This is a genomic window from Legionella nagasakiensis, assembly GCF_900639915.1.
Taxonomy (GTDB): Bacteria; Pseudomonadota; Gammaproteobacteria; order Legionellales; family Legionellaceae; genus Legionella_A; species Legionella_A nagasakiensis.
In genome coordinates, this window is the sequence record NZ_CAAAID010000009.1 from 1 (window position 1) to 56,191 (window position 56,191).

Below are 56,191 nucleotides of genomic sequence, written 5' to 3' on the forward strand. Positions count from 1 at the left end.
GGAAGTGTTAACATCGCTTCCAAAACCGTTTTTCCTGGCGACCATAGCCGTTTGGAACCACCTGAACCCATCCCGAACTCAGAAGTGAAACAAACGTACGCCGATGATAGTGTGGGGCTTCCCCATGTCAAAGTAGGGCATCGCCAGGGCTTTTTTCCTAAAGCGGCTTCACGCCGCTTTTTTTTCGCTGAATCGTTGCTTTTTGGTCATTAATTTTCTTAGATCTGTTTACATTTCATTTCACAGTTGCAAATTCGCAAAAAAAAGCAAGTCAAAAACCCATGATTTTTGAGAAGCGCGGTGTACTTTACATGCTAGTAAATAAGTAATGCTGTAACTCACAGAAAAATCGTGGGTGTTGGCCAATTTGAGTAGAATTTGAAAGAAAGCTCTAACTGTTTTAAAACGGATTATTTTTATTCATATTGCAAATATCGATCGCAACAACGAATGAATTATTTTAGAATGAATCAAGGGTTGTTTACAATTCGCTAGCTTGGCCAAGATAGTAGAATTGTAAACAGACCCTTAGTGTTTTGAAGGAATTAGACATGTTAGTTCGTTGTATTAAGGAATTTATTGAACATTTAAACAAGTGTTCAACACGGGCGGAGTTTGATCAAAAATTTCTGAATGAGTTGAGCGAAAAGTTTGCTTCAATCGACGATGATGAATGCTTGAGTGAAGACCAGGTTCAATATGTCTTAAATGGGTTTGCAAACCGATGGCAATCCATTAGTGATACGGCTGAGGACTATACTTTCTATCCTGGCGGAAATAATGTACCTTGGGTTCAGCTTGCCAAAGCATTCGCCAGTGAAACAGGGCGTACGTATCTACAAATACTCATGCCAACTGTGGTTAACGTCCTTGACCCAAATAATTTTAGTCGACTTACGGACTGCGTTGAGTTGCGTGGTTTTTATTGTAGCGATGATAAGAAGATCTTATACCGAATAAGAGGTTTATTTGAACATCTGCAAAATGGTCATGTTTTTTCAACGCGCACAAATTTTAAAAGCCATACATTATCTCCGTTGTCATTACATGAATTAATGAGAATCCGTGCCAAAAGAGGCGATGGATTGCAATTTGAGTTATCCGCTAACGTTTATCAGAATTTTTGGGACTATCTTGAGCGAACGATTATGCCCACTTGGCAAGACCGTGGAGAATGTCCCAGACATTTATTACCAGGTCTTGTGGAATTAATTGAAACTTTCTTTGCTGACAAGAGCGAAAACTTGTCAGTATTTCGTAAGCAATTGTTGCAATGGATGAACTATTTGCAAACGTCTCCTATTGATGATGTCAACTGGTTGTATGGGCAATGCATTTCTATTGCTGGCGAAAACATTTATTTAGTTAATATTTTTTTGGATTGTTTACAAGAAAATAAGTCAACATTGCACAATAAAATAATTGGCTTGGCTCGTTGGCTTTGTCAGCATGATGCCTCTCTCATTGTTCAGCGCAGTGAATTGGATGGCTTGTATGAAGAACTTGCTGTTGGGGCTTCATTCAATGTGGCCAAAATGCAAGAATTACTTGCAACGCTTATTCGGGTTTCTCCTAAATTACATACAAAACTCCTTGATCTTCAGACGCAATTAAATGAATCAACTGTGATTTCCCCCCAAATGATTGTTTCCTTACGGGCGATTTATAGTTTACGGTGGAGCCAAGTAGGTGGAAGAGAAATGGATTACACGCGAATCCAAGGGAGTAAAAATGCTCCTTGGATTGTGTTGGCACAGTATTTGGCTGGTGCAGGTTATATTGAGAAAAATTATTATAAATTTTTAATGCCGACTCTAGAACACGATACTGATCCAGTGCGTTTGGAATGTTTAACAACGTTTCCTTTATCTCACTATATCTTATCCGAAGATAGCAACCGTTTAATTTTGCTAGATAATTGCGTGGCCAGATATCGCATACAAGGGACTTTTTATAAGATTAATGAAACTGCGGCAGAGCCTCTGACTTTGGTTGAAGAAGAGCGTATTGCGTATGCTAATCCGCGATTTCATAAATATAGCGAGATTATTCATCGTCAGGCAAGTGAGCTGGATCCGCCTATTTCTTTAACAACGATACTTGCTATAAAAAGTCTTGTCGATGGGAGCCTTTATCCAAACGGATTATTATATGGATATGACTATGATAAAGCACAAATGGCTATGGCCGAGAAAGCTTATGGTATTTTTGCTCAATTTCTAGATCAATTACCTAGAAATGAACGACAAAGACTAGATAGGCAACATATCGTTTTTGATGGGAGAAGATTAACTTTTGCCCAAGTATTACGTGAAGTTCAGCAGGATGAATGCATTGCTGTTTATGGGCAATATCTTGCTCAGTTGGTTATGGATTATGCTCCATATCTAAGGTTTCGAGAGGAGATAGAAAGGCGGGTTGATGTAGAAGGGATGCGTATTAATTCCAGGAAAAAGATTTTACGTAGTTATGAGACTCTGAATGAAACAGAAGCTTTGATGCGTATTATGATCATTTTTAAATCATTGCTTACCCGTGATTTTTATTTTTGGCCATTACATGGAGTCTTGATATCAGAATTCGGGACTCTGAAAACGGTTCCTTCAGAAGTTGGAAAAATTGTTTCAGTAGTTATGCCAATGATTAAATCGGGTGATTTTTCCTCCGCTACTTTCGTGTATGCTGAGATGATGGAGTCAGTTATTAAGCCAGCATTGAAAGATAGAAGCTGGGGAACCTGGATGACTCGCACTAATGATACGCAAGAATGGCTGGCATCGATTGCTGATCAAACATTATATTTAAAGAAAAGTGCGTGGTTTGACTCCAAGCTTCTATTGGTGGCGTTATTTCCTTTAACACAATGTCGTTCATTTACCTGTCCTGCACTGGAAATTTTTCTGGATAAATTGGTTCGAATCTATCTGAGTTCTGAGAATCGGGCTGTGAAAGAAATATATATTAATATTCAATTTGAACAATTTTTAACAAATTTAGATGTTCGCACGCGTGCTCGAATTCTAAAGACGTTGCAACGATTCAATCCTAATCACGTGGATGATGATAAATTTAATGAGGCGTGTACCAATCAGCTTATCCATCGCTTGGCTATAATAGGAACAAAGATGTTTTTGCCATCTCAGATTGGTTTTTTTAATCATCGCACTGGATGCCATGCGTCAACCTATGAAATGATAAGAGATGATCTGCAAAAAAGAATAGCTGGACATACTCATTCATTGGGAGAAGTGATAAAAAGATTGCAAGCAGAACTGGCCGGTGAAGCCACAGTTATATCTAGTGGAATGACACGTTATTTGCGGTCTATGATAAGCACGTTCACGTTGCCATCTCATTCTGATTCCGAACTGTCACTGAGTGCTTCTGTTTGTTCTAGATAATGTTTTTGTTAATTTTTTGTATATAAAACTTTATAGGTGGGAAGTCTTTTGCATGCCAATTTAATAGCATGAGAGACAGAATTCCAGCAATTAATCCCCAAAATGCTGCTCCTATGCCGTATAAAGAAATGCCTGAAGCAGAAATAAGAATGGTGATAAGGGCAGGCTCACGTTGTGATTCTTCCTCCAGTGCTGCTTTTAGACTATTGCCGATGGTTGTAAGTAGGGCAAGGCCGGCGATCGTTAAAACAAGCTCTTGCGGAAAAGCAGCAAACAGGGTAACAACAGTCGCGCCAAATAAGCCTATCACTAACCAGCACAGTCCTGCAAAGACAGTCGCTTTATAGCGGTTGGCAGGATTATTGTCTGCTTCTTTTCCCATACAGATTGCTGCGGTAATAGCAGCCAGATTAATCGCATAACATCCGAAAGGAGCCAGAAGGAGGGTGATTATCCCTATCCAGGTGATTAATGATGAAACTGGCGGTTCATAGTGATTGGCTTTTAGTACAGCGATACCAGGAATGTTTTGTGAAGTCATGGTAACGATAAACAGGGGCATGCCGATGCTGATAAGCGTTGAAAGAGAAAATGCTGGGGTCGTTAAGATTGGGGCAGAGAAAGCAAAGTGAAAATGAGTTAAGTGGAATAGACCCTTTGTCCAGGCAATGGCAACTCCTAATATTAGAATCAATAAGATGACGTAACGGGGAAATAAACGTTTTCCTATTAAATAAGCGATAAACAAGGTGCACACAAGAGAAAATTGATGTTGCATGGATATAAAGACATTCATGCCAAAATGAAGAAGTATGCCTGCCAACATAGCCGAAGTGAGTGAACGCGGTATATGGGACATTATTTTTTCAAATAAACCCGTAAATCCTGAGATAATCGTTAATAAGGCTGAAAAAATAAAGGCGCCAATGGCTTCGGGCATGGAAACGCCGGATAAGCTGGTAATCAGTAATGCAGCCCCGGGGGTAGACCAGCCTGTCAAAACAGGTAAACGGTAACGAAACGATAATCCAATGCAGGTGACAGCGATACTAAGGCTCAGTGCAAGAAGCCATGAACTTATTTCGGCTTCTGTTGCTCCGGCCGTTGCTGCGGCTTGAAAAACGAGTACTGCTGAGCTGGTAAAACCAACCATAACGCCAACAAAACCTGCCGTCATGTTAGACGGTGAAAAGTATTTAAACATGGGGAGACTAGGTTGCAAATTGTTTGCTGATTTTAACATAATTATCATAACGGTCACGCGTTATTATACCTGTCTTAACGGCGGTAAAGAGTGCGCAACCTGGAGTATTCAGGTGGTCACAATTTCGAAATTTGCATGATGCTATATAAGGCCTAAATTCTCGGTACCCTTTAGCGATATCGGTTGCTGGCATGTGCCATAAGCCAAATTCACGCACGCCGGGTGAGTCAATTAATGCACCACCTGTTGGTAATTCATAGAAACAGGAATTACTGGTTGTATGACGCCCTAGCTCACTGATGATGGAAATATCACTGGTTTGTATATTGGATTCAAAGGGTAAAAGTTTTGCAATTAAGGATGATTTTCCGACTCCAGATTGTCCTACAAAAACACTGGTTTCATCATGAAGTGTTTTCTGCAGTTCCTGATAGCTGTCCTTGCATTCTGGGGAAGTAAATAAGATGGAATATCCCAAGGGTTGATATTGTTGTTGCAAGCGCTCTGCCAAGTTTGTACAGGGTAAATCGACTTTGTTTAATATAATGCATGTTTTTAAATTTAAATATTCAGCCATAACAAGATAGCTATCCAATAATGACCAGGAAATTTGCGGTTTTGGGGCAACCACCACCATGATTTGGGTAATATTGACGGCAATTGGTTTGATAATCCCTCGTTTATCAGGACGTCCAAGCACGCTATTTCTCGGATAACGGCTGACAACAACGCCTTGTGCCTCACCTTCTGGTAGCCATACGACACGATCTCCTGCAACCAGAGAATCAATGGCGGGTCGGATTGAACAATGAATACATACTCCCTCATCATTTTTAATGAGGGCATGGGAACCAAAACGAGTAATAACCAATCCATCGGCGGTTGTTTTATTATCTTCTAGCGTCTGCCGATAGGATGTTTGTTTTTTCTCGATACGGGTTGATTGTTGTTTACTGACTCGACGTTTACTCATGGTTTATTATATACCCATAAATACGATTGGAAACATCTTCATGAAAGTCTATTTGGTAGGTGGGGCAGTGCGCGATCAATTGTTGGGACTCCCGATTAAAGAACGCGATTGGGTTGTTGTTGGTGCAACCCCAGATGAATTAATCCATCAAGGTTATCAACAGGTTGGCCGTGACTTCCCAGTCTTTCTTCATCCTAAAACCGGAGAAGAATATGCATTAGCTCGTACGGAGCGTAAACGTGCGCCTGGCTATTATGGATTTACTTGTGTTTACGATATTAATGTTACACTGGAAGAAGATTTGGCTCGTCGAGATTTAACCATGAATGCCATGGCTATGGATGCACAGGGACAATTGATTGACCCATACCATGGCCAAAAAGATTTAAAAGACAAGATATTACGTCATGTATCACCGGCATTTGTGGAAGATCCTGTGAGGGTCCTAAGAGTTGCACGTTTTGCGGCACGATTTCATCATTTGGGTTTTAGGCTTGCTGATGAAACTCAAACACTGATGTATTCCATGGTTAAAAATGGGGAGTTGGACCATTTGGTTGCTGAGCGTGTTTGGCAGGAGTGGCAACGCAGTTTGCAAGAGAAAAATCCTGATGTATTCATTACTATCCTTCGCTCTTGCGGGGCTTTACGGGTCATATTACCTGAATTAGATGTTTTATTTGGTATTCCCAATTGGCGCCGGTATCATGCGGAAGTGGACAGTGGAGTGCACTCATTATTAGTATTGCGTGCTGCCGCTTCTTTAAGTCAGGATCCCGAAATTCGATTTGCGGCTTTAATGCATGATTTAGGGAAAGGCAGTACCCCAATGACCAGTTGGCCGGCGCAATATGGACATGAAAAACGTGGTCAGGAGATAATTAAGGCTTTATGCCAACGTTTACGAGTTCCGGCGGATTACCGCAAATTTGCGGTGATGGTTTGTCGCCATCATTTAAATATCCATCGTTTCGCTAAGTTGCGGGCGAATACGATTGTGGCTATTCTTGAACGTACAGACGCGTTTCGACGGCCACAATTATTTCAAAAATTATTAATCGTGTGTGAAGCGGATGCTAAAGGAAAAGGTAAGGAATCATCTGAATACCCCGAAGCCGCACGCTGGCAAGAAGTGTTGACCGAATGTACAAAAATTGAGGCTAAATCTCTTATAGCCGAAGGATATCGAGGAGACGCAATTAAATCCGTATTACACGAACGCCGAGTAAATCGGGTAAAATTAATGCTTAATGGTAAAGCATGAGTAGCGGCTGTTCAGCAGAACTGCTTTTTAAAATGGTTTCTTGTTAATGTTGGAAAAACGATGAAAAACAATCAAAATCTCATTTGGATTGATTTGGAAATGACCGGGCTTGACCCTGAGCGGGATCGCATTATTGAGATAGCAACCGTTGTGACGGATGCCCATTTGAATGTGCTTGCGGAAGGGCCAGTTTTGGCGGTGCATCAAGAGGAAGCGCTTCTTGCCAGCATGGATGATTGGAATACCCGCCAGCATCATCAATCTGGTTTGGTGAAACGAGTACGGGACAGTGAAGTTTCCGAGGCCCAAGCAGAAGAACTGACGTTAACATTTCTCAGTCAATACCTTGATCAGGGGCAGTCGCCGATGTGTGGTAACAGCATCTGTCAAGATCGCCGCTTTTTATACAAATACATGCCAAAACTTGCAGCATTTTTTCATTATCGTAATCTGGATGTAAGTACGTTGAAAGAATTGGCTGCACGCTGGCATCCGAAAATTTTAAGCGGTGTGACCAAACAATCCAAGCATTTGGCTCTGGAAGATATTAAAGATTCCATTGCTGAATTGGCTTATTATCGTCAGCATTTCATGCAAATACCTAGCGAGTCGACGTAGGAGATAGAACGTGGTTATAAGAGAGCAATTGGTACTGCCAAATGGCGCAGATAGATTATTACTTCACTCCTGTTGTGCTCCTTGTTCGGGAGAAGTCATGGAGGCATTACTGTTTTCTGAAATTAATTTTGCTATTTTTTTCTATAATCCCAATATTCATCCAGTGCAAGAATATGAAATAAGAAAACAGGAAAATATTGATTTTGCGCAAAAAAATAATATCCCTTTTATTGATGCAGATTATGATAAAGACAACTGGTTTGAACGGGTTAAAGGGTTGGAATGGGAGCCAGAGCGAGGTAAACGATGTACTGTTTGTTTCGACATGCGTTTTGAACGCACAGCCTTGTATGCCTATGAACATGGCTTTCCAGTGATAAGCAGCTCTCTTGGTATTTCACGTTGGAAGGATATAAATCAAATTAATGACTCTGGTATTCGTGCAGCGAATCGTTATCCTAATCTTGAATATTGGACGTATAACTGGCGAAAAAATGGTGGTGCAGCACGGATGTATGAAATTGCCAAACGAGAGAATTTTTATAAACAGGAATATTGCGGCTGTGTTTATTCTTTACGCGATACAAATGCCTGGCGCAAGAAAAATGATCGCTGCCGCATTAAAATTGGCATAAATTATTATGGTGATGAAGAATCCACACCAACTGCACCACCTGATAATAAGGCAGTCGATCAATTGAACAAAACTGAGTGACAAGGGGTTTCAATGGTTGTTTTTCATCAACATGAAGAGGAACATCAACATAAGGCGCCGACATTCAATGCGGCTTTTATTATTTCAATTGTTGCAAATGGTTTTTTTGTTGTGGCCCAAATTGTTTTTGCTTATCTTACTCATTCAACGAGTTTGCTTGCTGACGCCATACACAATCTTGGTGATGTTTTGAGTCTGATCTTGGCCTGGATTGCCAATAATCTGTTAAAACGTCTGCCGACACAACAGTCGACTTATGGGATGAAAAAAACAACCATCCTTGCCTCGCTGGCTAATGGTGTATTACTTATTTTTACTTGTGGCATTATTGCCACTGAAGCGATGTATAAATTTTTTTCACCCTCAGAGATTCAAGCCATAGGCGTCATGATCGTTGCTGGAATAGGAATTTTAATCAATGGTGCAACGGCGGCTTTATTTTTAAGAGGGACAGATGATTTGAATATTCGCGCCGCTTTTTTACATTTATTATATGATGCTCTTGTTTCGCTGGGTGTTGTTTTATCGGCAGCGCTTCTCTATTGGACCGGTTGGGTTTGGCTTGATCCTCTTGTTGGATTATTGATTGCCGTCATTATTATTAAGGGGACTTGGTCTTTATTTAGTGACAGTTTTCGTTTAATCATTGACGGTGTCCCGCGCGGAATTTCTATCGTCAGAGTCCGACAGCTACTAAAAAGTCAGGAAGGTGTAGAAGATGTCCATGATTTGCATGTGTGGGCATTAAGTACACAAGAAAATGCGTTATCCGTTCATTTGTGGATGCCAGATAAACCTCTTAGTGATGTTGCGCGTCAAATGCTTAGTAAAAAACTGCGTGATGAATATAATATCCATCATACTACCTTTCAAGTCGAGCGCTCAGAACACTACTGTGATGATGCCTGTACTTCCTATCTTTAAAAATGCATCATCATATTTTGATTTAGGTGTTGCATAATCCATATAGAGGCTCCTACCAATCTATCAAGTACCACCTTTTTATTCAATATTTCAAAAGCTTATAATTTCCTTATCCATAACTGACGTTATTATAGGTTACTTAGCGCTTGTAATTAATTCTGCTAAAGTTGCGCATCTTTTTGACTGAACTGAGACCTTAAGATTGCTGTGTTGCTAAGAGCAACCCATGGCGATAAGCAATACAAGCGCCATGTTCATCGTTTAAATGCTCAAGTAATTTGCCTAGCTCTGCATAGGCCGTCGGTGTGGCGCTTAGTGCAATGCTATTTTCTAAATACGTCTTGGCTTTACCCCATAAGCTTTTCATCTGGCTTAAGCGCCCAAGACATAGAAATAAAGCCGCTGAATGGGGTTGCTCCCTAAGCAAAGATTCAGCGAAATCTAACTGGGCAAGATCATGCTTAATTTGACCGTAAAGTGTGATTAACTCTTCATTAAATTGTTTACTAAGACAGCGTCGCAATAAAGATTCTGCTGGTGAATATTTTTGGTTTTCTATTAAAGAGCGGCAATACAACGCTACTAATTCAGGATCATGTTTTAATGATTTTGGCAAGGAGGAGAATTGTTCCTCAAGTGTTTGTAACTGATTTTGCTTTATCATGTCGGACATGGCTTGCAAATAGGCATATTGTTGCAAGCGCTTATAAGCATCTCCCGATACGATATGGTTACTTTTCAATTCCGGCAACAAATTGATTAATTGCGACCAGTCTCGGACCTCCTTATAAAGGTGCATTAATAATTTCAAGACATAAGGATGTTGTGGTGCTAACGTTTGTAAATGCTTGAGTGTTGCCAAGGCTTGTTCCCATTGGCGGTTGGCGAGTTGTAATTGCGCCTGAGTTAATTCGACGGCTATTTTGGCTTCTGGCATGGATTGTTGTGCTTGACGCAGATAGTCATCACGAAGTTTATTATCCCCCATCTCTTGAGCGGCACGTGCCGCTGTTAGGTAGTTTAACAGTGGCGTATCAGCATCGGGCAATGCTTTAATTAAATGATTTTTTGCCTGTAGCCAGTAACCTTCACTAAATTCTATTAAACCCTGGCGAGTTTTCATTTGAGCCTTTTGCGCACGATGCTTGGCCAGCCAGTTTTTCCAAGAAGCGGGAACATGCAAGATCCAATTTAATAAGGCAACGAGCAGATAAAATAAAAAAAAGAAAAGAATCAAGCCAATAACCGCCACCCACAGCGTTGTTTCCAGGGTCCATTGATTCATAGCGATGAGTACATAACCTGGATCTTGCTGTAACTGAAGACCCAACCAAACAGAAGCCAGCAACAATATAAAGATAAATAAAACGCGAATCATTATGAATTTTCTCCTTTCAGAGCAGGCTCATCCGTTTTTGAATCATTTGATTCGATGAGCTGATTAAGCAATGATAAGGATTGTTCAATGGTCGGTTTTTTTTGCACAAGAGAGGTTTGCTGCATGGTTTGTAATTGCGTGATGAGCGCCTCGGTCATGGGAGCAGTGGTTTGAAAAGAATTTTGAATGTTTTTGAGTGCTTGGTTTAATGCGATTTTGTAGATGGTTTCGTTGTTTTGCAGAACAGCCCATTGTGCTTCTTGTAAATTTAAACGGATATTTTCACGAAGCATTGCCTCTTGAGTCGGGGTCAGTAGTGGTTGTATGGTTTCGTCCTGACGACGAATCACCACGAGTTTTTCTAATAAGCTGACACTTTCTTTTAAGCGTTCTCTCCAGGCAGAAGGTGTCGTATTGTTTGGGGTGTTATTCTGTTTTTCCTCTGGAGGCATAACAGACTTTTTAATGGGGATGTTATTTACCAAATTTTGAGCAGCATCAAGTTGGCTCAATAACCCTGCCATATCAATCTCAGGAACAGATTGTGTCTCGGTGATTTCTTTTGCTATGGCTTGCCTGACAGTAAATAGACGATGATCATGGGTCAAAGCAAGGAGTTTATCGGCTTGTTGCAAGAGCGCGACGGTGGTTTGTATGTTATTACTCCAGTGTGCATTAATTTGCGCTAAATGAAGGTAATAACGGGCTTTCAGAAGCGTCCAGTCTTTCGTTTGATAAAAGCGTTGCTGCGCCATGGATTGAAGATTTTTTTCAAGCGTTGCCAGTCTGTCTTTTAGCACCTGTTGTGTTTGATTCAGTGTTTTTATGGTGGCTTGAATTTGGTGAACATTTTCTGTTTGCTGTTGCTTGATTGTATCCAGCATGGTTATGAAAGAGTCTCTCTGCTGTCTTTCTTCCTGATGCATCTGCACATTTGAATATATGGCATATAAAGCGCTGCCAATCGCGATCAAAGCCAGGAGAATGGTTACTGTCAGCAAAAAGATTGCTCTTGATGAACTGCGCTGATGTGATGTTTTTACATCTTCTGGTTTAGCTTCGTTTGAAGTTAATTGAGTGTTAGCTTCATTGCTGGTATCCATGAATTAATCCTTGGTTGTCTTTAGAGTGTTCATAAAGGCATAGAGTGAATTTAAAATGTTGTTATAGCTGCTGGTTATAATATGTTTTATACCAAGTGAGGAGGCTGTTTCAGCCAATCGTTCACTAATAACCAGGCAGGGTTTATTGCAAAGCCATATACGACCTTCTTCGCCCAATAAGGTAAATAGGTTATAAATTGCTTGCTGGCTTGTAAACAGTATAATATTCACAGAGTTATTGTGCCATAGAGAATTCATCTCAGGTTTTGTGTAGGTCGGCAATCTGCGATGGTAGACGATAAGTTCAATTAAATGAGCAGCCCGTGAACGTAATGTGTCGGTAATCAGCGTTCTTCCTCCTTTGCCTTTAACGAGTATAATTGTTTGATCACGCACGTGCTGAAATACTTCTAATTTCACCAGATGTTCGCTATTGGAAACCACCGGCATATGATCAACACGTATGTGCCATTGAGCCAATGCTAAGGCAGTTGCCTCACCTATAGCTGTAATTTGTATGTGTTCAGACCAGGGAATCTGTTGCTGTGCCAGCTGACTGAAAAAATACTTAGCGGCGTTAGGACTAATAAATACAGCGTGTTCTAGATAACTTGGCTCCGGCATGGCGCTTAACCAAGTCTCCGTTGGTTCGATTTCTAATACAGGTAATTCAACGCAACACCCTCCGGCTGCGGCAATCGTTTGGCTTAATAATGTATTTTGTTCTTTAGGGCGAGTGTTAAGCAGGCAAAGTCCTTTTAAATGGTTCGAATAGGTATTCATGATATCGAAGAACCATTTATAAGTTCTGATGCGCCATCACGTATTAGAGAACGTGCGCAATTGTCAGCTAAAATAACAGCATCTTGCTGATGCCCTCGTTGGCTATTACTGATTACTGCATGACCATCTACGCTGGATACTTTCGCGTGCAGTATTAATTGAGCGTTTGGTGCAGGTTTGCAAAAAATAGCCAGTGAAGTATGACAATTACCACCGAGATGGGCATTCACGCGCCGTTCGGTATTTACACAAAGAGCAGAAATAGGATCGTTTAAGGGTGCCAGTAGTGTTTGCAATGCTTTATCATCGGTGCGGCATTCAATGCCTAACGCTCCTTGACCACAGGCAGGTAACATGACTTCCTCCTTCATGATTTCTTTAATAAATGCTTTCATGTCCATACGTTCAAGCCCTGCTGCGGCAAGAATAATAGCATCGTACTCACCAGAACGCATTTTTTCTATGCGAGTCTGGATATTTCCTCGTAAAGGTTTAATGCATAAATCAGGGCGAAGGGCCAGTAATTGAGATTGACGGCGCAAGCTTGATGTTCCAATCATTGCCCCAGATGGCAGTGCATTTAGATTTTCATAGGATTCACTGAGCAGGGCATCCAGGGCAATATGGCGATGGCAAATAGCAGCAATCGATAGTCCCTCTGGAAATGTTGCAGGAACGTCTTTCATGGAATGCACAGCCAAATCGGCCCGTTTGTCAAGCAATGCTTCTTCTAATTCTTTTACAAATAGACCTTTGCCGCCGATATCTAATAATTTATCTTTGAAAAATTTATCGCCGGATGTTTGCATAGGTAACAATTCAATCTGCAAAGTAGGCCAATGTCGCCTTAATAATTCACTCACATGGTTAGCTTGCCACAGAGCAAGCGGGCTTTTACGAGTTGCTATTTTGAGTATTGGTGAGGACATGAATTACGGTATACTGGTTAAAGATTTTCATGATAGCATAATTTTGATCATTCTTTAGGGGGCTGTTGGCAATAGTATGCTTTGCATAAGGAATAAGCTGAACAGAAATGGATATAATAAAAATTATAAAATATCTTGATCAATCCTTACAACGCCATATGTCTAGTTCGGCGCACCAGCTTGTGTTTGTTGGTATGCTTGTTTTCTTGGGTTTTCCTTTACTTTATGTATGGTCGATATGGTATCCTCAGCTATACGAATCGTTTGAGTTACGATTAGTTGGTAGCGTTCTTGGCTTAGGATTAATGATATCGCCTTATTGGCCAAGAAGTGCTAGACACTATATTCACTGGTATTGGTTTCTAACACTTCTGTATGTTTTACCCTTTTTTTTCACCTATTTTTTTTTAATGAATCGCGCCAGTGATGTGTCCTCGATGTTGTTATTATGCAGCGTATTTTTATTGGTGCTGCTTGTGGATTTATTTAGCCTTTGTTTACTGCTAGTTATTGGTTTTGGCCTGGCTTTCCTGTGCTATTATTTTACTTCTTCAGAATTTTATTTTACCCAAGAGCATGCAGAAGTGGGTGTATTAGTGCTATTTTTTATGATTGCCGGATCAACCGTTAATTATAAAACGGTAGTGCTACAACGACAACGCATGGCTGGAATAGCCGCGGCAGCAGGAATGATCGCACACGAATTGCGTACACCATTGCTGGGTATTACAAGTGGCGCCCAGGCATTAAAAGCATTCATGCCAAGGTTATTTGAAGGCTATTCTCTAGCTAAAGAACAAGGTTTATTGTCTTCGCCCATCCGAGAAAATCGCATACAGCAGTTGACTGGGGTCAGTGAACGTATCATTAGGGAAATCAATTATGCGAATACCATTATTGATATGTTATTAATCAAGGCAGGACGTGATAATTCCCTGCAAAATTGTCCTATGGAGCTGTGTTCAATGGCGGAGTGTCTGCATGAAGCAATTGACCGGTATCCTTTTCGTTCCGCTCAAGCACGGGCGTTGGTAAGTTGGTGTGGTGATTTTCAATTTATAGGTTCAAAATTATTGATGGAGCATGTTCTATTTAATCTTTTGAAAAATGCTCTGTATGTTATTGCTATGTATGAACGTGGAGAGATTGTAATCTGGACAGAAAACAGTGATAAATTCAATTATCTATACGTTAAGGATACCGCCAAAGGCATGACGAAACAGCAGTTATCGCACTTGTTTGACCATTTTTATACTACAACGTTCATGGGGACAGGGATAGGTTTGTCTTTTTGTAAATTAGTAATGAATCGTTTTGGTGGTGATATTTATTGTGACGCTCAGGAAGGAGTGTATACAAAATTTACTTTAACTTTCCCTATTGTTTGAATATAGTATAAAGGAATTCAATCAGTAATTTTGCGTCTGCTCAGGAGGAGCTATGCAACATTTTTCAATTCCTACCTGTTACTTTCCAAGTACAGCTGTGTTTCTCGACGATAGTCGTGATTTTTTGCTGAATTTTGTCTTGCAGTTAGATGAAGGCGTTGCCTATAGGATTTTTGATAATCCTAACAAAGCATTAGATTATATTCATAACAAGCATTGTGGATTGGAGTTATTGAATCAAGATTGTTTAAGTGAATATTCTGAATCCAAGCATCTTGATTTAATTAAGCATACGCTGGATATGGATTTGGCTGCGATTCATGCGGAAGTATATAATCCACATCGATTCTCTGAAATTTCTGTCGTGGTTGTTGATTATGCTATGCCGGGAATGAATGGATTAGAGTTTTGTCGGCGAATAGAAAATAATAATGTCAAAAAAATTCTCTTAAGTGGCCAGGCTGATGAGCAATTAGCGATTGAAGCATTTAATGAAGGTTTAATCCATCGTTATATTAAAAAGAGCGATATCAATGCCACGGAGCTTATCACTAAGAGTATTTACGAATTGCAATTTCAGTATTTTCAAGCCATGTCAGATACAATTGAGCGGATGTTATCCCTCATGCCTCCTCGTTGTTTGCAGGATAAAAATTTTGTTCATTTTTTCCTGAAGTTTATTGAGGAGAAAGGTATCATTGAATATTATCTGGCGGATAACTCTGGCAGTTTTTTTATGCTTGACGATGATGCTAATATCAGTTTTCTTCTTGTTAAGAATGAAGAAGAAATGCACGCTTATTATGATTTGGCTTTAGCACACGGCGCAAGTGAATCTATTCTCGAACAATTAGCAAGCGGTCATAAGATGCCAGGATTGTGGCATGCGAGTGTATTATCTTCTCAGATCACAGATTGGGCATCGTGTCTCGTGCCCGCTAAAAAATTGGTTTGTAATGATACCTATTATTATGCTCATCTGCAGGGCAATACGCTTTTTAATATTCGTCAGCAAAAAATTCTTTCTTATCACCGTTACTTGGAAGAACTAGATGCAGAAGAATTGTTGATGGGTTAAAAGCATTTGGCCTATCCTAAAAAAAACCATGAGAATGACTACGTGCGAGCTTTGGTGCTTGGTCAATGGTTGTAACGGCGCTTAGCAGTAGTGACAAGGGCACCTTAAAATGTGTAGAAGAAGGAACAATGATGTCAGCATGCTTTTGAGAGGGATTGATGCGATGGTCGTTTGCAGGTTTTAGCTTTTCTTCATATTCTCGCAATAATGAGTCGAGCGTTACTGATTGCGATCGCGGAGCGGTCAAATGGTTACATAAGCAGCTGTCTTTGTCTTCAGACATGAATACCTTGATATTCAATGCATTGCGAAGAGCAGCATCTTCAAATAAAAATTGACCTACGACAATGACAATACCTTCTGCCTCTCGGATAGCAGCAAGAAGTCTGTCTATGTCTAGCTGAAGATCGGCTTTATAGAAAGATTCTTCTTCAATCAGTATAACAGGAGTTTTATCGGCAATTGCTTTCTCTAATAACATCGCCAACTGTTTTGTTCGTGATCCAAAAGGTCCGCAAATGCCTGCTATGCGCATATAATGATCCAATTTTGCAAATTTAGATCATTATATAGCAGGTTTAAAAATTGGCAAGGGAATCATTTGCATGAATAGTTAAAGGGCTTTTTCTGGAAATGAAGATAACTTCTCGGTATGATTTTTTTAATCACTTAACATTAGGACATTTTAATGCGTAACGTCATTTTTGTCAGCGCGATTTTACTACCCATAGCATTACATGCTGAAAGTGATTTCTATCGCCAACAAATTCAACAGCGAATCAGTCCAATTGGCAAGGTTAGGATTCAAAAGGAGGAGAATTTAACGACAAAAACCGTGTCTGATAACGAAAAAAAGCAAGTCAAAAAAGTGCCAGGGCAGGAAATCTATGAAAAATATTGCAGTGTTTGTCACCGCACTGGTCTGGCAGGAGCACCAAAATTTCGTGTTGAGGCGGATTGGAAATCAAGACTTGATAAACAAGGGATAGAAGGATTGATGGCGACCGCTATTAAAGGATTGAATGCAATGCCGCCGAAAGGAACTTGTGTAGAATGCAGTGAGGCAGACATTAAAACAACGATAGAATATATGGTACCGCAATCATGACCAAACGTAACTACCGAAGTATTCAAGCGACTTTGCTTTTATTAACAGTTGTAGTCGTAGGCTCCTCATTTTATTTTCAATATGTTGTGGGTTTGCAACCTTGCCCCTTATGTTTAATGCAACGGCTGTGTGCTTTTTTATTAGGTATGTTTTGTCTGATGGGGATGTGTTTGTCGACCTTGAAACGAGGGAGACTTGTTGCTCTCTTGCAAATGTTTTTTGCAGCAGGCGGGTTATTTTTTGCCACACGACAGTTATGGTTACAGTCATTACCAGCAGAACAAACACCGGCTTGCTTGCCTGGTCTTGAGGTATTGATTCGCTATTTTCCCTGGCAAGATGTGGCGCATGCGCTTTTTTGGGGGTCGGGAGATTGTGCCGAGGTTTCGTGGCGATGGCTTGGACTATCTATGCCTGCGTGGGCCGCCTTATATTTTTTTGTCATGTTTATTGCTTGCGCTGGTTTATACCGGTGGCTGGGCCGAACATTGCGACAGCTAAGAACATGGTGACACTCGTTGCTATGAAAAGCGGCTGGTAAAGATTTTTCTTCTTGGTTATGATCACTTTTTTGGCAATTCTGAGCAATAATGAATACATTTCGTTGTGAAGTTGTTTACCGCCATAAATATACAGCAGCACGTGTAACCAGAGTGATAACGCCTCATGGGGAATTTATAACGCCAGTCTTCATGCCGGTGGGTACGCGGGCAGGGGTAAATAATATGATGCCTTCAGAATTAATTGCTGCAGGCAGTCAAATCATCTTAGGTGGTAATACTTATCACATGTTATGTGCTCCAGGCATGGCGATTATCGAGCAAGCGGGGGGGATGCACCCTTTTATGGGTTGGAATGGCCCTATGTTAACGGATAGTGGTGGGTTTCAGGTATTTAGTCTTTCGAAAAACGAAGAAATTTGTACGATTGATGAAATAGGCGCACACTTTACCTTGCCTGGTTCTCAGCGCACTATTCATATGACACCCGAAATGTCATTGCAGACTCAAAAAATTATTGGTGCTGATATTATTATGGCCTTTGATCAGTGCACGCCTGATCATTGCTCACTTGCAGAGACACGTCAAATCATGGGTCGTACGCATCGATGGCTCAGGCAATCAGTCGCCTATCATCAGCAGCATCCTGTTTCACAGTATGGCGCCCACCAGGCCTTGTTTGGCATCGTACAGGGCGGAATTTACAGAGAGTTACGTCGTGAGAGTGCTGATTTTGTAGCATCGATGAAAACCGATGGTTTTGCTATCGGAGGGGAAACCATTGGCTTTGATATGGAAAAAACAGTAGAGATAATCCGTTGGATAAAAGAGTTTTTACCAGAGAACAAGCCACGCTATACTATGGGGGTAGGGATGTCACCTCAGGACTTACTCGATGTGGTAGCAGAAGGCATCGATATGTTTGATTGTGTTGCACCTACGCGTAATGCTCGTCATGGAGCATTATACTGTGGTGAAGTGGTAAAAACAGGAAATTGGTTGACGTTTGTCAGTGAACATCAAAACGCGCGCATCCAAATTAAAAAATCATGTTATGCGGATGATTTGTCGCCGGTCATGGCCAGTTGTTCATGCTATACTTGCAGACACTATTCCCGAGCCTACTTACACCATCTAGTTAAACAAAAGGCAAATTTGTTTACGGCCTTAGCCAGCATTCATAATGTTCATGTTTTACAAGATGTATGTGCTAAAATGCGCGCCATAATCACAGAGAATTGCTTATAACCTACGGTTATTGTTCATCCAATAACCGTATTCTTAAGATATTTTTAACTGGAGAACTCATGATCTTAATTCACACCACAAAAGGTGATATTCGCTTGCAACTGGATGAAGAAAATACTCCGGAGACTGCGGCGAATTTTCTTAAATACGTTCGCAAGGGTTTTTATAATAATACCATTTTTCATCGTGTTATTGACGGGTTTATGATTCAAGGGGGTGGTTTGACTGTGGACATGGAAACAAAAACAGCGGATGCCCCAATTAAAAATGAAGCTAAGATGGCCAAACCAAACAAGCGCGGCACGATCGCCATGGCAAGAACCATGGAGCCACACTCTGCGACTTCCCAATTTTTTATAAATGTCGTGGATAACTCTTTTTTAAATTATGGCGGTGAGCAAGCTCAAAGTTATGGGTATTGTGTATTTGGTGACGTCGTGGATGGTATGGATGTGGTGGATGCTATCGCAAAAGTAAAAACTGGACGCCGTAAGGGCCATAGCGACGTGCCGGAAGAAGACATTCTAATTAAAGAAATTTTTGAAATAGAATCATAACCGTTTATATGATCATTGTGCATAAAAATAACAGCTATAATCTAAGAGAGCTTCCTTGATTCGAAAACAGTTTTGAACCAGGAAAACATTAGAAGATGGCTGTAGTTGATTACTGTGCGTGCAACCCACGCTACTATTTTTGCGATTCATTGTTTTTCAGGGAAGAGAATTGACTATAGTACATGATTAGCATGAATTACCTAGGAGAATAGGAGGGAACCATGATAAAAATTATCGTCTCCATGGTGCTGATTTTTTTTAGCCTAAGTGCCTGGTCGGAAAAAATTGTTGTGCATGGGAAGCCGGTAGAATTACAGCAACATCTGGGTTTTTTTACCTTTCCAGACACCTATACTCATTATCGGCAAGGTTATCATTTTGTAACGTTTACCGGCGCTGATCGGGTGTGTTACATCCAGGAAAAACCTGAATTGGTTTCACTGGATATGGTTAGAATTGTCATTGAAGAAGAGGGTAAAAAAATAAACTGGAATTGCTATAAATTCGATCCTCGCTTTTTTGAAGTTGATTTTTAGTACAATGGTATGCAAACGCATAGCCATCTTTTAGGAGGAATGGCTATGCAAGTGTATGTTTAAGCTGCATGATATGCTGGTAAGCCTCTTCTATACGTTGTTCAGATATTTCTCCTGTGGCTATTTTTTTCATCACAATATCAATTAATTCTGCTGGCTCCTGTGGTTTTTCACTTAATTGATTGCCAAAGATAAGCATATCTGCTCCAGCATTAATGGCCATGGTTAGTGCTTGTTCCAATTCATAATTATCGGTAATGGCTTTCATTTGCATGTCGTCGGTAATGATGACACCGTCAAATTGTAATTGGTGACGTAATAATCCAGTCAAAACAGCATAGGAAAGTGTGGCCGGCACTCCTGATAAGTCTAGTTTACGATTTACAAGATGAGCGGCCATGACCATACCACAATGATGAGTTTGAGCAAATTGTTCTTGATAAGGAATTAATTCTTGTTCGTGCCAGGTATCTGTAACGTCAACAAAACCAAGGTGGGAGTCTCCTTCAGAGCTTCCATGGCCGGGGAAATGTTTATAAGCACATTGGATTCCTTGTTCCAGAAATTGCATAGAAAATAAATGTGCATAAGCCGCAACGGTATATGGATTTGGTGAGAAACTACGTTCGAGTTTTCCAATAATAGGGTTTTCTGGATTGATGTCTAAATCTAAAATTGGTGAAAAATTTAAGTTAAATCCTGATGATTTTAATGTATTCGTCATTGTTTGAGCGATTGTTTTAGCCTGATCCTTTGACATTTGACCCACTGTTTTGGCTGAATACGTTTCAGGAAAACCATATTCCTTTCTTAAACGATTCACTTTCCCACCTTCGTAATCGACAGATATTAGCAAAGGGACATCATCGCGAAGATGAGAAAGATTGGCTTTTTTTACGATCTTTTGTAAGGATTGATTTAAGGCTTGCACTTGCGCCGGGCTTTCTATGTTTTTATCAAACTGTTTTGTCTTAGGGTTATAATCAAATAAGATGACCCCGCCAATATTATTTTCTTCAATGGCTTTTATGATAGGAGCGTCAGCCTCAATGGTTTTACCTTCAAAACCTATAATGAACATTTGGCCTATTTTATCTTTTAAACTTACGGTGGTGCTAAAAGACAAACTGCTTGTTATAGAGAGAATGAGTAATAGAATTTTTTTTAAATGATTCATGCTTCAGTATTTTTATAATTTTAAAGGACAACAATTATACAATAAAATATAATTTTGATCAAAAATGAACAGAAGTCATCTATGATTTATTGGATAAGGTGCGGAATAGGAATAATGTTTATTTATTGATAAATCTAGGTCATAATCTCTCGCCACCTTTAATCTGTGTTAACGATGAAAATTATTAATCAGCTTAAAACCGCCCGGAAACTTTTAAGTCAGGGAAAAATTATTGCGTATCCAACAGAAGCGGTGTATGGCTTGGGTTGTGATCCATTTAATCAATTAGCCGTTGAGCGATTGCTGGCGCTAAAGCAGCGATCGGTTAACAAGGGTTTAATTGTGCTGATTGCCGATTGGACTCAATTGGAACCTTTAGTAGGGTTTGTCCCAGATACCCTGCTAATGAACGTTCGGAAAAGCTGGCCGGGGCCAGTTACGTGGGTGTTTCCTAAATCTAATCTAATTCCTGATTGGCTTTGTGGTGATCATGACACAATAGCGATTCGTATGAGCGCTCATCCTGTTGCTCGGCAATTATGTCTTGCAAGCCCTGTTGTATCGACTAGTGCAAATGTTAGTGGACAGCTTCCTGCTCGTCATTTGAAAAGTTTGTCTTTGCAGTTTCCAGAAGGCGTTGATGCTTTGTTGACTGGCGAGTTAGGTGGAGAAAACCAACCTAGCGCTATTTTTGAGGTATTAAGCGGCCAACGTTTACGATGAGAAATCAGCGTAAACGACAAATAGATACTTTAATTTCGTGACGACCTGCTCTAGGCTCTGTGCACTTATCTTTCGCCAGTTTTTTGCTATGATAAAAGATAAGTGCACAGAGCCTAGGGCTTTAATGATTTGAGTTATTAGGTCTATTCCAATGCAATACACCTCGGGCTATTGTTCCTAAAACGTTAATCGTTTGAGCATTGTTTTCCAATGGATTACCACTTAGTATGCTCATATCTGCGAGCTTTCCGGGAATGAGAGAGCCTTTATCTGCATCAATACCATAAAATTCTGCTGCATTGATAGTAAACATTCGCAAGGCGTCTTCTGTACTTATCCGTTCGTTAATTGCAAAATATTGTGGGCATTTGCGATTTACTGGATAGTTCCATCTTTGTACTTTTCGGGTTGTTAACCAATTCATAATCTGTAAAGGTGTAGGCGGTGCCGACGGTGTTCCAGCATGAACGCTGATACTTCCGAGGATCTTTTTTGCACTGGCTAAAGGATTACTGCGATGTGCGCGTTCAGATCCTAGCCCTTCATAACACATAGATTCTCCCCAATAATAAAGATAGGGACCAAACCAACTTGCTTTTATGCCCATTTGGCGCATGCGATTTAATTGGTCATCTCGGATATATTGTACGTTGAAAATCACAGGTTTTGGTCCATGATTTTGGGAGGTCAGTTGCATTTTCTGGATGATGTTTAATGAAAAGTCTGTGGCGGCATCACCATGACTATCGAATGCTATAGCGAATCCCTTTTTGTTTGCTTGCGACATTGCTTGCTCAATCTTTTTAGGTGATTGTTTAAGAGAGCCATGCCAATTGCGCCCATGAATAGAAGAGGATTGAAAATAAGGCTGAGTTAAGTACGCTGATAAATCTTGCGCCATGCCATCAACCTGGAGCAACAATGGGCCTGAATACAAGCGTGGATTATCTTGAAATATGACATTAAGGCGTTGTTTATCCGCCAGTGTGCTTGGATTATAGATGACGTCAACAGGAAAATGGGGCATCCTCGTTTCATGGTCATAAATTCGTAACCAATCGCCTGGCCCATAGACTTGCGTGATCGTGGTATAGCCTTGGCGGGCGTAATGATTTGCCGCCGTTTTAATGGCTTTGGCAGCTTCATTTGTCGTGATCAAGGTTGATAATAGCTTATTTAATGAGGCACCATGGACCGTGCCATTCGATTCAATGGTCATTGTTTCACCATTGTTTTCATCTTTGATTTTATTGATAGCAGCCTGATTGAGAAGAGCTTTTTCTCCTGAAGCATAAAAGACAATCACCGGAGAGTCGTTTGTAATTTCTTCCAGCAGCGTTCCTGTTAATGGTTCTCCACGGATTCGGCTTTCATCATAACCGCTGAAAATTAGCCACTGTTCCGAGTCTTTTTTATGAGTTTTAATTACCGTTAAAAACTGATCGAGCGTTTTTATGGGCTTCCAGTCACTGCGCTGAAAAACATTCGTGCTTGACAAATCAATCGCATTATTAGCAAGCCATCCATAGAGAACAAATTGAGAATAGGCATCGATAAACCCTGGAGTGACGGTTGTATTTTTTAAATCAATTATTTTTGTATCTTGCCCACGGCAATGGGTGAATAATAGCTTCTCATCACCTACGGCCACGATCCGTTCTTTGGTGACAGCAAGCGCTTTTGCGATTGGCTGTTTGGGATTCAGGGTGAGAAAGGTCGCATTTGTGAAAATTTTGTCTGCATCATGGCAGAGTGTTGCAGAAAACTCAGCTTCATTGGCATATAAGGGAAAAGAATAAAATAGGTTGCTGAATAACAAAATGAAAATCATTAAGAAAAATTGCATGTTTCATGCCTTTATAATTAATGAAACTTAATCAATCGTAACTTAATAGTTTTATTTTGTGCAAAGTTTTTTGATGATAAACTTGCACAGGGATAAAAACGTGAGCAGTCCATGCTCATCTATTGATCCTATTTAAGGAATGTGCCTCTGGAGAAATGGTCTATCAATTGAGTTCATCTTCCTGCACTGTTCAACATTATCTGCATTTTGAAAATATCAAAATGAATCTGAGGAATGCCAATTCACACTGCGTAAAATGGGACATTTTCGATCAATAGTTTTCATTATTAAAAATATCAGTTTTTATATTTTCAATTTCTTTAGGTATCTGATTTTAAGGTTGATCTAAAATTTGCCTTTTAAGATGGCGCCAAGATGAGAGCTTGCCTCTAGAAGTTGCTTATCTGTGAGATATGGTGCTGGCCCTAGGCGCAGCAGGTTATTCCTAAAATCAGTGAAGACCTTACGAGCTAAGAGTTCGGTGAATAGATGATTTGCATAGGGTGAGCGGATGGCTAAAAAGCCTCCTTGACGCTCAGGCGGGATGGGTTCTACATGGGCAATAGCTGGATCCACATCGAGCGTTTCAAAGCTATTTTTCAGCAAGTTAATCTGGTGTTGGTTTATCCTTCTTAACAGCGTTGGTGTCAGTCCCATGCGTTCATGAAAATGAAACACAGTGGCTGCTCGATAATGTGAAGTAGGATCGTATGTAGCACCAGCAAAGCGCTTGGCGCTATCGCCGCAGCTTGGTTTTTTTTTGATTCGAAATGTACCTATGTTTTTCAATTTTGCTGAACCAGCCTGTGAGCACTGGTCTTAATTCACAGTGAGGAGGTATCCGCAAGCAGGCGTTGCCTTCTCCGAGTTGGCAATACTTGTATCCACCACAGGTAACAAATGCATTACCGAGGCCCATTGAGAACAAATCAAACGGTACGACATTTAAGTGATGATATGCGTCGATCAACAAGACAGCTCCGAATTTTGTACATGCTTCTGCTATCATCGCAAGGTTAGGTACGATTTCGGCGTTTTCATAATAGACAGAGGAGATCAATACGCAGGCGGTATGGTTATCAACTGCTGTAGCTATGCGTTCAGCCACTGTCTCTGCTGGTCGCCCCGGGAATTTTACAATCTCTAGACCTTCTTCAGCGAGACGATCGAGCTGATGCTGAATGGAGTAAAACTCAGCATCGGTGGTAATAAGCCGAGACCGTCGGGCAAGCGGAAGTGCAGAAATTAATCTTGCTATGAGTTCGTGCGTGTTTTGTCCCAGTGCAATATCGCCATATGGATCATTCAAGAGCCGTCGATAGCCAGCCCGAACGTATTCTGCTTGTATTTCGGCCTTTTCCCATTTTTCATCGACAAATGTGGCTGCGTCAAGCCAAGCTTGCTGTTGTCCTTTGAAGGAGACATCTGGCCATGCCTGATGAGAGTGTCCAGTGAGAAGCAAGCGCTCTGATACCCGGAATCGAGCGTAATGTGGCGCGAGAGCATTCGGTGTACGAGAGAGGCTTGCGATTGTGATCGGATGTAGATTGGAGTGTTTGGCCATTACTTAATTTTGCTCATAACTGACTTCTAATCATCCATAAATCTGGAAAGAACGGGTCGCTGAGTGTGGTTTTCAGATAGGTAACCCCGGATGATCCACCTGTCCCTGGCCGAGTTCCAATTGTGCGTTCGACCATCTTCATATGGCGGTAACGCCACTCCTCCATACCTTCATCAAGATCGATCAACCATTCGCACAATTCTGCATTCTTTGGATCTTGATGATAAATGTTGATCAAAATCTGCTGAATATCTGTTGATGATTGCACACGCAACGTAACATCGCGCGTTAACTGTTCATTAGGAATTGGATAGCCTTCTTGTCTGAGGTAGTGCAAAAATGCATCCCAAAGACTTGGATCTTGATAACGTCGTATAAGGGTTCTTCGGGCGCGGCTGTTCGCGGGAAAATATTTCATGGCTTTAGCCGATCTTTTGCCGAGTATAAACTCAATTTGCCGAAATTGGTCGGACTGAAACCCGCTGGCTGCCTCCAGCCGTTCTCGAAAGGTCAGGAATTCGAGTGGTGTCATGGTTTCCAGAATATCGATCTGAGCAATCAGTACTTGAAAAATCATGAGAATTCGTTTGAGTGTGTGCTGTGTTCGATGTAAATGCCCATCATACAAAAGGTGGCACGCACGGTCTAATTCGTGGAGTAGCTCCTTAAACCACAACTCATAGACCTGATGAGTGATGATGAAAAGCATTTCATCGTGTTCTGGTCCTGTGGATCTTGGTTGTTGCAATGAGAGCAATGTGTCAATCTTCAGATAGTTGGCATAGGTTAGCGCTTTATTGGCTTTCGTCTTGATTGGTTTGTCGCTCGCCATACGTTATCTTTAGATATATTTTTTTATAACCTAACATATTCTAATGAAATTGTCCTGAAGAAATTAAAGCTGCTTATCAGATTACTATTCGACAAAGTGAGTGAATTTCAATATTGATAAAATTGCCTTTTTGCATTTTTTTTGTGCGATTATTAAGGTTTTTTTAAGATAAAGACTGTATAATAACCTTTTCTTTATACCGGACAAAAATTGAATTTGTCATTCCCGCGCAGGCGGGAAACCATTCCTGATATGGCACAATACCACTACCAGTATGGGTCTCCGCCTGCGCGGAGATGGCAATTGTTCAAGCGAATACAAAATTGTCCCGTACAAAGTAACCTTTTATTTATATTGGACAGAAATACATCGTCTATCGGCCAGAAGATTTCACTTTTTAATTTAATAAATAGGACATCAATCTAGTTTGATGAATTTATAAATCCCTAGATGGTGTTGTGACTACTGAGGCAGCTTGTTTGTGCGGTACAAAGTATTTTGGTCTATAGTTGTCCTGCATACATGCAGAGAAGGAACGTCATGAGTAATAAAAAACATGCGTTGACTGTGTTCAGCCTTACTATGATAACGGTCGGTTCAGTGGATAGCATCCGAAACTTACCTGCCACCGCCCTGTTTGGCAGCCAGTTAATATTCTTTTTCATCTTCGGCGCTATTTTTTTTCTGATTCCTACGGCGTTAGTTTCTGCTGAACTTGCTTCAGGTTGGCCAAGGCAGGGAGGGATCTACATTTGGGTAAGAGAGGCGTTTGGCAAACGAATCGGGTTTCTCGCTATTTGGTTACAATGGATTGAGAATGTCATTTGGTATCCAACGATTCTTTCATTTGTTGCTGGAACGGTCGGTTATTTAATCAATCCTTCGTTGGCTGGTAATCCTTATTTTTTATGGCTGATTATTGTTTGTTCTTTCTGGGGCGTTACTTTTATTAATCTTCGCGGCATGCGCTCTTCCGCCTTATTCAGCAATATCTGCGCTATTTCGGGTTTATTATTACCCATGTCATTAATCATTGGTTTGGGAGCGGCATGGATTGTTGGCGGCAATCCAATGCAAATTCATTTTGCCGTGCAAGATATTGCTCCTCATTGGCAGGACCGTTCCATGTGGGTGTCTTTGACGGCCATCATGATGTCCTTTTGCGGCATTGAAATTGCAACCGTGCACGCCAATGACGTACACAATCCCCAACGTGCTTTTCCCTATGCGCTTATTAATTCTGTGGTGATTATTTTAAGTACCTTGATTTTAGGTTCTTTAGCCATTGCGGTGGTCCTGCCGCAACAAGACATTAACTTGGTTGCAGGCATCATGCAGGCGTTTGATGCCTTTTTTGCCCGTTATCATCTGACATGGTTCATGCCGGTCATTGCGGTGATGTTAGTCTTAGGTGGGCTTGGTGGTGTCAGCAATTGGATTATTGCCCCAACGAAAGGTTTGTTGGTCGCGGCCCGAGATGGTAATTTACCGCCGGTATTTCAACGAGCGAATCAGCACAATGCCCCATTGGTTATGTTGATAGGTCAGGCAGCTATTGTAACAATTTTATCCAGTTTGTTTTTATTTATGCCCAGCGTAAATGGATCTTATTGGCTGTTGACCGCATTGGCAGCGCAACTTTACATGCTAATGTATTTATTGATGTTTGCTGCTGCCATTAAATTGCGGCTTAAGATGCCGCATCATCAAGGAACATTCCGCATTCCTGGAGGGATGATCGGTTTGCTTACGGTTGCAGGCATAGGCATTCTGGGGGCGTTTGTCACCTTAGTAGTGAGTTTTCTGCCTCCCGAGGGCATTAATGTCGGTAGCATCAGTCGCTATGAGTTTACCTTAATTGTAGGATTGATATTGATGTGTCTGCCGCCTTTCATTACTGCAAAATCTCAGATAAATCGTCAAACAGCGCAAGAACTGGCGATGATGGAGTAGGGCGTTATAGGTTTCTAGAATAATCGGCGTGCCTGTAGTGATTCACCTATGGGGGAAGCATCATCGTCAGCTGAAGTAACGTCTGGAAAAAATCTTGGATATCTGGCAGGAGCAACGTATTCCATGATTTGCAGCGTTTTCCCATGGTTGGCGGCAATCAATTTTTCTTGCACGGCAACACTGTCTGATAAGATGAATGTCATTTCCTCAGAAGTGAGTGATAATTCCGACGCTATTTCAAAGTCACCGGATAGTGAAAGGTGGCCGATTTCAATGACGCATGAATCAGACAGCGGTGCTTTCATACTGTTTAAAATGGCTAATGGCCATAGGAGACTTGCTGCATCTGGATGAAAATCGCCGCTTTGGTGGTTTATTTTAGTAATTTGAGTAAAATCTTTAGAAAAGAAAATATTCCCGGCGGCCAGGCAGCTCTCCCGCATTTGTCGATGAGCAGGTACGTAGCGCCCAGGCTTGCCTTCGCGCGCTAACCACAATACATGTTCTTCATCGACGAGATAGCGGACGCTAAATTTTTTATTCCCTTCATCATCATCGAGTTTTTCAAGCTCTGTGATTAGCTCAGACAAGTGTTCTATGGGGTAAAGAGTGTGTTTAGACGTTCGATCCCGGCGTGGTGTTGCAGGTGGGCGTCGAACGGGTGCAAAAGAAATGTCTTCGGTCAGTCTTGCGGTAAAAAGAGCAGATAATTCTTTTAATGTCATCATGTTACTGCTTGATTAAAAGAGGCCTATGCTAGCAAATTCGCAAATTATTGAGAATGATTTTTTAAGTATCCAATGGTGTTTTGTTGCTCTGAGATAACCAATGCTGAGCAATATCCATTCGTCTTGCTATCCAGACGTTCGAAAACGTTTTAATAAATTCTATAAAATGTTTGATTGCCATGCAGTGTCCTGGGCGACCACTTATTCTTGTTTCTTCATATAAACAAGTGAATGCGCATTTAAGATAGGTTAAAAAATCATTGGCCATACTAAAGCCTGGGGTGGTGGTAAATCGGAAGTCGTTACAATCAAGCGTGTATGGAATGATTAAATGGTCGTCTTCAAAATAAGGCAAATCATCAGATTAACTATCTGAATCATAAAGAAATCCCCCCATCTCCAGCAGTAATTGGCGCGTATGTTCACTGCGTCTGCCGCTATACCAACCATGGATGTCTTTTCTGGTTAATTGTTTTATGGTTTGCATACACTTCCGGATGTGTTTTTTTCTTCCTCTTTTGACACAGTGGCATAATCAATCCAGCGCCAGCCATGCCCTGCAATATCATGATTCGTTTCACGTAGGTAATCACAAAAGACGGGATTCAACGTTAAGGCATAGCCAGTTACAAAAAAAGTAACCGGTATATTGTCTTGATCAAATAAACGCATAAGACGCCAAACTCCTGCGCGGCTTCCTTATAATTCACCACAAAATTTATGGCAATTCTAGCTTCATTGGGCCATTGGAGTGGAATGGCGTGCCTGCCGTAACCTACCATATCGCGTTTCATGCTTTATCCTAACTCAAAGGTAGTAATGCCATAAATATGATTTAATTCTATTTGGGGCTGACCTTTTAGATACATGCGTGCGGTTTCAAATACCTTTTTAAATTGATAATGTTGGACTAAATGAATGGCATCGGGATTATTTTCAGGGATATCCAAATAAATGGGCTGGCCATGAGCATGGCTCGCTAAATTCAGAAACAATTTCTGAGCGATGTCAGGCGTATCAGCAAATAAAGGGCCAATTTTGAATCCTTGCTGACAGGATCGGATGACTCCATAACCTTGAAGTTGTTGGTCATTATTAATATAGCCTAGGCTTTTTCCTTGAGGCTGGTTAATCCAACATCGTAAGAAGGTGGGGCGAAAGGCGGGAAAATGACGGCGGTCATAGTGAACTAGATGGTCAAAGTCGATTTGCGTTAAGGGAACAATAGCTTTATTTTTAGTGGCAGAATAAGATGTTTTGCTTTCATAACGAGCGTTATTATGCGCTATTTGATAACCAAGACGGTTGTACTTATCGAGCATATTGGTGACACCATCGATACCGGTATTGCGTTGTCCAATGTAAGTCAATCGCTCTTTGGTTAAAGTCAATCCATAGCCTTGATTGCGATAAGCTTCATCAACAATATAAAATCCACAAAATGCAAACTGATCGTCATAAATGACGGCTGAGCCTGTGGCAATGAGCTTACCATTCAATTTGCCTGCAAAAAAACCGTGTGGGTCGGTCTGGTAAAAACAGTGGCTGTCATAAAGACCCGGGTTCCATCCTTCCTTGGTTGCCCAAGTGATCGCAAGTTGCACCTCTTTTTTAGTCATACGCTCAATGATGTAATTATTCTTCATTTTTTCCTCGTATGTTTTCGTATAGAGCACATTTTAGTACTTATCTTGGCGCCATGTATCCATCAATCAGGCCCCCCTTGGAAAAAACGATTTGCCAAAGCTGCATACTACGGGCGCGAAAGCCGCCGGCGCAGGACAAGAGGTAATAAGTCCACATGCGATAAAAACGTTCATCATATTGGTTTTTTAATTGCTCCCAGTGTTCAACAAAATTCTGATGCCATGCCATTAGCGTGTTATCGTAATACACCCCAAAATTTTGCCAGTCTTCCATGACAAAAAAGGGTTCCGTTGCCGTGGCCGTTTGGATTATGGACGGCAGCATGCCATGAGGGAAAATATATTTTCTTATCCATTCATCCGCAAGAGAGGCCGTTTTATCCACACCGATTGAATGCAATAAAAATAAACCTTGATTGGCAAGTGAACGGTTAATGGCCTGCATAAATTCTTTATAATTTAAGTGACCGACGTGTTCAAACATGCCAATTGAGGCGACACGATCAAAAGGAACGTCCTGAATATCACGATAATCTTGTAGGCGGATATCAACGTCTAAATTTTTACAATGATGTTTTGCAAATTCGTATTGTTGTTCTGAAATGGTAATGCCTACCACACGAACGCCGTAATGTTCGGCGGCATATCTTGCAAGGCCACCCCAACCGCAGCCAATATCTAAAAGACGCATCCCGGGCTTTAACAGCAGTTTCTTACAGATCAAATCCAGTTTGGCAATTTGTGCTTCATCTAAGTTATTGGTTTCTTTGTAATAGCCACAACTGTATACCATGTTTTTGTCCAGCATGGCCTGAAACAAAGAATTCCCAATATTATAATGGCTGACACCTTGTTTTGCTCCTTGTTTATTTTGAAAATTAATGAGTTTTGCCAGCGCATGGGTAAAAAATACGCGAAATGGTATTTTTATTTTTGTGTCTAATTTTGCACGAAAAACGCGATCAAAAAACATGTCCAAGCGTTCACAGTCCCACCATTTATCCATGTAAGCTTCGCCCAAACCAAGTGAGCCTTGCTGGATAAAGCGAGAATACACCTCATTATTATGAATTTGTATATCCCATGGTTGACTGCCATTGATGGTGATGCCAATTGATTCCAGCGTAGATTCAATCTGTTTTTTAGTTGCATTCCTTGTCATGGTCTGGTACTTCCCATATGGTGTTTGAGGTATGATGGATCAAAATTTAGCGCAAAGTATAAGTTTATTAAAGTCTTTTGGTTAAGCTATTTAGGTAGGAAGCACTATGAAACACCGTTGTTTATGGTTAACGGATCTGCATGTTGACCGATTATCCAAACAGGATTATCAACATTTGTTAGGCCGTATTTATAATGCTGCAGCCGATGTAATATGGCTAACCGGTGATATTGGAGACCCGCCTTATAATTGGCGCTTTCTTGCAACGCTTTTAGAGCAAATAAAAACATCCGTTTATTTTGTATTAGGGAATCATGATTTTTATGGATTGCATATTGCTGAAGCCCGTTCCAAGGCGGTTGAACTTATGAGAGATTATCCTAATGCGTATTACTTAACGGCCATGCCACCTTTAATAAGCAATGATGTCTTGTTAGCTGGTGTGGATGGTTGGGCGAATACAGGTAGAATTCCTTTGTTAGAAAGAACATGGGATGGTGATGAAATTCAAGACTGGCGGGGCAACACGTTGGCTTCTTTGCAAGCGCACATGAATCAGGAAGCTAAAAAAGATGCTGAACAATTGATAATAAAATGTCAGCAAGGAATTAATAAGGCCATTAAAAAAATTTATCTGTTAACGCATGTACCGCCTGGACAAGCTTATTGGGAAAATGACTCAGTTAAATCTTGGCAAGCCAAACGTACCGTTTATTATTCGCAGGCTTTGGCAGCAGCACTGGATGAATTAAAAGCTTGCTATCCGGATGTCCTGTTTAATTTGTTTAGCGGGCATTTACATCGGCCGTGTAATTATCGTATTGGCGACCAAGTTCAAGGTTTTGTTGCCGATGCCTATAATCCTAATAAGCCATTTACTTGGATTTCAGTATGAATAATAGAATCGAATCGGTTTTGCAGCTATCTGCAAGATTGCCTGAATTGCTGTGGAAATTAGAGAACTTGGAGCCGTTAAGTTGGAAAACAATTCCCCAAGGTGTGTTTTATTCTTTTCCTGATATTACCTCAAAATCCTGTGTTGAAGAAATTAAGTCTGATCTGGAGCGATTAAAAATCCAGAATAGTGAGAGAAGTGCTCGCTATCTTGCCGAGAAAGTTGCCCGGAAGATTCATATCCTTGTAGCACTATGTTCCAGACACGAACACATGCAATCCATTAAATCAAGCAATCATGTTGGCATCAAAGCGATGAGTACTCACCATCAGTGGCTTGCTTCATTGCAGGATGAAATTGTAACGTTAAATGAACAACAACAGGCACTTGCAACCCGCCTGCTCCAATGTGAGGAATTGCCTGACTTACAAACTACATTGGCTATACAAGCGGCATTAGGAGAAGTTGAACGTCGGCTTACCCTTGCCAGGGAAACGTTGGCTCGTGCCTAAGCTTTATTAAGTTTTCTACCTAATGCTTGATGTTTTGATTTTTGTTTGACAGAACGTGCTTGTTGCAGCACTGTCAAACAGAACCTAATGGAGTAAAAATGGATGTTTAAAAAAATTCTTGTAAGTAATCGTGGTGAAATTGCCTTGCGAATTATTCAGGCTTGCAGAGATATGGATATTGCAGCCGTTGCTATATACAGTGAAGCCGATCGTTATGCGTTGCATGTAAAGCGGGCATCGCACGCGCATTGTCTCAGTAAAAACCCTCTGGATGCTTATTTAAACATCCGGCGCATTATTGAATATGCCAAGGCCACTGGTTGCGAGGCAATTCATCCGGGGTATGGTTTTTTATCAGAAAATCCTGAGTTTGCCGAAGCGTGTCAACAAGCAGGAATCGTTTTTATTGGGCCCTCTTCATCTGTTATTGCCACAATGGGCTCGAAAGTGGAAGCGCGCAAAGTGATGAAGCAAGCCGGTGTTCCTGTGATCCCAGGCAGTGATGGTAATCTTGCAGACCCTGACGAAGCCGTTGCCTGTGCTGAGCGATTGACTTTCCCTGTTATGTTGAAGGCAACGTTTGGTGGTGGAGGACGTGGAATCCGTATTTGTCATAATGCCGAGCAGGTCAGGCAACAATTCATACGTGTGCAATCGGAGGCTGGCAAGGCGTTTGGAGATGCGCATGTATTTATGGAAAAGTTAATCAGTCATCCTCGCCATATTGAAGTGCAAATTCTTGCCGACCACCACGGACAAGCACTGCATTTATTTGAACGCGATTGTTCCATTCAACGGCGTCATCAAAAACTGGTTGAAATTGCGCCGGCTCCACAACTTGATGATAATATTCGAAAAACCCTGTATGGCTATGCCGTTCAGGCTGCAAAATCTGTAGGATATACCAATGCTGGCACTGTAGAATTCATTCTTGATGATCAAAATAATATTTATTTTTTAGAGATGAATACACGTTTACAAGTCGAGCATCCAATTACGGAACAGATTACTGGCGTGGATATTGTCCAAGAGCAAATTCGTATCGCTGCGGGCATGAAACTTAATATGTGTCAGGAAGATATCGTGCGACGGGGCATTGCCATGGAGTTTCGTATTAACGCCGAAGATCCGCAAAATGATTTTTTACCAAGTTTTGGTCGAGTGACGCGTTATTATGTTCCTGGTGGTCCGGGGGTACGTACCGACAGCGCGATTTATACAGGATATAATATTCCGCCTGATTATGATTCTTTATGTACGAAATTAACAGTTTGGGACCTTGATTGGCCAGCAGTACTGCGCCGAGCCAATCGTGCTTTGCGGGAAATGCGTCTATTTGGCGTTAAAACAACCATTCCGTTTTATCTTGAAATGTTAAACTCTCAAGAATTTCAGCAAGGTTTGTTTGATACGGGCTTACTGGAGGCTCATCCGGAGTGGTTGCGTTATTCCAATAAATCTTTACCGACGCAAAAGGCTGCGATTATTGCTGCAACCATTGCTGCTTATTCTGTACAAGATCAAGGCAAAGGGTAATGTAACTGCTTCGCCTCACCCACCGAACGTCTGTATTTGGCTCATCTTGCGCGAAAATCCAACCGTTCACCAAGATTTTGACGTACCCCCTTGAGCTATTATAGGATAATTGTCAATCAATCGAATGCCGCCAATATTGACGGCGGCAAAACGTCTGTTTTGATGGTCTTCAATGTATTCTATTTCAATGCCTAGTTGATTGAGAGCTTTAATTATCTCTTCTTGAGGAAGCGGTTGATGAAAAACATGTGCAAATTGGTCGGCCAGTTTGCGTTGCTCAGAATTTAAGCGGTTATTGCGTGAACTAAAGGCAAGGCCGCTGGTTTCACGAATGATTGGGCAAGGTTTGATTTCAATATCCATAAAAAATGCAGAAACCATGTCGCGAATGAGCTGAAACTGTTGATAGTCTTTCTCGCCAAAATAAGCGCGATGTGGCTTAATAAGATTAAGCAGTTTCATGATGACGGTTAGTACTCCTGTAAAATGACCGGGTCTTTGTCGTCCTTCCATAAGTTGTGTGTGTTGATTTTCTTGGATTTGGTAACGATAACCATCGGCATATATGGCCTGTTCTTCGGGAAGAAGGCAGTAGTCAACGCCCAGGTCGGCTAATAAATCCAAATCCGCTTTTAAAGTGCGGGGATAATGGTTGTAATCATCGGCTTGATTAAATTGGGTTGGATTAACAAAAATGCTGGCGACGGTATAATCGTTTTCTTGTTGACTGATAGCAAAAAGCGAGGCATGTCCGGCATGTAAATTGCCCATGGTGGGCACAAACCCCAATGAGCAATGGCTTGGCAGTTCATGGCGAAAGGCTTGCCACTCATCCAATTGATGAAAAAGATTCATGATGACTTCCTCAAAAGGTGTGTTCAGGCATGGGAAATTCTTTTTGCGTAATATGCTTGGCGTAAGCATTGATGCCATTGAGGAGAACTTCTTTACCTTTGGCAAACTGGTGAACAAAACGCGGTTTAAGTTCTGTTTGCAAACCCAGTAAATCATGCCATACGAGTACCTGACCATCGGTTTCCACACCAGCACCAATGCCAATAGTAGGAATGCCAAGCGATTGGGTAATGTGTTTTGCTGCATGTCCTGGTACACATTCGATAACCACTGCAAAGCAGCCTGCCGTTTCCAGTCTTTTGGCTTGCTGTAATAAATCCATGGCTTGTTCTTCGGCCTTACCCTGAACAACATAGCCGCCAAGTTGATGAATGGATTGTGGGGTAAGACCAATATGGCCCATCACTGGAACACCGGCAGTGACTATCTGTGATACGGTTTGGCAAACGTCTGGATCGGCGCCTTCAATTTTGATGGCATGTGCCCCTGCTTGCATGAGTTTTTTTACGTTGTCCATGGTATCGGACAGTGAAATTCGATGACCAAAGAAGGGGAGATCACTGATTAAAAACTGTTGATGAAGGCCACGAGACACGGCCGCAGTATGCAATAACATCATGTCCATAGTAGCCATAATGGTGCTGTCATGACCATGGACTACCATAGCAACAGAATCGCCTACCAGCACGCAATCAATGTTGGATTCCGCTACGATACAAGCCGAGGGATAATCATAGCAAGTCAGCATGACGATTTTTTCATGCCGCTCTTTTTTTCTTTTAAAATCATGAACTTTCATGATTCCCTCCAGGACAGGAGGGGAGAAATAGCGGTAATTACATGAGATATAGGTACCTGTCGCATGGATCAAGTCCTCCGAAAAATAAAAATAAAAAAGTCATCGCTCAGCAAAAGTCGATGCTTGTACTATCATAGCGAACAGGAATTAAAATGCAAGATGCGTTATAATTTAGCAATTGCTAATAAAATAGCTGCATGCAACGTATTCCAAGGGATTTAGGTACAAAACATCGCTAATACAGGGTTTTCTATGCTGCCAATCGATTATTTAAATATTCCCGGTGAGCATCCTTTTGTAACGGAAGGACAAGCGGGTCCGTTGGAAGGAATGTTCACGGTGCCAGAAAAGATGAGGACGGATTACATTGCTGTCCTTGGGCATCCACATTCCTTGCAGGGCGGTTCGATGAATAATAAAGTCGTTACTACGTTAGCACGGTTATTTAAAGAGCTTGCTGTCCCAAGCATCCGATTTAATTTTCGTGGCGTTGGTCAATCGGCTGGTCTCTACGATCACGGCATTGGAGAAAGTGATGACATGTTGTCTATTGTCCAACAATATAAAGAGCAAGTCTCGCCAGTTAATTTCATTTTTGCTGGCTTTTCTTTTGGTTCTTACGTGGCTTATCGAACAGCAGCACAACATGAACATGCGTTATTGATAACAGTAGCGCCACCCGTGCATCATTACGATTACATGGAATATGATTCTGTTCCGTCTCCTTGGATTTTGGTTCAAGGAGATGACGATGACATTGTGCCATTGCAATTAGTCTTGGATTTTGCTTCGGGAGTGCAGCCTGCCATTTCAGTACTTCGCTTTCCTGAGACAGGACATTTTTTTCATGGCCGTTTACTTGAGCTTAAATCAGAATTGCTGGTGTTGGTCCGCAGGCAGGTTCCGTCTTTATGACTTTAATTGAACAATATAATTCGGCACTGGCGTGCGGTGCGATTACCGACGATCCTGTTCAGCGTCAGATGCTTGAGCACTTTCAGCGACTCGTTGATGAATTGCATGCTGCAAAGCGCTCTTGGTTTCGTTATGGAAAAAAAAAAACATGGCAAGGGATTTATCTTTATGGGCCTGTAGGGGGTGGAAAAACCTATTTAATGGATTTATTTTATCAGGGTGTTGGGATTCAGCAGAAGTCCCGTTTTCATTTTCATCATTTTATGCAACAAGTTGATGCGCAATTACGGCGTTTGCAGGGACATCAAGATCCATTACGAAACATTGCGGCCAATCTTGCTAAATCTACTCGCTTGTTGTGCCTAGATGAATTTTTTGTGCATGATATTGCCGATGCAATGATTTTAGCTGAATTATTGCAGGCACTTTTTAATCATGGCGTGATCTTAGTTGCCACTTCAAATACGGAGCCAGATAATCTTTATTTGAATGGTTTGCAGCGAGTTCGTTTCTTACCTGCTATTGAACTCATCAAAAGCCATTGCCAGGTGTTGGCTCTGCCAGAGAATAGAGACTACCGTCTAGGGCGTGCTCTTTTGCCAGAAACTTATCTTTTTCCATTAAATGACTTAACCAACCAGAAATTACACCGGCAATTCGATGCCACATCCACCAAGATTGTTTCTGAAGGAAAACTAACCATACAAAATCGATTCATTCCTTTTGTAAAATGTAGTGAACATGCGGTCTGGTTTGTCTTTAATGTCATTTGTAATTCACCACGAAGTCAACTGGATTACCTGGAGATAGCCGAACGTTTTGACGTAGTGTTTATCAGTGAAATTCCAAAGCTGGCCCGTGACGACACTGTGAGAGCCATTTTACTCATACATTTTATCGATGTGATGTATGATAAGGGGGTGCGTGTTATCTTTTCGGCAGCAGTGCCAGCCGAACAGTTATACACAGAGGGTGCTGTGCGTCACGATTTTCAACGTACTTTAAGTCGGTTAGAAGAAATGCAGTCTTCGGATTATCTTAGTCGTCATGCTCGCCGGGAAGTCGCAACATTTTAGATTTAAAAACAATCACATTGTATTTGTTTTTATTTTTATGATAATATTTTAACTTAATCGTTTGGACTAAGATAAACAGATGACGGTAAGGTGTTCGCGTAAAATGGCGCTTTATAAGTGGCTCATCTTTTCCTTGATCGTATGTCAATGTATGATGACATTTATGCCATGGATGCAAAAATCATTAAGTAACCTAGAAAAATCTGAGCGTGCTTATACTTCAATGGTGTTTACGCAATGCAAGTCCAATTTAAACGTTACTTTAAAAAACTGCCAAACGATGAATGCATTGCCCTGTTTTATTCCTTCTCCAAATGGTGAGGATTTCTATCCCAATCGTTTGGCAATCGTCGTTCTTTTATCTCTTGGAATTCTTCCTCTGGCACCCTTAAAAAATATATTTAAACCTCCAAGGCCATGAATGGTTGCCTATTGAATTAAAAGGCGGATCTTCTCTTGGCAGAAAACAGAAGAACGAATTCATAAAAAAATCGTTGAGGTTTAAAATGTTATATTTATTAAGAGTGTTTTTAATCAGCACGTTCTGGGTGCTGACAAGTTTATCTTTTGTTGAACGTGTAAATAGTGCGACTATTACGAGTCATAATTATTTTCAGTTTCAAATTCAGCAATACCATACCCAGCGCCAAAACGGACAAACATTGAATGTCTATGTTCGTTATGCGTTGAAGGATGGATTAGAGTTTTCGCAATATCCAGATTATATTCCCATACGGGCAGCAGTGCTTGATTATCTTGAGCCTACGGCAGAGCTTCCTGCTGATGTTTATTGGGAAGTGATTGCTGAGCGGATCGGAAATACGTTGTATGATAATTTCCCCGTCAAAGGGGTGAGTATTCAGTTGCTCGTATTCCCTAATGAACAGGCGCAACCGTATGAGCCCGGATTTCATGGCCCCATTTATACAAAAGGAAAGATCGAACCTTTAAATGTGGATCCACCAGTCTTAGGGGATAGGGTTAATGGATGACTTATTCAAGATAAGTTTTATACGTGTTCAGGTTGCTGAACACGTATTTTTGCATGGATGGTATTTCAGGTTATTTGTACAAATTTTCTTTAAATGAAAATGATTCTCGATAGCGTTTGTGTTATACTGCTTCTTTTTCTTCTATTATGTTCACAAGCATGATAAAAATCTCCGAACTGGTTCAAGGCGATCAAATACGTCTGGTGGATTTTGGCCAAACGGATGCCCTCTATCGTCGTCGCCTCTTATCGTTAGGGATAACGCGTGGTGTTGTGCTCAAAATAATAAGAATTGCTCCTTTAGGTTGCCCTTTGCAAGTTGAAGTGCGTGGCACATCACTAACCTTACGCAAAGAAGAAGCCTGCCATTTAATTTGGGAGCGTTTATGACTCATGTGATGTTGATTGGTAATCCTAATTGTGGAAAAACAACTTTATTTAATGCCTTAACCGGAAATAATCAACGCATTGGCAATTGGCCGGGGGTTACGGTTGAGAAAAAAACGGGGCAGTTTGACGTTGATTCGGAGAAAGTGCTTGTAACCGATTTGCCAGGAATTTATTCACTCGTGTCTTCCGTAACTGGTTCAAGTCAGGATGAACAAATTACCGCTCGAAACGTTGCTGCGGCTGACATGGACATCATCATTAATGTCATTGATGCGTGTCATCTAGAAAGACACTTATATTTAACCAGTCAATTATTAGAGTTAGGCAAACCCATCATCATTGCACTTAATATGATGGATATCGCATATCAACGCGGGATTACCATTGATTCCAAGGCGTTGTCGCAGCGACTTGGCTGTCCTGTGATTGAATTACAAGCGCATCGTCAATTAGGGGTTGAGGCGTTAAAGCATGCCATATCGGCAACACCAAATCCGGTACGCCCTTTGGCGTTATCACTGCCCTCCGCTGTTTCTAAGGCGCTGGCAGCGTTTGAAAAAATATTATTATCTCAAGGCAATCAGCCAGCGATGGCTTATTACTTAGCCCGCCGTTTTTTGGAGGGCGATACCTTATTGCTTGCATCTCATTCTTTTGCCGCAGACTCAATAAACGATATAGACGTGCTGCTGGCCGATGCTCGTTATCAGACGGTTCATCACATTGTTTCGCAGGTGCAGCGCAAAAAATCCGATGCCAGTGAACATTTAACGGATAAGATTGATAGGATCGTCTTACATCGTGTTTGGGCGCTGCCCATTTTTTTTGCTGTGATGTATTTAATGTTTTTATTTGCCATTAATGTAGGCGGTGCATTTCAAGATTTTTTTGATATCACCACTGATACCTTGTTTGTGCAGGGGACAACATGGCTGTTGCAACAGCTTCATGCATCTGCCTGGGTGATTGCTTTGTTGGCAAACGGAGTTGGCAAAGGAATCAATACGACATTGACCTTCATCCCTGTCATCGCCGCCATGTTCTTCTTTCTTTCACTGTTGGAGTTATCTGGGTATATGGCAAGGGCTGCCTTTGTGGTTGATAAGATCATGCGGATTTTGGGATTGCCTGGTAAGTCATTTGTGCCCATGATCGTTGGGTTTGGATGTAACGTTCCAGCCATTATGGCAGCCCGTACGCTGGATTCGGAACGTGATCGTTTGTTGACAATCTTAATGAGTCCTTTTATGTCCTGTAGTGCCCGTTTGGCCATCTATGCCATTTTTGTGGCTGCTTTTTTTCCAAGCGGTGGTCAAAATGTTGTGTTTTCCCTTTACCTGATAGGGATTCTCATGGCGGTATTGACGGGATTTCTCTTACGTAAAACCATGCTTCATGGAAAGACGTCCCCGTTGATTCTTGAGTTACCTGCCTATCACAAACCTTCTTTGCGTCGCATGTTTAAAGAAACTTCACTGCGTTTGCGTCATTTTGTTGTCCGTGCAGGCAAAATGATTATACCGGTTTGCGTGATTCTTGGCGGCTTAAATGCGTTAACGATGCATGGTGGGATAAGCAGTGCCGAGGCAAGCAACGAATCTGTTTTGTCATGGCTTGGACAATACTTAACACCGATATTTTCTCCCATGGGGCTTCATCAAGAGAATTGGCCGGCGACGGTTGGATTGCTGACTGGCATGCTCGCCAAGGAAGTTGTGGTGGGGTCGTTAAATACACTTTACGGACAAATGACAGCGATTGCTCATGCTACCGGCAGTGATTTTGACTTCTGGGGGTCTATACAAACCGCTCTTTGGTCTGTTCCACACAATCTTGCACAACTTGGCGAGGCATTATTAAATCCCATTGTTGCCAGTGCCCCCGATGGAGAATTATCGCAATCCGTTTATGGCATGATGTATCAGCAATTTGATGGTAAAGCCGGTGCTTATGCCTACTTGCTCTTTATTCTTCTATATATTCCCTGTGTGTCTACCATGGCGGTTATTCGTCAGGAAGCAAATCGTAAGTGGATGTGGTTTTCCATCACCTGGTCTTTTCTTATTGCTTATGCCAGTGCTGTGTTGTTTTATCAAGTTGCAACGTTTATGCAACATCCTCAGCAAACCATGATTGCTCTTGGATGCATAATATGTTTAATCTTTTTTGTTGTCTTTATGATGCGCCTAAGTGTGGTTTATAGGGGAGTTAACCATGTTACTGCAAATTCGTGAGTTTATTACTCGGGAAAAAGTAGTCAGCATACAACAGTTGGCTCGGGCATTTCACCTTGATGAGCAGGCTTTGCAGCCCATGCTAACGATATGGGTTAATAAGGGGGTCATTCGGCCATGCCAAGGAAAAGCTGGCTGTCAGAGCAGTTGTTTTCGTTGTAATAGCAACGCCCCTATATTTTATCAGCTTGTATAAATACATCATTCTAGAATTTCTTGAGAAATTAATTTAGGTTTGCTTTGAGCATGACTGTTTTTCAGCAGGCGTTCTTTAGGAAGCTGACGCCATTCTAACGGTCGAATTTCTCCCATGCGAACACTATAGGCATATGGTTCGCTTATAGCAAGCAATATCTTATGCATACTTTGTATGACTGTTTCATTTAAAGAAGTTTCCGTATCGGTTACCAGAATGAGTTTATCTCCTCTTGAATCACGGCAAAAGAACCAGTGAGTTTCCATTTCCAAATTCACTTGTTGGAGCATGCAGCGTAGTTCTTGTTCTGAGATGGTACATACATCCAAGCGAATTTGTGCTGATTTATAGCAGAATTCAAGACGAGGGGCGCGATTATAAAAGCCCGTGCATTTAACAATATCTTTCAATTGATAACGAACAAACCCCATGGCTGTTGTTAAAAATATCTCATATTGTTTGCCTTGTTTTAATTCCCAACTTTGTAACAAGTGTTCTTTTTTGATGTCTTTGCCTTCTTCAATAAATTCCACAATATGAGCACCAGGATGCAAGATTCCACCGCGATGTTCTGTCTCGATTGGAACCGTCATCCAGCCTTCCGTCGCAGAATAGGCCCCATCAACGAGGGTAATGTGATTACCCATTTGCTCTACCAATCGGTACGCAAATGGTTGACAAGGTCCTGCTATCCAGCATCCTGAAAGGGTTAGCGTAGGCCAAAGTGTCTGATAAGAAAGAGAATTGTAATTAAGATGGCGCAAGTATTCTTGACGTTTTTTGCTGATTTTTAATGAGGGCAAATGAGCAGGTAACGATTTTTGCCCTAGCAAATAAGGAAGGTAAAATGCAAGGTTTTCAGAACAGCGCGTATAAAAGGCTTCGATAGCCATGGGGGTTATCGCAAATAAAGCACTTAAATCATGAGCCAATGCATACAATGGTGCCCATTGATGAAAGGTGACAGAATCGGCAAATACTTCTGATGGCAAAGCATAAAATGATTTTATTAAGGGTGGCAGACGATGATAATTGAAGTGACTGATGAATCCCATAGGCACCCCGGCTGGTGAAACTTCCTCTGTACTATAAGCGGCTAGATACAAGATTTTATGGTTTAAAAAATCAGGAAATCGCTTGATGAGACTATGAAAGAAAGGTGTCATGGTGCGCTGAAACTGTCTTTGAAAAGACGTTGTGATGGGAAAATATTTTCGTTTGCCACTGGTGGCTGATGTTTCTGCCCAATAAATGATCTCTTCATTATTGAATGGCTGTTTTGTTGAATGCAGGGCGGCAATGAGCGATGATTCATAGTCGTTATAGGTTGTTATAGCAAACGAATCTAATGATTGCGTCTTATTAAAATGAGACGATTGTCGCCAAAAAGAGGTTTGCTGAATCAAGGGCAATATTTCTTTATTCCACAATCGATTTTTGGCGTGTTCTGGATGACAGGTGTCGTTGATAAAGGCATGATATTTTTTCCAAGTTGCAGCTGCAACGATGATTCTTTTCCAATTCATGGCAATTAACCTGTAATATGGATTGGTAACATGGAAAACATTTTTTTCTCATCATAGAACTGGTTCAGTATAGAGGCTACTGAATATTGAAGATCAGGCTCTATTCTCACAGAGTTTTTATTAATTCTATTTAAGATAAGTTGGATTGCCAGGGTTAACCAATCGTCATTCTGCAATTCTTCCGATAAATGTTTCTGATTATAAAACCAAACAAGCAACGTGCAGCTGGCAGCAAAAATCCAGCAGTATTGTTCAGCAAGCCGAAATGCTTCCAGTCCACGATTATCAAGCAAGGCATGTTCGTGCAAGTATAAAATTCGTTGGTCGAATTGCATGATCTCATCATAAATTAAAGAAATTAAGGAATTAATTTTAGCTGATTTGAGAGTTAGAATGCCTGCAATCACCTCATCAACCGTGTGATTAAAGCAATTTAACCCTTTGCCGGTAAATGCGGGAATGGCTTTAGTAAAATTAAAAATTTGATTTAACCGCTGCTGATTCGTTTGTTTCGTTTGTGCACGCAGTTTTGCTTGCGGCACTAAGTGTCCAGCAATAATAAATAAATTTACCTGACTGCTGCCATCAAATAACCCTACAATTTGATTATCCCGCCTTATTTTTTGAAATATTGCCCACTCAGTGGTGCGCAAATAGGCACGGGCGCCGATGACCAGAGCGCATTGCTCAACGATTTCTTCTGCTATTTTAGGGATGATAAATTTTACAATGGAGGACCAAAGAGTCATGCTTTCAGGTATTATCGTACAGGCACGGATCATGGCTGAACCAGTGCTGTCTGCGATGAGCAAGTAACACAGACATTCCGCCAGACGTTGACTAACGGCTGGTATCGCATAGATGGATTGACCATACAATTGCCGTTGCAAACTATAAGATATTGCCAGTCGTAAAGCCGTATCCGCAGCGCCTAACGAAAGATTGGTGCATAAAGTTCGTGACACCTGTAATGTTTTATACGTAATATCTAAGCCTTGATTCTTTGCTCCAATAAGAGATGTTTCTGGCAGCCAAACTTCATCGAGGGAAAATCCACTGATGTCCAATCCTCTAACACCGTGAGTGGGTAGTTTTGCAAGGAATGTCATTTTGGATTGAACCGCTTCTTTTTCCAAGAAAAATAGGGAAAAACCCAAAAGTCCTCCTGAAGGATGTGTTCGACAAAGAATGGTGGCAGTTTTTCCCAGAGTTGCATAATTAACACACCATTTTTTACCGGAGAGAAGCCAGCCTTCAGCCTGTGGTGTGGCAATCATTTCATTAGCGGTTAAATCAGTGCCGTGCTCTTCTTCAGTCAAGGCGAGGGAACCTATATGACCATTCCGTATGTAGTTGGCTAGTGTTCGTTGTTGTTTTTCGTTACCTGCTATCCAAATGGGCAAAGCGGCTAAAAAGGTTAAACCTAAAGCAATGGCCGTTGTCAAGTCACGGCGTGCTAAGGCTTTCGTCAGCTGATATAAAGAAGAGAGGGATTGCAGTTTGCCGCCTAGTTCTTGCGGAATAAGATAATCCATATATCCCCATTGTTGAACGAAAACAATTTGCTGGGCAGGTAAAGATTCACGTTCATCCAATCGTAAGCTTTCTTGGTAATTTAAGGGCGTTGTATTTTGGCGAGGGTCGCCAAGATAATGTTCAAAGGAATGAATGAGTGGTATGAGATCATGGAGTACAGGCATGCGTTTCTTCCTATCTAGCCGATTGATTATGGATCAATAAAATGCTTTTTTTGCAAGCGAGGTCTTTCTTGTTTATGGAACAAATACTCCAAGTGCTGTGATAAGCGATTTCGCATTGCAACGGGTGTAATAATTTCATCAATAAGGCCCATCGAATAAGCGGAATTCAGCGAATTTTCACAGGCAGTCCTATTTTCTTTATTGTCGAGAGCGGCTTGATCAATTTTGCTCACTTTTGATGAGGCAGCGTCACTCATGATGCCTATGTGCGATGATTCTAGGGCAAGAACCAAATCTCCATGCTGGGATTTTGTTTGCATCATAAGAAATGCCGCAGCCCCATAACATTTACGTACAACAACGCTAATCCTCGGTACCATGGTTTGCATTGCGGCACATAATCTTGCTCCATGACGTAATAATCCTTTTTGCTCTTCTCGTTTTCCGGGCATGAATCCTGGCACATCAATCAAAGTGAGTATAGGAATATTATAGGCGTCACAAAGACGGATAAAACGAGCCGCTTTTTGTGAGGCATCTGCATCAATGGCACCACTGAAGCGGGTACTTTGATTGGCAACGATTCCTACCGGATACCCATGAATATAAGCAAAAGCACAAATCATCGCTTGACCAAAGCTGCGTTTGTATTGGAGATAGTCTGAATTGTCGACAATGGCTGCCATCAACTCTAGCATATTGAAAGGTAATTGGGGATTATCAGGAATGATGGGCATGGGCTGCAATGGTTCTCTAACGGGTTTCAGCGGTGGGCGTTCGTACGTATTGAGAGGGAAAAAATCAATGATGGCTTTCACTTGATTGATTTGCGCAGTCATTGTATCGTCGACAAAATCGGCAATGCCAGTAACGCTTGCATGCATCGCAGCCCCTCCTAACTCTCCCATGGTGACTTTTTCATTAATGGCGTGCTGCACAACCGTTGGACTGGTCACCATTAAAAAACTTCGGTTTTTATTGAAGAAGGTGATGTCCATCAATACTGAGGAATAAGCTGGCGCTCCTAGCGTTGGAGCAAGAATAACAGCCAATTGAGGAACGACGCCTGATAAGGCAATATTTTTACTGATGATTTGGGTGTATTCATTACCACTGGCAAGGCCTTCTTCCATCGCTATTCCGGGGGAGGCAAGAAAGGCAATGATAGGAATTTTTAATTCATAAGCCCTGTCCATTAACCGAGCAATCTTAATGGCGCCCTGACGACTAATATAACCGCGTTTTGAGTTGGTATTATGGGCATAAACGGCAATTGCTCGTTGATTGACTTTTGCTAATCCGGTAATGATTTCTGGTCCAAACTGATAAGTATTATTTGAATCCTGATGGGTGGGATAAAAAGGAAGAAAACTGTGTTCATCAATCAAGCTTTCTATCCATCCCATGGCAATGCGGTCAGATGATTGTAAAGACATGGTCTCTCCAATGGCTACTATAATCATAGTACATACTTAATAAAAAGATTGTAAATGGATATTTTAAAACCAAATATTTCTTTTGACGTGATTTCTGCGGCAAGGGCATGGCCTGACGGTCCTCCTATTAGCAATATCGACATTTTGCAAAAATTTCCAAGAACTGCCAATAAATCGGCCGATTTCTATAAGAAAATGGATGAAAAAATACGTGAAGATCTTGGTTTTTGTACCCGCTATTGGGTGCATAAACCATGGGAATCTTTAGATAAAGCAATCGCAACCTCTGAGTCATTGGCCATTGCGGCAGTAAAAAAAATGCTTGCCTCGCGCATTCCACCGTCATTACAGGCTTTTTTATTGGGTTCAACAACGAACAAACGATATACCGGTTCCCAGGCTTGTGCTGTTCTTGGTGAGTTTGGTTTATCAGTTCCAGCATACGATTTAAAAGCGGGATGTTCTACCTCGTTGGCAACATTGCAACTGGCATATGCATTAATGAATTTAGGGTATGAACAGGTTGTGGTGAGTTGTTCTGAAACTTTATCAAAGGTTATTGACCCGGACAATGAAAAAACATGGCTGGGGGTTGCTGATGGGGCAGCCGCTATCTGGGTTAAGAAAAATAGCACTGGCAAGTTTACGGTAGAAAAAAGTTTATTTTCCACTGAGGGTGTTTATGTAGATGCTTATACCACACGCGGCCTATTGCCGCCGTCCCATTGTCAACTGGATACGTTTGGTTATGTATTGCAAGGTGATGAAGCGTTGCTTAAAGAACTGGCTGTAAGAAAATACACGGATATGATGGATAAGCTATTGCCAAGCAAACAAGATAGAATGGAGATTAGCTGGATTATTCCTCATCAAGTTAATCGTAGCTTGATTGATTATTTAATCCAGCAATATCAATTGGAACATAGTATTTTGCTATGGGATGCAGACCGATTTGGTAATATTGGTGGTGCATCGATCCTCTTTACCCTCGCCAGAGCGATAGAAAATAATGTATTCGACAAAGAAGGCAAACTGTTGATGATGAGTGTTGGTGGCGGTCTTTCTTACGCCGCACAAGTTATTTCGTATAAACAAAAATGAATAGGTTCATTCTCGGATTGCGGTTTATCTAGGATGATGACTTGGTTGGCCTTATATTGTCCATCCTGGTATTTTCTTCAATGACTTGATTGATTAAGGCATTTCCATAACCTATCCAGGCACCTGACTTAATGGTTGTGCCCGGGCCGATGGTATTTGCCATGGCAATAAAGACATCATCTTCGATGACAACGGGTGCAAGATATAGGTAATTCCCTATGTCCGAATGGCAACTGATGTTCGTTCCACTGCCAAGAGTGACGCCTTTGCCAATTGAAATTAAGGGACAATCCACGAAATCGATGTCAAACGAATTAGTTATCCTGAAAGAGACTTTAGCACCAAGAGCGCGCCAGTAAAAAAACTTAGTGATGTTAAACGATTGCAGAAGAAAGATAAGGCCGCAAATTTTAGCGGCGCGTGCGAGAGCAAAATGGCAATACCAAGTCATTATTGCCCTATTTAATTCTCGTTTATAACGTCCAGGCCTAATAGTCGGCAGACACAGTCTGATAACTGCTACAATGGCAATAAACGTGGCAAATAATACGAAGGGGGCGAGTAGCAAAACAAGCCAGGTTTTTGAATAGCCGTAATACAAAAATAAGCCGGTAAGATTAAAGGCAAAGACGCTTGGCATTAAGCTGAAAAGAATGGAAACCCCATCAATTATAATTAAGGAGAGTGTATTTAGCTCTGTCTTTTTTGGGGGGGCGCGTTTAGGTTGTTGCTTGGTTTTTAGATTTTTTACCATGATAAAAGAATGGCTTGGTATTTTTTCTACATACTAATATTAACTTTATGATTTAGCTATCGGTTTTTATATAAGTGAATAAGGTCACATAAAAATAGTCTAAAATAACCTTAAAGAAGATGAATCATGGAAATAAATAATGACGCTTGAGTTTCAATCATTCGTGGATGTTCTTTCTCATCGTGTCCAAAAAACTCCTAAACAAATGGCTTGTCTTTTTCTAAATAAAAATGATGGTTCAGATTCAAGTCAATTGACTTATGAAGAACTGGATAGTAAAGCTCGAGCAATCGCGGCTGCCCTACAAGAACAAAATATAAAAAAAGGCGATAGAGCGTTGCTTATTTTTGTTCCCGGTCTTGATTTGATTAGTGCTTTTTTTGGCTGTCTATACGCGGGTGTCATAGCTGTCCCTGTTTATCCTCCGATTAATAAAAAATTGATGGATAAAATACGCCGTATTATAGAAAATGCTGCTCCGAAAATTATGCTGATGACTGAGGAGCATTTAAAAAAGTATGGTCGTTTAGAGGAGAAAAACAGGGCTATCATAAGCAGTCACAGCCGGAGAGAATTACTGTTGCCATTGCAGTTTGAGCGGCTTTCATGCTTGACGATAGAATCCATTCCCGCTCATTCCAGTAATCGATGGCAGCAGCCAGAAATATCATCAAAGCATCTTGCTTTTTTACAATACACTTCTGGTTCAACATCCTACCCTAAAGGAGTCATGATAAGCCATGGTAATTTATTAGATAACTTATCTAAGATTTGTCAAGCTTTTGACATGAACAAACAAAGTATTTTATTTGGCTGGCTGCCGCCTTATCACGATATGGGATTGATTGGAAATATCTTATCACCCATCTATGGAGGTTTTCCTGGTATCTTGATGACGCCGTTTTCATTTTTACAAAACCCGTTTTCTTGGCTGCAAAACATCAGTAAATATCGTGTAACCATTAGCGGCAGCCCTAATTTTGCTTATGATTATTGTGTTAGAAGAATTAAAGATGAAAAAAAACAAGACTTGGATTTAAGCTCTTGGAAGGTGGCATTTAATGGTGCAGAACCTGTTCATGCTGAAACGATGGAGCGGTTTTATCAAGCATTTAAAGAATACGGGTTTCGTAAGGAAACGTTTTATCCTTGTTATGGTCTGGCGGAAGCCACTCTTCTTGTTGCGGGAGGGATGGCGGGTGAATCTTATCATACGGTGAATGTTGCGAAACAATGTTTTCAGGATCATCGTATTCATTTTGTCGACGACATGGTTGGTTATACGCTGGTGAGTTGTGGAAAAATGAGGCACGATGTCAAAATCGTTGACCCTGATACTCATCAGGAATGTCCTGCTGATATGGTCGGAGAAATATGGCTTAAAAGTCCTAGTGTTGCTCATGGTTATTGGCAGCAGGAGGAAGAAACGAAGCAGGCATTTCACGGCACGATTCATCATAAAAAAAATAAATCGTCTTTTTTACGTACAGGGGATTTAGGTTTTATTCATAATAATGAACTTTATGTAACCGGCCGTATTAAGGATTTGATTATTTTATACGGTAAAAACCATTATCCACAGGATATTGAATACACGATTCTGCATTCTTCTTTGTATAAACAAATCGGCAGTTGTGCGGCCTTCGTCAAGGCAGTTAATAACGAGTATCGGTTGACGGTCATGTGTGAAATCAAAAATCGATATTTAGAACAATCGGCGCAAAACGCCTTATTTAATGCACTCTTCGAATTGATTTATCAGGAGCATCAACTTGAAGTTCATAAGATTGTACTGGTCCCCAATAAAACGATACCTAAAACAACCAGCGGGAAAATAAGCAGAAATTTTTGTCGACAGCAATTGATAAATAAATCCATCCCTATCATTGCGACTTGGTATTTAATCGATAACGATTCTTCACAGGAAACGTAATGAATGTTTTGCCGAATCCTATTCCTGAAAGAATAGCTCTGATTTGTCAGGGACATGAAATCAGTTTCGCCAACCTTGACCACGATGTTGATGCGATGGCAAAAAAATTTAAGAAGCTGCCCCAGGGGATCATTGCATTAACCGCTGAGAATAAGAGCACTTTTGTGATTCAGTTACTGGCAGCATTTCTTAATAATCAACCTGTTGCTGTGTTTGCCAACCATTGGTCGCAAAAAGAAATAAACGATAAATTTGATTTGTTGGGGCATGCTCTGCGCGTGGATGAACAAGGAAACATAATTTCGATGAACAGGCATTCTATTCCCAGGTGCCATGAGAAGACAGCTCTTATTTTGTTTACTTCAGGCAGTACAGGTCAGTCAAAAGCCGTGCAACTGTCACAGGAGAACATCAAAACTAACTGTCGTGCGGTTATTGATTCGTTAAATTTTTCTGCTACGGACAATCAATGGTTATTTTTGCCTTTGTCCTATTCATTTGGTTTATTAGGCCAACTTTTACCTGGCTTGATGGCCGGGATAACGACTCATTTGACAGAAGGTTTTGCCGAGATTAATGCCATGTTTGTATCAAAGCTTATCCCGCGCATGTGGAGCGGTGTGCCTTCTCATTGGAGTGTGATTATGAAAATGGCTGAACATTTTCCAAGCGTTGCCTGTCAGCTTACACATGTTATCTCAGCTGGAGCAAAATTGTCCCGAGATTTACGTGTCCGCTTAATAGAAATGTTTCCCAATGCGGTTATTTATAATAATTATGGTTTAACCGAAGCATCTCCCCGTGTCTTGACCTTATCAAGTCAGGATCCTTTATTTTTGAGCGAATATGTGGGTTATCCGGTTGGTGATTGGCGGTTGAAATTATCGAAAGAGCAGGAATTATTTATTTATGGCAAGCAGGTTATGTTAGGGTATCTTGGTGAGCGCAATTCCGCAAAAATTCAGGACGGATGGTTGGCTACCGGTGATTTGGCTGAGATTACCCCCATTGGTCTGGTTTCTATTAAAGGTCGTTGTGATTATCTCGTTAACATTGGGGGGGAAAAAATCAGTCTTGATGAAATTGAGCGTATAATCAATCAATGCTCTTTATTTGCTGAAGTCGTAGTCATTCCGGTTGAGGATGTTTTGTATGGTACCCGCTTGATGGTGTTTTTGGAAAAGAGTGGCGGGGAAGCCTCCTGTTCAAAAGAGCAATTGCTCCAAACCATCCAACAGCGCTTTGGACGATACGTGCCTCTGCAATTGCATGTTATGGCAAGCTTGCCAAGAAATAAAAATGGCAAATTAGATAGAGCAGCATTAACGGTTATTGCACAAAATTACCTGAAGGATAAGAAAGATGCTTAGTGAGCGCATTGAGAAAGCATTAGCTAATGTCGGTCTTTTAACCCTTCCCAAGGATAGGTGTGCGAAACTTGCCTATTCTGGGCTTGATAGTTTGCTCCTGGCTTTATTGATTATAGAGCTGGAACGTGAATTTAAAATTAGAATCCCCGTCGTCCCTTTGGATAAGACACGGTTTGAGTCACTCCATTCCATTGAAGCCTATCTTACAGAGCTGGGGGTAAAATGAATATTCTTATCACGGGTGGTTCTTCTGAAATAGCGGAGGCTATTGCAAGACGTCGGATAGCTATGGGGGATCATATTATGATTACTTGCTCCAGTGAAAAGACGCTGGAACAAACCCTCCAACATTACCAAGAACGAAACTTGTCCGTAACGGGATTTGTATACAATTTCCGTTGTCCGGAGCGTAGCGAACAAGTCTTGCAAGACACGCTTAAAAATCAAATCGATGCCCTGATTCTAAATGCGTTTACACGGGTAACTCGTTTTCGCAGATTGCATGAACTTCCGGTTGAGACCATTGAAGACTATATTGCAATTAACTTAAAAGGAAATATCTGGCTTATTCATTATTTATTACCCATGATGCTCAAACATCACTTTGGTCGTTTAATTTTTATATCCAGTGTTTCGTCTATTGCGGGCACAAGCGGTTATGGTGCTTATTGTACGGCAAAAGCGGCTCTTGAAGGATTATTTTTAAATTTGGCAGTGGATTATAGTGCCGATAATATTTTAGCTAATATCGTGCGTGCAGGTCTTTTTAAGACGGAAAGAACTCGAAAATTTTGGTCGCAACCAGGCTATCAAGAAAAAATGGCGAAAATAATTCCGCAGGGCTGCATGGGCGAGCCGCAGCAAATTGCGGAAGCACTGGACCCATTGCTTTCTTCTTCCACTTATATGACTGGCTCAATACTTACGGTGAGCGGCGGCCTGCCGCTTATTCGTTCAGCAGGATTTACCTCCTCATGAATTTTTTACCTGCTGAAAAAAATATCTACCTCAAAGGCCCTTGCGCCGTCTTGCCTGAGCAAGTGATGTCTAACCAGGATATCATTGCGTGGACAAATTCAACGCATGACCCATCCTTAATTAGTTTTTCAACGGGCATACGCACGCGACATTGGGTCAAAAAAGAGCAAGCCTGCAGTGATCTGGCTATCTTGGCTGTCAATGCTTTATTTGCGCAAAAAACAAAAGAAAAAGATAAGATCTCCCAACTGATTGTGGCCACGATTTCCGGGGATTATCTTTCTCCGCCTACCAGTCCTTTGGTGCAACATCGTCTCGGTTTGCAACACATTGGGGCATTTGATATTGGTGCTGCCTGTGCAGGATTTGTGGTTGGCTTACATACCAGCGCTGCTTTGGTTCAGGCTACAGCGGGGAGTGTGCTTTTAATTGCCAGTGAAATTCGTTCCAAATTTTTGAATAAGAAACATTTTGCTAGCAGTGTTTTATTTGGTGATGGAGCTGCGGCCTGTGTGGTCACTAATGATAAGAAAGAAGCAGAATTTCGTTTTATTGCTTCGGCTTTATTTTCTGATGGCGAGGTGGGTGATATTGTTTCGATTCCTGCTGGTGGTTCTCGCATGCCTGCGGCATGTTGCTCCAATTCTGATGAGCTGTTTATTAATATAAAGGAAAGTACGGCATTATTTGTAAAGGCGGTCGATGGGATGAGCGATTGTGCGCAAGCCTTTTTACGTCAATTAAATATGCCTGCTGCAACGATTGATTGGCTGATTCCTCATCAGGGAAACCGACATCTAGTCATGTCCGTTGCGAAGCAATTATCCATTCCTGCAGAAAAGGTGGTCGAGGTCGTGAACTATTCTGGCAATACTTCAGGGGCTAGCGTCGGTATTGCGCTTGATCATCTTAAACAGCAGTCTGAATTAAAACCTGGTGACAAAATATTACTGGTTGCAGCAGGTGGGGGTGGTATTGCTGCTTGTGCCTTACTGGAAGCAATATAAATTCATCGCTGGGTGAAATCGTACAAGTCTTTATAAGTATGAAATTTTATTACATCTTCTTCTGTAACCGACAGTTTATATTCTTCACTAAGGATGGCGAGTAATTCGACAATCTTTAGAGAATCCATATGAAGGTCTTCAATGAGAGTTGTATCGTCATCAATGGTTTGTATCGATGCACCTGATAATCGGCTAATGATTTTTTTTAATTCACCATCACTTAATTTCATCACGAATTTCCTTTTTTTAATAATAAACGATCAGGAACGGCTCTGCGTCGCTAATTGCCAGGCAAACAAGGAAAGTATGGCAAGAATGAGTAGAGTTGCTGCCAGAATAAACTGGTTATTCATATCCATAAAAGCAATTATCATACTGACTAATGCGGCACTTAAATCTTGAAGACAGCCATACAAGGCGCCCACTGTACCTGCCATGTTAGGGAATGGATTAAAGGCTCCGGCAAACGCGTTAATAAAGGTAAACCCTGCGCCTATGCTGAATAAGGCAACAGGGACCATAATCACCAGAACATTAATAAATCCCGATAAAGCAAATAATAGCATGATTATTCCTGCAAGTAGCATTAATAATCCACCGCTTAAGACCATGATGGGTATTCCTTTTTTTAAAACCAACAGGCTATTAATAAAACCACTGATAAAAATGCCTGCGGCAATGACAAAGGCTAACCATCCAAATTGGATGGGGGTTAATCCAAGAGTTTCTTGCAAAAGGAAAGGTGCCACGGTCAGATAAGCTATGATTCCTGCTCCGGCAAAACAGGCGCAAAGCGTGTAGCCAAGAAATGTTTTATTGTAAAATAATGTTAAATAATTTTGCTTCATAACGCTTAATTTGGTTGCCCGCGGGTTTGGATGTTGATTTGTCTCGGGAAGATATAAGGCGGTTAGAAACCATGTGATGAAGCCCAAAATAAATAAAGCCATAAAATTAGCTCTCCATCCCAGATGGAACTGGATGTAACCCCCCAATACAGGAGAAAATGCTAAAATAGCAACGCTAACCATGCCAACATAAGAGCCAATTTTTGCTAGCATCCGATCGTTTAATAGATCTCTGGCCAAGGAGCGTCCAACGGAATTACAACAGCCAATGCCAAAACCTTGGATGAGTCGTCCTGAGATTAGAAGTGGTGTTGATGTTGAGAAAAAACAAAGTAAACTCCCTGTAATGCTGATTCCTACGCCAAGCAAAATTGGTTTTTTTCTGCCTATGCGGTCGGAAAGAGGGCCATAAAACAAATGCGACGCACTAAAGCCTAGCATGAAAATAGATAGGGTAAATTGTATCGTTCCTGGGTCACTGTTTAATGCGCTGGTTATGGCAGGAAGAGATGGTGTATATAAATCAGTAGACATTTGCATTAGTGCTGCAAGCAATAAAATGATCATTAAAAGAGAAAGCGTTAACTTAGGGCTTTGAGAGTTGCTAATAGAGCCATTCATTTATTTCTGCCCTGTTTTTGGATGTTGTTTTATAATTTACCGTAAAAGTAACATATTCAAATGGCTTTCTGCCACGAAACAATAAGATATTTATTGTGAATCGTGCTACATTGATGATTTTCGGCTAAGATTATCTTATATAATAATAAATTGGTTGAAGCGTAATGGCAGAAGATTCCAAAGACACTTCTATGGAAGACCTGGTGCAACAGGGTGATGATGAGCGCAAGGCTTTATATGAAGAAGATGAATTTGACCCTGTTATTCTTGTAGAAAGAGTGTATCAATTATGGTGGCGATGGGCTGACTTTCATTTGTTTATCATCAGTCCAACCATTGACACGATATCCCCCCCCTTAATTATTCCACCAGCCGTGATAGATGATAGTGGTGAACTTGAATTTGTTTATACCATCTATGATCATGGATATAAGCTTAGCACCTCTAAGGGTGAGGAAATGCTTACCATTGGGATGTCAATGTATAAGTTATATTTAACGATTGAAAAAATGATTTATCTTTTAGTCGAGCGTCTGAAATCGGGTGGTATTGATACAGAGACTGAAGTTCAAATTGCTTTTGGTGGACATGAATTGGCACAACGCAAAGCGTTTGAATCGGTTATTAATCTTAATTACAACGTGGTTGTTACCAATTTTGATCCAGGGGTATGGGGAGAACGTTACCTGCAGAATGTGAAGCGTTTGGCGGATAAAGGTTATGGTTATCCACCGGAAGCACCAAGGGATACTTATAGGCATCCTCATACTTCGACTGCAGCAACCACTAAACGGTCATGATGTGACATTTTGTCCAGTGTTTGAGTATGGTTCTTGGGTTTTTCAAAGAGGCTGCTCCATAAAACAAGGCAGGAATAGTCAGTAAGAACCTTGCTAGTATTTGTTTTTGCTTCAGAGGAAAGGTGTGTGAAACAAGCTTCAGTTTCCATGCCCGCAGTCCAATCGTTTGTCCTCCATATCGATAAGATAGAAAATAATAATAGTAAATAATGCTTAATAAACTTAGCTGATACCAATAAGTTCCTGGATGGATGGCTTTACCGTGTCGACCTAAAAGACATAAAGCAGTAAAGACCATAAATAAAGTAAGTAGAACAAGTGCATCATAAATCAACGCGCCTAAGTATCGAATAAAGTACATTTTAATCTGTCCATCATCA

Annotated in this window: 58 protein-coding genes and 1 rRNA gene; 32 read left to right on the top strand and 27 right to left on the bottom strand. The window is 41.1% G+C overall.

From position 1 onward, the window contains the following. The first annotated feature begins 33 nt into the window (after positions 1-33). Positions 34-149, top strand: a 5S ribosomal RNA gene (gene rrf / locus E1O52_RS08400). Between the two features lie 402 nt (positions 150-551). Further along, the gene (locus tag E1O52_RS08405; protein WP_133128271.1) at positions 552-3,401 is read left to right on the top strand and encodes a hypothetical protein; all 2,850 of its coding nucleotides are present in this window, start codon (positions 552-554) and stop codon (positions 3,399-3,401) included. On the opposite strand, the gene E1O52_RS08410 is transcribed toward E1O52_RS08405, so the two are convergent. Continuing rightward, positions 3,394-4,605, bottom strand: a complete 1,212-nt coding sequence (locus E1O52_RS08410; protein WP_133128272.1) for a benzoate/H(+) symporter BenE family transporter — start codon at positions 4,603-4,605, stop codon at positions 3,394-3,396. The two genes, E1O52_RS08405 and E1O52_RS08410, sit on opposite strands and share 8 nt — an antisense overlap. Before the next feature lie 7 nt (positions 4,606-4,612). After that, the gene (gene rsgA, locus E1O52_RS08415; RefSeq protein WP_133128273.1) at positions 4,613-5,578 is read right to left on the bottom strand and encodes a small ribosomal subunit biogenesis GTPase RsgA; all 966 of its coding nucleotides are present in this window, start codon (positions 5,576-5,578) and stop codon (positions 4,613-4,615) included. A gap of 40 nt (positions 5,579-5,618) precedes the next feature. Between rsgA and E1O52_RS08420 the strand changes: the two genes are divergently transcribed. Genes E1O52_RS08420 through E1O52_RS08435 form a run of 4 tightly spaced genes read left to right on the top strand, consistent with a single transcriptional unit; the run spans position 5,619 to position 9,099 of the window. After that, entirely contained in the window at positions 5,619-6,842 is a 1,224-nt protein-coding gene (locus E1O52_RS08420) for a multifunctional CCA addition/repair protein (protein ID WP_133128274.1), read from the top strand. Positions 6,843-6,902: 60 nt separating this feature from the next. Then, the gene (gene orn / locus E1O52_RS08425) at positions 6,903-7,460 is read left to right on the top strand and encodes an oligoribonuclease (protein WP_133128275.1); all 558 of its coding nucleotides are present in this window, start codon (positions 6,903-6,905) and stop codon (positions 7,458-7,460) included. A 10-nt stretch (positions 7,461-7,470) separates the two neighbouring features. After that, positions 7,471-8,175, top strand: a complete 705-nt coding sequence (locus E1O52_RS08430) for an epoxyqueuosine reductase QueH (protein ID WP_133128276.1) — start codon at positions 7,471-7,473, stop codon at positions 8,173-8,175. Between the two features lie 12 nt (positions 8,176-8,187). Continuing rightward, on the top strand, positions 8,188-9,099 hold the full coding sequence (locus E1O52_RS08435) for a cation diffusion facilitator family transporter (RefSeq protein WP_133128277.1): 912 nt from the start codon (positions 8,188-8,190) through the stop codon (positions 9,097-9,099). 196 nt (positions 9,100-9,295) lie between these two features. Here E1O52_RS08435 and E1O52_RS08440 read toward each other — a convergent pair whose 3' ends face one another. The 4 genes from E1O52_RS08440 to hemC are packed head-to-tail and all read right to left on the bottom strand — an operon-like array spanning position 9,296 to position 13,292. Continuing rightward, the gene (locus E1O52_RS08440) at positions 9,296-10,477 is read right to left on the bottom strand and encodes a heme biosynthesis HemY N-terminal domain-containing protein (protein ID WP_133128278.1); all 1,182 of its coding nucleotides are present in this window, start codon (positions 10,475-10,477) and stop codon (positions 9,296-9,298) included. Beyond that, positions 10,477-11,580: a uroporphyrinogen-III C-methyltransferase gene (locus E1O52_RS08445; protein WP_133128279.1), complete on the bottom strand. Its 1,104-nt coding sequence runs from the start codon at positions 11,578-11,580 to the stop codon at positions 10,477-10,479. Before E1O52_RS08445 ends, E1O52_RS08440 begins: the two co-directional genes overlap by 1 nt. Positions 11,581-11,583: 3 nt before the next feature. After that, positions 11,584-12,363, bottom strand: coding sequence for a uroporphyrinogen-III synthase (locus E1O52_RS08450; RefSeq protein ID WP_133128280.1), 780 nt, complete (start codon positions 12,361-12,363; stop codon positions 11,584-11,586). Further along, a complete protein-coding gene (gene hemC, locus E1O52_RS08455) occupies positions 12,360-13,292 on the bottom strand; it encodes a hydroxymethylbilane synthase (RefSeq protein WP_133128281.1) in 933 nt (310 codons plus the stop codon). Before hemC ends, E1O52_RS08450 begins: the two co-directional genes overlap by 4 nt. 107 nt (positions 13,293-13,399) lie before the next feature. Here hemC and E1O52_RS08460 point away from each other — a divergent pair, with 107 nt between their 5' ends. Next, positions 13,400-14,680 carry a sensor histidine kinase gene (locus E1O52_RS08460; protein WP_133128282.1) on the top strand — a complete coding sequence of 427 codons (1,281 nt, stop codon included), beginning with the start codon at positions 13,400-13,402 and terminating at the stop codon, positions 14,678-14,680. 52 nt (positions 14,681-14,732) lie between these two features. After that, on the top strand, positions 14,733-15,758 hold the full coding sequence (locus tag E1O52_RS08465) for a response regulator (RefSeq protein ID WP_133128283.1): 1,026 nt from the start codon (positions 14,733-14,735) through the stop codon (positions 15,756-15,758). A gap of 16 nt (positions 15,759-15,774) precedes the next feature. Here the strand turns inward: E1O52_RS08465 and E1O52_RS08470 are convergent, their stop codons facing one another. Then, on the bottom strand, positions 15,775-16,293 hold the full coding sequence (locus tag E1O52_RS08470; RefSeq protein ID WP_133128284.1) for a nucleoside/nucleotide kinase family protein: 519 nt from the start codon (positions 16,291-16,293) through the stop codon (positions 15,775-15,777). A gap of 153 nt (positions 16,294-16,446) precedes the next feature. Here E1O52_RS08470 and E1O52_RS08475 point away from each other — a divergent pair, with 153 nt between their 5' ends. From E1O52_RS08475 to E1O52_RS08495, 5 genes are all read left to right on the top strand, one after another. Further along, the gene (locus tag E1O52_RS08475; protein WP_133128285.1) at positions 16,447-16,866 is read left to right on the top strand and encodes a c-type cytochrome; all 420 of its coding nucleotides are present in this window, start codon (positions 16,447-16,449) and stop codon (positions 16,864-16,866) included. After that, positions 16,863-17,378 carry a disulfide bond formation protein B gene (locus tag E1O52_RS08480; RefSeq protein WP_133128286.1) on the top strand — a complete coding sequence of 172 codons (516 nt, stop codon included), beginning with the start codon at positions 16,863-16,865 and terminating at the stop codon, positions 17,376-17,378. The genes E1O52_RS08475 and E1O52_RS08480 overlap by 4 nt, the downstream gene beginning before the upstream one ends. A gap of 78 nt (positions 17,379-17,456) precedes the next feature. After that, on the top strand, positions 17,457-18,614 hold the full coding sequence (tgt, locus tag E1O52_RS08485; RefSeq protein ID WP_133128287.1) for a tRNA guanosine(34) transglycosylase Tgt: 1,158 nt from the start codon (positions 17,457-17,459) through the stop codon (positions 18,612-18,614). Positions 18,615-18,673: 59 nt separating this feature from the next. Then, positions 18,674-19,171 (top strand): peptidylprolyl isomerase, encoded by a 498-nt coding sequence (locus E1O52_RS08490; RefSeq protein ID WP_133128288.1) that lies wholly within the window; start codon positions 18,674-18,676, stop codon positions 19,169-19,171. Positions 19,172-19,392: 221 nt separating this feature from the next. Next, a complete protein-coding gene (locus tag E1O52_RS08495) occupies positions 19,393-19,707 on the top strand; it encodes a hypothetical protein (protein ID WP_133128289.1) in 315 nt (104 codons plus the stop codon). A gap of 43 nt (positions 19,708-19,750) precedes the next feature. Here the strand turns inward: E1O52_RS08495 and E1O52_RS08500 are convergent, their stop codons facing one another. Continuing rightward, entirely contained in the window at positions 19,751-20,884 is a 1,134-nt protein-coding gene (locus tag E1O52_RS08500; RefSeq protein WP_133128290.1) for a glycoside hydrolase family 3 protein, read from the bottom strand. A 174-nt stretch (positions 20,885-21,058) separates the two neighbouring features. Here E1O52_RS08500 and tsaC point away from each other — a divergent pair, with 174 nt between their 5' ends. Continuing rightward, the gene (tsaC, locus tag E1O52_RS08505) at positions 21,059-21,607 is read left to right on the top strand and encodes an L-threonylcarbamoyladenylate synthase type 1 TsaC (protein WP_133128291.1); all 549 of its coding nucleotides are present in this window, start codon (positions 21,059-21,061) and stop codon (positions 21,605-21,607) included. A 121-nt stretch (positions 21,608-21,728) separates the two neighbouring features. Here tsaC and E1O52_RS08510 read toward each other — a convergent pair whose 3' ends face one another. The 4 genes from E1O52_RS08510 to E1O52_RS08520 form a co-directional block, all read right to left on the bottom strand. Further along, a complete protein-coding gene (locus tag E1O52_RS08510) occupies positions 21,729-23,453 on the bottom strand; it encodes an amidohydrolase (protein WP_133128292.1) in 1,725 nt (574 codons plus the stop codon). A gap of 345 nt (positions 23,454-23,798) precedes the next feature. Beyond that, positions 23,799-24,131: a kynureninase/PvdN C-terminal domain-containing protein gene (locus E1O52_RS13285; protein WP_207384194.1), complete on the bottom strand. Its 333-nt coding sequence runs from the start codon at positions 24,129-24,131 to the stop codon at positions 23,799-23,801. A gap of 58 nt (positions 24,132-24,189) precedes the next feature. After that, positions 24,190-25,017 (bottom strand): aminotransferase class V-fold PLP-dependent enzyme, encoded by an 828-nt coding sequence (locus E1O52_RS08515; RefSeq protein ID WP_207384195.1) that lies wholly within the window; start codon positions 25,015-25,017, stop codon positions 24,190-24,192. A 13-nt stretch (positions 25,018-25,030) separates the two neighbouring features. Continuing rightward, a complete protein-coding gene (locus tag E1O52_RS08520) occupies positions 25,031-25,849 on the bottom strand; it encodes a tryptophan 2,3-dioxygenase (protein ID WP_133128293.1) in 819 nt (272 codons plus the stop codon). A 540-nt stretch (positions 25,850-26,389) separates the two neighbouring features. Between E1O52_RS08520 and E1O52_RS08525 the strand changes: the two genes are divergently transcribed. Beyond that, the gene (locus tag E1O52_RS08525; RefSeq protein ID WP_133128294.1) at positions 26,390-27,802 is read left to right on the top strand and encodes an APC family permease; all 1,413 of its coding nucleotides are present in this window, start codon (positions 26,390-26,392) and stop codon (positions 27,800-27,802) included. 14 nt (positions 27,803-27,816) lie between these two features. Here E1O52_RS08525 and E1O52_RS08530 read toward each other — a convergent pair whose 3' ends face one another. The 6 genes from E1O52_RS08530 to cfa all read right to left on the bottom strand — a co-directional run bounded on the left by E1O52_RS08530 (position 27,817) and on the right by cfa (position 31,338). After that, positions 27,817-28,530 (bottom strand): hypothetical protein, encoded by a 714-nt coding sequence (locus tag E1O52_RS08530; protein WP_133128295.1) that lies wholly within the window; start codon positions 28,528-28,530, stop codon positions 27,817-27,819. Positions 28,531-28,591: 61 nt separating this feature from the next. Beyond that, positions 28,592-28,798, bottom strand: coding sequence for a polysaccharide deacetylase family protein (locus E1O52_RS13355; protein WP_242602212.1), 207 nt, complete (start codon positions 28,796-28,798; stop codon positions 28,592-28,594). Positions 28,799-28,894: 96 nt separating this feature from the next. Continuing rightward, a complete protein-coding gene (locus E1O52_RS13400) occupies positions 28,895-29,017 on the bottom strand; it encodes a hypothetical protein (protein WP_278043948.1) in 123 nt (40 codons plus the stop codon). After that, positions 29,005-29,202, bottom strand: coding sequence for a polysaccharide deacetylase family protein (locus tag E1O52_RS13360; RefSeq protein ID WP_242602213.1), 198 nt, complete (start codon positions 29,200-29,202; stop codon positions 29,005-29,007). The genes E1O52_RS13400 and E1O52_RS13360 overlap by 13 nt, the downstream gene beginning before the upstream one ends. A 125-nt stretch (positions 29,203-29,327) precedes the next feature. Further along, positions 29,328-30,176 (bottom strand): GNAT family N-acetyltransferase, encoded by an 849-nt coding sequence (locus E1O52_RS08540; protein WP_133128296.1) that lies wholly within the window; start codon positions 30,174-30,176, stop codon positions 29,328-29,330. 40 nt (positions 30,177-30,216) lie between these two features. After that, positions 30,217-31,338, bottom strand: coding sequence for a cyclopropane fatty acyl phospholipid synthase (gene cfa, locus E1O52_RS08545; protein WP_133128297.1), 1,122 nt, complete (start codon positions 31,336-31,338; stop codon positions 30,217-30,219). A gap of 106 nt (positions 31,339-31,444) precedes the next feature. On the opposite strand from cfa, the gene E1O52_RS08550 reads away from it, so the two are divergent. From E1O52_RS08550 to E1O52_RS08560, 3 genes are all read left to right on the top strand, one after another. Continuing rightward, positions 31,445-32,233 carry a metallophosphoesterase family protein gene (locus E1O52_RS08550; RefSeq protein WP_133128298.1) on the top strand — a complete coding sequence of 263 codons (789 nt, stop codon included), beginning with the start codon at positions 31,445-31,447 and terminating at the stop codon, positions 32,231-32,233. After that, positions 32,230-32,745 (top strand): hypothetical protein, encoded by a 516-nt coding sequence (locus tag E1O52_RS08555; RefSeq protein ID WP_133128299.1) that lies wholly within the window; start codon positions 32,230-32,232, stop codon positions 32,743-32,745. Before E1O52_RS08550 ends, E1O52_RS08555 begins: the two co-directional genes overlap by 4 nt. Before the next feature lie 102 nt (positions 32,746-32,847). Beyond that, on the top strand, positions 32,848-34,281 hold the full coding sequence (locus E1O52_RS08560) for an acetyl-CoA carboxylase biotin carboxylase subunit (RefSeq protein ID WP_133128300.1): 1,434 nt from the start codon (positions 32,848-32,850) through the stop codon (positions 34,279-34,281). 66 nt (positions 34,282-34,347) lie between these two features. Here the strand turns inward: E1O52_RS08560 and panC are convergent, their stop codons facing one another. Further along, on the bottom strand, positions 34,348-35,136 hold the full coding sequence (gene panC / locus E1O52_RS08565) for a pantoate--beta-alanine ligase (protein ID WP_133128301.1): 789 nt from the start codon (positions 35,134-35,136) through the stop codon (positions 34,348-34,350). Positions 35,137-35,146: 10 nt separating this feature from the next. After that, the gene (gene panB, locus E1O52_RS08570; RefSeq protein WP_133128302.1) at positions 35,147-35,935 is read right to left on the bottom strand and encodes a 3-methyl-2-oxobutanoate hydroxymethyltransferase; all 789 of its coding nucleotides are present in this window, start codon (positions 35,933-35,935) and stop codon (positions 35,147-35,149) included. A 252-nt stretch (positions 35,936-36,187) separates the two neighbouring features. Here panB and E1O52_RS08575 point away from each other — a divergent pair, with 252 nt between their 5' ends. The 7 genes from E1O52_RS08575 (at position 36,188) to E1O52_RS08605 (ending at position 41,737) form a co-directional block, all read left to right on the top strand. Further along, on the top strand, positions 36,188-36,850 hold the full coding sequence (locus E1O52_RS08575; RefSeq protein WP_133128303.1) for an alpha/beta hydrolase: 663 nt from the start codon (positions 36,188-36,190) through the stop codon (positions 36,848-36,850). Then, the gene (gene zapE / locus E1O52_RS08580; protein ID WP_133128304.1) at positions 36,847-37,926 is read left to right on the top strand and encodes a cell division protein ZapE; all 1,080 of its coding nucleotides are present in this window, start codon (positions 36,847-36,849) and stop codon (positions 37,924-37,926) included. Before E1O52_RS08575 ends, zapE begins: the two co-directional genes overlap by 4 nt. Before the next feature lie 163 nt (positions 37,927-38,089). After that, a complete protein-coding gene (locus E1O52_RS08585; protein ID WP_133128305.1) occupies positions 38,090-38,347 on the top strand; it encodes a hypothetical protein in 258 nt (85 codons plus the stop codon). A gap of 85 nt (positions 38,348-38,432) precedes the next feature. Next, positions 38,433-38,918, top strand: a complete 486-nt coding sequence (locus E1O52_RS08590) for a hypothetical protein (protein ID WP_133128306.1) — start codon at positions 38,433-38,435, stop codon at positions 38,916-38,918. Positions 38,919-39,079: 161 nt separating this feature from the next. Then, positions 39,080-39,307 (top strand): FeoA domain-containing protein, encoded by a 228-nt coding sequence (locus E1O52_RS08595; RefSeq protein ID WP_133128370.1) that lies wholly within the window; start codon positions 39,080-39,082, stop codon positions 39,305-39,307. Next, complete coding sequence (gene feoB, locus E1O52_RS08600) at positions 39,304-41,541, top strand: Fe(2+) transporter permease subunit FeoB (protein ID WP_133128307.1); 2,238 nt, start codon at positions 39,304-39,306, stop codon at positions 41,539-41,541. Before E1O52_RS08595 ends, feoB begins: the two co-directional genes overlap by 4 nt. Continuing rightward, positions 41,522-41,737 (top strand): FeoC-like transcriptional regulator, encoded by a 216-nt coding sequence (locus tag E1O52_RS08605; protein WP_133128308.1) that lies wholly within the window; start codon positions 41,522-41,524, stop codon positions 41,735-41,737. Before feoB ends, E1O52_RS08605 begins: the two co-directional genes overlap by 20 nt. Positions 41,738-41,742: 5 nt before the next feature. Here the strand turns inward: E1O52_RS08605 and E1O52_RS08610 are convergent, their stop codons facing one another. The 3 genes from E1O52_RS08610 to E1O52_RS08620 are packed head-to-tail and all read right to left on the bottom strand — an operon-like array spanning position 41,743 to position 46,399. After that, positions 41,743-43,263, bottom strand: a complete 1,521-nt coding sequence (locus E1O52_RS08610; protein WP_133128309.1) for a GH3 family acyl-acid amido synthetase — start codon at positions 43,261-43,263, stop codon at positions 41,743-41,745. Positions 43,264-43,268: 5 nt separating this feature from the next. Further along, positions 43,269-44,963, bottom strand: coding sequence for an acyl-CoA dehydrogenase family protein (locus tag E1O52_RS08615; RefSeq protein WP_133128310.1), 1,695 nt, complete (start codon positions 44,961-44,963; stop codon positions 43,269-43,271). Between the two features lie 26 nt (positions 44,964-44,989). Further along, positions 44,990-46,399 carry an acyl-CoA carboxylase subunit beta gene (locus E1O52_RS08620; protein WP_133128311.1) on the bottom strand — a complete coding sequence of 470 codons (1,410 nt, stop codon included), beginning with the start codon at positions 46,397-46,399 and terminating at the stop codon, positions 44,990-44,992. A 54-nt stretch (positions 46,400-46,453) separates the two neighbouring features. On the opposite strand from E1O52_RS08620, the gene E1O52_RS08625 reads away from it, so the two are divergent. Continuing rightward, positions 46,454-47,500 (top strand): 3-oxoacyl-[acyl-carrier-protein] synthase III C-terminal domain-containing protein, encoded by a 1,047-nt coding sequence (locus tag E1O52_RS08625; protein ID WP_133128312.1) that lies wholly within the window; start codon positions 46,454-46,456, stop codon positions 47,498-47,500. A gap of 28 nt (positions 47,501-47,528) precedes the next feature. Here the strand turns inward: E1O52_RS08625 and E1O52_RS08630 are convergent, their stop codons facing one another. Beyond that, a complete protein-coding gene (locus E1O52_RS08630; protein ID WP_133128313.1) occupies positions 47,529-48,254 on the bottom strand; it encodes a hypothetical protein in 726 nt (241 codons plus the stop codon). Between the two features lie 139 nt (positions 48,255-48,393). Here E1O52_RS08630 and E1O52_RS08635 point away from each other — a divergent pair, with 139 nt between their 5' ends. The 5 genes from E1O52_RS08635 to E1O52_RS08655 are packed head-to-tail and all read left to right on the top strand — an operon-like array spanning position 48,394 to position 53,542. Then, positions 48,394-50,187, top strand: a complete 1,794-nt coding sequence (locus tag E1O52_RS08635) for a fatty acyl-AMP ligase (RefSeq protein WP_133128314.1) — start codon at positions 48,394-48,396, stop codon at positions 50,185-50,187. After that, a complete protein-coding gene (locus tag E1O52_RS08640; protein ID WP_133128315.1) occupies positions 50,187-51,557 on the top strand; it encodes a class I adenylate-forming enzyme family protein in 1,371 nt (456 codons plus the stop codon). Before E1O52_RS08635 ends, E1O52_RS08640 begins: the two co-directional genes overlap by 1 nt. Beyond that, positions 51,550-51,783 carry a phosphopantetheine-binding protein gene (locus E1O52_RS08645; RefSeq protein ID WP_133128316.1) on the top strand — a complete coding sequence of 78 codons (234 nt, stop codon included), beginning with the start codon at positions 51,550-51,552 and terminating at the stop codon, positions 51,781-51,783. Before E1O52_RS08640 ends, E1O52_RS08645 begins: the two co-directional genes overlap by 8 nt. Beyond that, positions 51,780-52,535 (top strand): SDR family NAD(P)-dependent oxidoreductase, encoded by a 756-nt coding sequence (locus E1O52_RS08650; RefSeq protein WP_133128317.1) that lies wholly within the window; start codon positions 51,780-51,782, stop codon positions 52,533-52,535. Before E1O52_RS08645 ends, E1O52_RS08650 begins: the two co-directional genes overlap by 4 nt. After that, the gene (locus E1O52_RS08655) at positions 52,532-53,542 is read left to right on the top strand and encodes a 3-oxoacyl-ACP synthase III family protein (protein WP_133128318.1); all 1,011 of its coding nucleotides are present in this window, start codon (positions 52,532-52,534) and stop codon (positions 53,540-53,542) included. The genes E1O52_RS08650 and E1O52_RS08655 overlap by 4 nt, the downstream gene beginning before the upstream one ends. A 2-nt stretch (positions 53,543-53,544) precedes the next feature. Here the strand turns inward: E1O52_RS08655 and E1O52_RS08660 are convergent, their stop codons facing one another. After that, positions 53,545-53,772 (bottom strand): acyl carrier protein, encoded by a 228-nt coding sequence (locus E1O52_RS08660; protein ID WP_133128371.1) that lies wholly within the window; start codon positions 53,770-53,772, stop codon positions 53,545-53,547. Positions 53,773-53,802: 30 nt separating this feature from the next. Further along, on the bottom strand, positions 53,803-55,011 hold the full coding sequence (locus E1O52_RS08665) for a multidrug effflux MFS transporter (protein WP_133128319.1): 1,209 nt from the start codon (positions 55,009-55,011) through the stop codon (positions 53,803-53,805). A 164-nt stretch (positions 55,012-55,175) separates the two neighbouring features. Between E1O52_RS08665 and E1O52_RS08670 the strand changes: the two genes are divergently transcribed. Then, positions 55,176-55,811 carry a virulence factor gene (locus E1O52_RS08670; protein ID WP_133128320.1) on the top strand — a complete coding sequence of 212 codons (636 nt, stop codon included), beginning with the start codon at positions 55,176-55,178 and terminating at the stop codon, positions 55,809-55,811. Here E1O52_RS08670 and E1O52_RS08675 read toward each other — a convergent pair. Next, positions 55,798-56,172 (bottom strand): RDD family protein, encoded by a 375-nt coding sequence (locus tag E1O52_RS08675; RefSeq protein ID WP_133128321.1) that lies wholly within the window; start codon positions 56,170-56,172, stop codon positions 55,798-55,800. The genes E1O52_RS08670 and E1O52_RS08675 overlap by 14 nt on opposite strands. Between the last annotated feature and the right edge of the window lie 19 nt (positions 56,173-56,191).

Bases quoted from the DNA above. Each gene is read 5' to 3' on its own strand.
- E1O52_RS08405 (WP_133128271.1), top strand. From the start codon at position 552: ATGTTAGTTCGTTGTATTAAGGAATTTATTGAACATTTAAACAAGTGT.
- E1O52_RS08410 (WP_133128272.1), bottom strand. From the start codon at position 4,605: ATGTTTAAATACTTTTCACCGTCTAACATGACGGCAGGTTTTGTTGGC.
- rsgA (WP_133128273.1), bottom strand. From the start codon at position 5,578: ATGAGTAAACGTCGAGTCAGTAAACAACAATCAACCCGTATCGAGAAA.
- E1O52_RS08420 (WP_133128274.1), top strand. From the start codon at position 5,619: ATGAAAGTCTATTTGGTAGGTGGGGCAGTGCGCGATCAATTGTTGGGA.
- orn (WP_133128275.1), top strand. From the start codon at position 6,903: ATGAAAAACAATCAAAATCTCATTTGGATTGATTTGGAAATGACCGGG.
- E1O52_RS08435 (WP_133128277.1), top strand. From the start codon at position 8,188: ATGGTTGTTTTTCATCAACATGAAGAGGAACATCAACATAAGGCGCCG.
- E1O52_RS08440 (WP_133128278.1), bottom strand. From the start codon at position 10,477: ATGATTCGCGTTTTATTTATCTTTATATTGTTGCTGGCTTCTGTTTGG.
- E1O52_RS08445 (WP_133128279.1), bottom strand. From the start codon at position 11,580: ATGGATACCAGCAATGAAGCTAACACTCAATTAACTTCAAACGAAGCT.
- E1O52_RS08450 (WP_133128280.1), bottom strand. From the start codon at position 12,363: ATGAATACCTATTCGAACCATTTAAAAGGACTTTGCCTGCTTAACACT.
- hemC (WP_133128281.1), bottom strand. From the start codon at position 13,292: ATGTCCTCACCAATACTCAAAATAGCAACTCGTAAAAGCCCGCTTGCT.
- E1O52_RS08460 (WP_133128282.1), top strand. From the start codon at position 13,400: ATGGATATAATAAAAATTATAAAATATCTTGATCAATCCTTACAACGC.
- E1O52_RS08465 (WP_133128283.1), top strand. From the start codon at position 14,733: ATGCAACATTTTTCAATTCCTACCTGTTACTTTCCAAGTACAGCTGTG.
- E1O52_RS08470 (WP_133128284.1), bottom strand. From the start codon at position 16,293: ATGCGCATAGCAGGCATTTGCGGACCTTTTGGATCACGAACAAAACAG.
- E1O52_RS08475 (WP_133128285.1), top strand. From the start codon at position 16,447: ATGCGTAACGTCATTTTTGTCAGCGCGATTTTACTACCCATAGCATTA.
- E1O52_RS08480 (WP_133128286.1), top strand. From the start codon at position 16,863: ATGACCAAACGTAACTACCGAAGTATTCAAGCGACTTTGCTTTTATTA.
- tgt (WP_133128287.1), top strand. From the start codon at position 17,457: ATGAATACATTTCGTTGTGAAGTTGTTTACCGCCATAAATATACAGCA.
- E1O52_RS08490 (WP_133128288.1), top strand. From the start codon at position 18,674: ATGATCTTAATTCACACCACAAAAGGTGATATTCGCTTGCAACTGGAT.
- E1O52_RS08495 (WP_133128289.1), top strand. From the start codon at position 19,393: ATGATAAAAATTATCGTCTCCATGGTGCTGATTTTTTTTAGCCTAAGT.
- E1O52_RS08500 (WP_133128290.1), bottom strand. From the start codon at position 20,884: ATGAATCATTTAAAAAAAATTCTATTACTCATTCTCTCTATAACAAGC.
- tsaC (WP_133128291.1), top strand. From the start codon at position 21,059: ATGAAAATTATTAATCAGCTTAAAACCGCCCGGAAACTTTTAAGTCAG.
- E1O52_RS08510 (WP_133128292.1), bottom strand. From the start codon at position 23,453: ATGCAATTTTTCTTAATGATTTTCATTTTGTTATTCAGCAACCTATTT.
- E1O52_RS08515 (WP_207384195.1), bottom strand. From the start codon at position 25,017: ATGGCCAAACACTCCAATCTACATCCGATCACAATCGCAAGCCTCTCT.
- E1O52_RS08520 (WP_133128293.1), bottom strand. From the start codon at position 25,849: ATGGCGAGCGACAAACCAATCAAGACGAAAGCCAATAAAGCGCTAACC.
- E1O52_RS08525 (WP_133128294.1), top strand. From the start codon at position 26,390: ATGAGTAATAAAAAACATGCGTTGACTGTGTTCAGCCTTACTATGATA.
- E1O52_RS08530 (WP_133128295.1), bottom strand. From the start codon at position 28,530: ATGATGACATTAAAAGAATTATCTGCTCTTTTTACCGCAAGACTGACC.
- E1O52_RS13355 (WP_242602212.1), bottom strand. From the start codon at position 28,798: ATGGCCAATGATTTTTTAACCTATCTTAAATGCGCATTCACTTGTTTA.
- E1O52_RS13400 (WP_278043948.1), bottom strand. From the start codon at position 29,017: ATGCAAACCATAAAACAATTAACCAGAAAAGACATCCATGGTTGGTAT.
- E1O52_RS13360 (WP_242602213.1), bottom strand. From the start codon at position 29,202: ATGCGTTTATTTGATCAAGACAATATACCGGTTACTTTTTTTGTAACT.
- E1O52_RS08540 (WP_133128296.1), bottom strand. From the start codon at position 30,176: ATGAAGAATAATTACATCATTGAGCGTATGACTAAAAAAGAGGTGCAA.
- cfa (WP_133128297.1), bottom strand. From the start codon at position 31,338: ATGACAAGGAATGCAACTAAAAAACAGATTGAATCTACGCTGGAATCA.
- E1O52_RS08550 (WP_133128298.1), top strand. From the start codon at position 31,445: ATGAAACACCGTTGTTTATGGTTAACGGATCTGCATGTTGACCGATTA.
- E1O52_RS08555 (WP_133128299.1), top strand. From the start codon at position 32,230: ATGAATAATAGAATCGAATCGGTTTTGCAGCTATCTGCAAGATTGCCT.
- E1O52_RS08560 (WP_133128300.1), top strand. From the start codon at position 32,848: ATGTTTAAAAAAATTCTTGTAAGTAATCGTGGTGAAATTGCCTTGCGA.
- panC (WP_133128301.1), bottom strand. From the start codon at position 35,136: ATGAATCTTTTTCATCAATTGGATGAGTGGCAAGCCTTTCGCCATGAA.
- panB (WP_133128302.1), bottom strand. From the start codon at position 35,935: ATGAAAGTTCATGATTTTAAAAGAAAAAAAGAGCGGCATGAAAAAATC.
- E1O52_RS08575 (WP_133128303.1), top strand. From the start codon at position 36,188: ATGCTGCCAATCGATTATTTAAATATTCCCGGTGAGCATCCTTTTGTA.
- zapE (WP_133128304.1), top strand. From the start codon at position 36,847: ATGACTTTAATTGAACAATATAATTCGGCACTGGCGTGCGGTGCGATT.
- E1O52_RS08585 (WP_133128305.1), top strand. From the start codon at position 38,090: ATGCCATGGATGCAAAAATCATTAAGTAACCTAGAAAAATCTGAGCGT.
- E1O52_RS08590 (WP_133128306.1), top strand. From the start codon at position 38,433: ATGTTATATTTATTAAGAGTGTTTTTAATCAGCACGTTCTGGGTGCTG.
- feoB (WP_133128307.1), top strand. From the start codon at position 39,304: ATGACTCATGTGATGTTGATTGGTAATCCTAATTGTGGAAAAACAACT.
- E1O52_RS08605 (WP_133128308.1), top strand. From the start codon at position 41,522: ATGTTACTGCAAATTCGTGAGTTTATTACTCGGGAAAAAGTAGTCAGC.
- E1O52_RS08610 (WP_133128309.1), bottom strand. From the start codon at position 43,263: ATGAATTGGAAAAGAATCATCGTTGCAGCTGCAACTTGGAAAAAATAT.
- E1O52_RS08615 (WP_133128310.1), bottom strand. From the start codon at position 44,963: ATGCCTGTACTCCATGATCTCATACCACTCATTCATTCCTTTGAACAT.
- E1O52_RS08620 (WP_133128311.1), bottom strand. From the start codon at position 46,399: ATGTCTTTACAATCATCTGACCGCATTGCCATGGGATGGATAGAAAGC.
- E1O52_RS08625 (WP_133128312.1), top strand. From the start codon at position 46,454: ATGGATATTTTAAAACCAAATATTTCTTTTGACGTGATTTCTGCGGCA.
- E1O52_RS08630 (WP_133128313.1), bottom strand. From the start codon at position 48,254: ATGGTAAAAAATCTAAAAACCAAGCAACAACCTAAACGCGCCCCCCCA.
- E1O52_RS08635 (WP_133128314.1), top strand. From the start codon at position 48,394: ATGACGCTTGAGTTTCAATCATTCGTGGATGTTCTTTCTCATCGTGTC.
- E1O52_RS08640 (WP_133128315.1), top strand. From the start codon at position 50,187: ATGAATGTTTTGCCGAATCCTATTCCTGAAAGAATAGCTCTGATTTGT.
- E1O52_RS08645 (WP_133128316.1), top strand. From the start codon at position 51,550: ATGCTTAGTGAGCGCATTGAGAAAGCATTAGCTAATGTCGGTCTTTTA.
- E1O52_RS08650 (WP_133128317.1), top strand. From the start codon at position 51,780: ATGAATATTCTTATCACGGGTGGTTCTTCTGAAATAGCGGAGGCTATT.
- E1O52_RS08655 (WP_133128318.1), top strand. From the start codon at position 52,532: ATGAATTTTTTACCTGCTGAAAAAAATATCTACCTCAAAGGCCCTTGC.
- E1O52_RS08660 (WP_133128371.1), bottom strand. From the start codon at position 53,772: ATGAAATTAAGTGATGGTGAATTAAAAAAAATCATTAGCCGATTATCA.
- E1O52_RS08665 (WP_133128319.1), bottom strand. From the start codon at position 55,011: ATGAATGGCTCTATTAGCAACTCTCAAAGCCCTAAGTTAACGCTTTCT.
- E1O52_RS08670 (WP_133128320.1), top strand. From the start codon at position 55,176: ATGGCAGAAGATTCCAAAGACACTTCTATGGAAGACCTGGTGCAACAG.
- E1O52_RS08675 (WP_133128321.1), bottom strand. From the start codon at position 56,172: ATGTACTTTATTCGATACTTAGGCGCGTTGATTTATGATGCACTTGTT.